This window comes from Corynebacterium meitnerae, from assembly GCF_027570075.1.
Classification (GTDB): Bacteria; Actinomycetota; Actinomycetes; order Mycobacteriales; family Mycobacteriaceae; genus Corynebacterium; species Corynebacterium meitnerae.
In genome coordinates this window covers 1-56,240 of the sequence record NZ_JAKMUS010000010.1, presented here as the reverse complement: position 1 = coordinate 56,240, position 56,240 = coordinate 1, and the positions used below count along the sequence as shown (strand labels likewise).

The 56,240-nt window shown below is 62.7% G+C and carries 53 protein-coding genes, 5 tRNA genes and 1 pseudogene (1 of these 59 running past the window's edge); 29 read left to right on the top strand and 30 right to left on the bottom strand.

Annotated elements, in window-relative coordinates; translation table 11 throughout:
- Positions 1-4: the beginning of a penicillin-binding transpeptidase domain-containing protein gene (locus L8U60_RS07360; protein WP_269965716.1), read on the bottom strand. The gene continues 1,445 nt to the left of window position 1, outside the view; 4 of the gene's 1,449 nt are visible here — the first part of the coding sequence; it begins with the start codon at positions 2-4; its stop codon lies beyond the left edge, outside the window.
- Complete coding sequence (locus L8U60_RS07355; RefSeq protein WP_269965715.1) at positions 1-1,302, bottom strand: FtsW/RodA/SpoVE family cell cycle protein; 1,302 nt, start codon at positions 1,300-1,302, stop codon at positions 1-3. Before L8U60_RS07355 ends, L8U60_RS07360 begins: the two co-directional genes overlap by 4 nt.
- Entirely contained in the window at positions 1,302-2,639 is a 1,338-nt protein-coding gene (locus L8U60_RS07350; RefSeq protein WP_269965714.1) for a PP2C family protein-serine/threonine phosphatase, read from the bottom strand. Before L8U60_RS07350 ends, L8U60_RS07355 begins: the two co-directional genes overlap by 1 nt.
- A complete protein-coding gene (locus L8U60_RS07345; protein WP_269965713.1) occupies positions 2,636-3,097 on the bottom strand; it encodes an FHA domain-containing protein FhaB/FipA in 462 nt (153 codons plus the stop codon). The genes L8U60_RS07350 and L8U60_RS07345 overlap by 4 nt, the downstream gene beginning before the upstream one ends.
- Before the next feature lie 21 nt (positions 3,098-3,118).
- On the bottom strand, positions 3,119-3,919 hold the full coding sequence (locus tag L8U60_RS07340) for a DUF3662 and FHA domain-containing protein (protein WP_269965712.1): 801 nt from the start codon (positions 3,917-3,919) through the stop codon (positions 3,119-3,121).
- Between the two features lie 154 nt (positions 3,920-4,073).
- Between L8U60_RS07340 and L8U60_RS07335 the strand changes: the two genes are divergently transcribed.
- From L8U60_RS07335 to L8U60_RS07325, 3 genes are all read left to right on the top strand, one after another.
- Positions 4,074-4,157, top strand: a tRNA-Leu gene (locus L8U60_RS07335).
- A 113-nt stretch (positions 4,158-4,270) separates the two neighbouring features.
- Positions 4,271-4,918 (top strand): MIP/aquaporin family protein, encoded by a 648-nt coding sequence (locus L8U60_RS07330; RefSeq protein ID WP_269965711.1) that lies wholly within the window; start codon positions 4,271-4,273, stop codon positions 4,916-4,918.
- Positions 4,919-4,961: 43 nt separating this feature from the next.
- Positions 4,962-5,534 carry a carboxymuconolactone decarboxylase family protein gene (locus tag L8U60_RS07325; protein ID WP_269965710.1) on the top strand — a complete coding sequence of 191 codons (573 nt, stop codon included), beginning with the start codon at positions 4,962-4,964 and terminating at the stop codon, positions 5,532-5,534.
- Positions 5,535-5,553: 19 nt separating this feature from the next.
- On the opposite strand, the gene L8U60_RS07320 is transcribed toward L8U60_RS07325, so the two are convergent.
- Positions 5,554-6,420, bottom strand: a complete 867-nt coding sequence (locus tag L8U60_RS07320; protein WP_269965709.1) for an SDR family oxidoreductase — start codon at positions 6,418-6,420, stop codon at positions 5,554-5,556.
- A 115-nt stretch (positions 6,421-6,535) separates the two neighbouring features.
- On the opposite strand from L8U60_RS07320, the pseudogene L8U60_RS07315 reads away from it, so the two are divergent.
- Positions 6,536-7,768: pseudogene (locus L8U60_RS07315) on the top strand (glutaminase); the annotation flags it as partial.
- A gap of 296 nt (positions 7,769-8,064) precedes the next feature.
- On the opposite strand, the gene L8U60_RS07310 reads toward L8U60_RS07315, so the two are convergent.
- Positions 8,065-8,556 carry a hypothetical protein gene (locus L8U60_RS07310; protein ID WP_269965707.1) on the bottom strand — a complete coding sequence of 164 codons (492 nt, stop codon included), beginning with the start codon at positions 8,554-8,556 and terminating at the stop codon, positions 8,065-8,067.
- 48 nt (positions 8,557-8,604) lie between these two features.
- Positions 8,605-8,805 carry a helix-turn-helix transcriptional regulator gene (locus L8U60_RS07305; RefSeq protein WP_269965706.1) on the bottom strand — a complete coding sequence of 67 codons (201 nt, stop codon included), beginning with the start codon at positions 8,803-8,805 and terminating at the stop codon, positions 8,605-8,607.
- Positions 8,806-8,934: 129 nt separating this feature from the next.
- Here L8U60_RS07305 and L8U60_RS07300 point away from each other — a divergent pair, with 129 nt between their 5' ends.
- Entirely contained in the window at positions 8,935-10,122 is a 1,188-nt protein-coding gene (locus L8U60_RS07300) for an alpha-amylase family protein (RefSeq protein ID WP_269965705.1), read from the top strand.
- On the opposite strand, the gene L8U60_RS07295 is transcribed toward L8U60_RS07300, so the two are convergent.
- Positions 10,094-11,662, bottom strand: coding sequence for an MFS transporter (locus tag L8U60_RS07295; protein ID WP_269965704.1), 1,569 nt, complete (start codon positions 11,660-11,662; stop codon positions 10,094-10,096). The two genes, L8U60_RS07300 and L8U60_RS07295, sit on opposite strands and share 29 nt — an antisense overlap.
- A gap of 244 nt (positions 11,663-11,906) precedes the next feature.
- On the opposite strand from L8U60_RS07295, the gene L8U60_RS07290 reads away from it, so the two are divergent.
- Positions 11,907-12,998, top strand: a complete 1,092-nt coding sequence (locus L8U60_RS07290; protein ID WP_269965703.1) for an HNH endonuclease signature motif containing protein — start codon at positions 11,907-11,909, stop codon at positions 12,996-12,998.
- Positions 12,999-13,204: 206 nt separating this feature from the next.
- Here the strand turns inward: L8U60_RS07290 and L8U60_RS07285 are convergent, their stop codons facing one another.
- The 3 genes from L8U60_RS07285 to L8U60_RS07275 form a co-directional block, all read right to left on the bottom strand.
- The gene (locus L8U60_RS07285; protein WP_269965702.1) at positions 13,205-14,710 is read right to left on the bottom strand and encodes a succinic semialdehyde dehydrogenase; all 1,506 of its coding nucleotides are present in this window, start codon (positions 14,708-14,710) and stop codon (positions 13,205-13,207) included.
- A gap of 62 nt (positions 14,711-14,772) precedes the next feature.
- The gene (locus L8U60_RS07280) at positions 14,773-16,071 is read right to left on the bottom strand and encodes a M20/M25/M40 family metallo-hydrolase (protein WP_269965701.1); all 1,299 of its coding nucleotides are present in this window, start codon (positions 16,069-16,071) and stop codon (positions 14,773-14,775) included.
- Positions 16,064-16,873, bottom strand: a complete 810-nt coding sequence (locus tag L8U60_RS07275; RefSeq protein ID WP_269965700.1) for a hypothetical protein — start codon at positions 16,871-16,873, stop codon at positions 16,064-16,066. The genes L8U60_RS07280 and L8U60_RS07275 overlap by 8 nt, the downstream gene beginning before the upstream one ends.
- Positions 16,874-16,900: 27 nt before the next feature.
- Here L8U60_RS07275 and amn point away from each other — a divergent pair, with 27 nt between their 5' ends.
- Genes amn through L8U60_RS07260 form a run of 3 tightly spaced genes read left to right on the top strand, consistent with a single transcriptional unit; the run spans position 16,901 to position 20,094 of the window.
- Complete coding sequence (gene amn, locus L8U60_RS07270; RefSeq protein ID WP_269965699.1) at positions 16,901-18,322, top strand: AMP nucleosidase; 1,422 nt, start codon at positions 16,901-16,903, stop codon at positions 18,320-18,322.
- 30 nt (positions 18,323-18,352) lie between these two features.
- A complete protein-coding gene (locus L8U60_RS07265) occupies positions 18,353-19,564 on the top strand; it encodes a glycosyltransferase 87 family protein (protein ID WP_269965698.1) in 1,212 nt (403 codons plus the stop codon).
- A gap of 5 nt (positions 19,565-19,569) precedes the next feature.
- The gene (locus L8U60_RS07260) at positions 19,570-20,094 is read left to right on the top strand and encodes a gamma carbonic anhydrase family protein (RefSeq protein WP_269965697.1); all 525 of its coding nucleotides are present in this window, start codon (positions 19,570-19,572) and stop codon (positions 20,092-20,094) included.
- Here L8U60_RS07260 and L8U60_RS07255 read toward each other — a convergent pair.
- Positions 20,050-21,105 (bottom strand): ROK family transcriptional regulator, encoded by a 1,056-nt coding sequence (locus L8U60_RS07255; RefSeq protein WP_269965696.1) that lies wholly within the window; start codon positions 21,103-21,105, stop codon positions 20,050-20,052. The two genes, L8U60_RS07260 and L8U60_RS07255, sit on opposite strands and share 45 nt — an antisense overlap.
- A 138-nt stretch (positions 21,106-21,243) precedes the next feature.
- Between L8U60_RS07255 and L8U60_RS07250 the strand changes: the two genes are divergently transcribed.
- Entirely contained in the window at positions 21,244-22,902 is a 1,659-nt protein-coding gene (locus L8U60_RS07250; protein WP_269965695.1) for a DUF885 domain-containing protein, read from the top strand.
- Here L8U60_RS07250 and L8U60_RS07245 read toward each other — a convergent pair.
- Positions 22,899-23,957, bottom strand: a complete 1,059-nt coding sequence (locus L8U60_RS07245; RefSeq protein ID WP_420840174.1) for an AbrB family transcriptional regulator — start codon at positions 23,955-23,957, stop codon at positions 22,899-22,901. The genes L8U60_RS07250 and L8U60_RS07245 overlap by 4 nt on opposite strands.
- Before the next feature lie 16 nt (positions 23,958-23,973).
- Here L8U60_RS07245 and L8U60_RS07240 point away from each other — a divergent pair, with 16 nt between their 5' ends.
- On the top strand, positions 23,974-24,714 hold the full coding sequence (locus L8U60_RS07240; RefSeq protein WP_269965693.1) for a TSUP family transporter: 741 nt from the start codon (positions 23,974-23,976) through the stop codon (positions 24,712-24,714).
- Here the strand turns inward: L8U60_RS07240 and L8U60_RS07235 are convergent.
- Entirely contained in the window at positions 24,711-26,225 is a 1,515-nt protein-coding gene (locus tag L8U60_RS07235; RefSeq protein WP_269965692.1) for an amino acid permease, read from the bottom strand. The two genes, L8U60_RS07240 and L8U60_RS07235, sit on opposite strands and share 4 nt — an antisense overlap.
- A gap of 146 nt (positions 26,226-26,371) precedes the next feature.
- Here L8U60_RS07235 and L8U60_RS07230 point away from each other — a divergent pair, with 146 nt between their 5' ends.
- Both L8U60_RS07230 and L8U60_RS07225 read left to right on the top strand, forming a co-directional pair.
- Complete coding sequence (locus tag L8U60_RS07230; protein WP_420840172.1) at positions 26,372-26,653, top strand: type II toxin-antitoxin system RelE/ParE family toxin; 282 nt, start codon at positions 26,372-26,374, stop codon at positions 26,651-26,653.
- Positions 26,628-26,942, top strand: a complete 315-nt coding sequence (locus tag L8U60_RS07225; RefSeq protein ID WP_269965691.1) for a HigA family addiction module antitoxin — start codon at positions 26,628-26,630, stop codon at positions 26,940-26,942. Before L8U60_RS07230 ends, L8U60_RS07225 begins: the two co-directional genes overlap by 26 nt.
- A 3-nt stretch (positions 26,943-26,945) precedes the next feature.
- Here the strand turns inward: L8U60_RS07225 and L8U60_RS07220 are convergent, their stop codons facing one another.
- Complete coding sequence (locus L8U60_RS07220; protein WP_269965742.1) at positions 26,946-29,147, bottom strand: ATP-dependent RNA helicase; 2,202 nt, start codon at positions 29,145-29,147, stop codon at positions 26,946-26,948.
- Positions 29,148-29,289: 142 nt separating this feature from the next.
- Here L8U60_RS07220 and L8U60_RS07215 point away from each other — a divergent pair, with 142 nt between their 5' ends.
- The 7 genes from L8U60_RS07215 to L8U60_RS07185 are packed head-to-tail and all read left to right on the top strand — an operon-like array spanning position 29,290 to position 33,640.
- Positions 29,290-30,081: a hypothetical protein gene (locus L8U60_RS07215; protein ID WP_269965690.1), complete on the top strand. Its 792-nt coding sequence runs from the start codon at positions 29,290-29,292 to the stop codon at positions 30,079-30,081.
- Between the two features lie 24 nt (positions 30,082-30,105).
- Positions 30,106-30,819 (top strand): SDR family oxidoreductase, encoded by a 714-nt coding sequence (locus L8U60_RS07210; RefSeq protein ID WP_269965689.1) that lies wholly within the window; start codon positions 30,106-30,108, stop codon positions 30,817-30,819.
- Positions 30,820-30,822: 3 nt separating this feature from the next.
- Entirely contained in the window at positions 30,823-31,461 is a 639-nt protein-coding gene (locus tag L8U60_RS07205) for a LysE family translocator (RefSeq protein WP_269965688.1), read from the top strand.
- Positions 31,458-31,778 (top strand): heavy metal-binding domain-containing protein, encoded by a 321-nt coding sequence (locus L8U60_RS07200; protein ID WP_269965687.1) that lies wholly within the window; start codon positions 31,458-31,460, stop codon positions 31,776-31,778. The genes L8U60_RS07205 and L8U60_RS07200 overlap by 4 nt, the downstream gene beginning before the upstream one ends.
- Positions 31,778-32,023: an RNA-binding S4 domain-containing protein gene (locus L8U60_RS07195; protein ID WP_269965686.1), complete on the top strand. Its 246-nt coding sequence runs from the start codon at positions 31,778-31,780 to the stop codon at positions 32,021-32,023. Before L8U60_RS07200 ends, L8U60_RS07195 begins: the two co-directional genes overlap by 1 nt.
- Before the next feature lie 3 nt (positions 32,024-32,026).
- Entirely contained in the window at positions 32,027-32,836 is an 810-nt protein-coding gene (locus L8U60_RS07190; RefSeq protein ID WP_269965685.1) for a VOC family protein, read from the top strand.
- Between the two features lie 6 nt (positions 32,837-32,842).
- Positions 32,843-33,640 carry a hypothetical protein gene (locus L8U60_RS07185; RefSeq protein WP_269965684.1) on the top strand — a complete coding sequence of 266 codons (798 nt, stop codon included), beginning with the start codon at positions 32,843-32,845 and terminating at the stop codon, positions 33,638-33,640.
- Here the strand turns inward: L8U60_RS07185 and L8U60_RS07180 are convergent.
- From L8U60_RS07180 to L8U60_RS07150, 7 genes are all read right to left on the bottom strand, one after another.
- A complete protein-coding gene (locus tag L8U60_RS07180) occupies positions 33,637-34,656 on the bottom strand; it encodes an alpha/beta hydrolase (protein WP_420840173.1) in 1,020 nt (339 codons plus the stop codon). The two genes, L8U60_RS07185 and L8U60_RS07180, sit on opposite strands and share 4 nt — an antisense overlap.
- A 38-nt stretch (positions 34,657-34,694) precedes the next feature.
- Positions 34,695-36,623: a M13 family metallopeptidase gene (locus tag L8U60_RS07175; RefSeq protein ID WP_269965682.1), complete on the bottom strand. Its 1,929-nt coding sequence runs from the start codon at positions 36,621-36,623 to the stop codon at positions 34,695-34,697.
- An 18-nt stretch (positions 36,624-36,641) separates the two neighbouring features.
- Entirely contained in the window at positions 36,642-40,007 is a 3,366-nt protein-coding gene (locus L8U60_RS07170) for an arabinosyltransferase domain-containing protein (protein ID WP_269965681.1), read from the bottom strand.
- Between the two features lie 32 nt (positions 40,008-40,039).
- A complete protein-coding gene (locus tag L8U60_RS07165) occupies positions 40,040-42,103 on the bottom strand; it encodes a galactan 5-O-arabinofuranosyltransferase (RefSeq protein WP_269965680.1) in 2,064 nt (687 codons plus the stop codon).
- Between the two features lie 71 nt (positions 42,104-42,174).
- Positions 42,175-42,939 carry a decaprenylphospho-beta-D-erythro-pentofuranosid-2-ulose 2-reductase gene (locus L8U60_RS07160; RefSeq protein ID WP_269965679.1) on the bottom strand — a complete coding sequence of 255 codons (765 nt, stop codon included), beginning with the start codon at positions 42,937-42,939 and terminating at the stop codon, positions 42,175-42,177.
- A gap of 59 nt (positions 42,940-42,998) precedes the next feature.
- Complete coding sequence (locus tag L8U60_RS07155) at positions 42,999-44,414, bottom strand: decaprenylphosphoryl-beta-D-ribose oxidase (protein ID WP_269965678.1); 1,416 nt, start codon at positions 44,412-44,414, stop codon at positions 42,999-43,001.
- Between the two features lie 58 nt (positions 44,415-44,472).
- On the bottom strand, positions 44,473-44,694 hold the full coding sequence (locus L8U60_RS07150) for a hypothetical protein (protein ID WP_269965677.1): 222 nt from the start codon (positions 44,692-44,694) through the stop codon (positions 44,473-44,475).
- Between the two features lie 44 nt (positions 44,695-44,738).
- On the opposite strand from L8U60_RS07150, the gene L8U60_RS07145 reads away from it, so the two are divergent.
- The 3 genes from L8U60_RS07145 to L8U60_RS07135 are packed head-to-tail and all read left to right on the top strand — an operon-like array spanning position 44,739 to position 46,260.
- Entirely contained in the window at positions 44,739-45,209 is a 471-nt protein-coding gene (locus tag L8U60_RS07145) for a hypothetical protein (protein WP_269965676.1), read from the top strand.
- 19 nt (positions 45,210-45,228) lie between these two features.
- A complete protein-coding gene (locus L8U60_RS07140) occupies positions 45,229-45,738 on the top strand; it encodes a plasmid pRiA4b ORF-3 family protein (protein WP_269965675.1) in 510 nt (169 codons plus the stop codon).
- 60 nt (positions 45,739-45,798) lie between these two features.
- On the top strand, positions 45,799-46,260 hold the full coding sequence (locus tag L8U60_RS07135; RefSeq protein ID WP_269965674.1) for a GtrA family protein: 462 nt from the start codon (positions 45,799-45,801) through the stop codon (positions 46,258-46,260).
- A gap of 1 nt (position 46,261) precedes the next feature.
- Here the strand turns inward: L8U60_RS07135 and glfT1 are convergent, their stop codons facing one another.
- The 3 genes from glfT1 to wzm all read right to left on the bottom strand — a co-directional run bounded on the left by glfT1 (position 46,262) and on the right by wzm (position 49,009).
- Positions 46,262-47,194: a galactofuranosyltransferase GlfT1 gene (glfT1, locus tag L8U60_RS07130; protein ID WP_269965673.1), complete on the bottom strand. Its 933-nt coding sequence runs from the start codon at positions 47,192-47,194 to the stop codon at positions 46,262-46,264.
- Between the two features lie 117 nt (positions 47,195-47,311).
- Positions 47,312-48,130, bottom strand: coding sequence for a galactan export ABC transporter ATP-binding subunit Wzt/RfbE (gene wzt, locus L8U60_RS07125; RefSeq protein ID WP_269965672.1), 819 nt, complete (start codon positions 48,128-48,130; stop codon positions 47,312-47,314).
- Positions 48,131-48,160: 30 nt separating this feature from the next.
- Complete coding sequence (gene wzm, locus L8U60_RS07120; RefSeq protein WP_269965741.1) at positions 48,161-49,009, bottom strand: galactan export ABC transporter permease subunit Wzm/RfbD; 849 nt, start codon at positions 49,007-49,009, stop codon at positions 48,161-48,163.
- 194 nt (positions 49,010-49,203) lie between these two features.
- Between wzm and L8U60_RS07115 the strand changes: the two genes are divergently transcribed.
- On the top strand, positions 49,204-50,424 hold the full coding sequence (locus tag L8U60_RS07115) for an aminotransferase class V-fold PLP-dependent enzyme (RefSeq protein ID WP_269965671.1): 1,221 nt from the start codon (positions 49,204-49,206) through the stop codon (positions 50,422-50,424).
- Between the two features lie 7 nt (positions 50,425-50,431).
- On the opposite strand, the gene L8U60_RS07110 is transcribed toward L8U60_RS07115, so the two are convergent.
- Positions 50,432-51,394, bottom strand: coding sequence for an NAD(P)H-quinone oxidoreductase (locus tag L8U60_RS07110; RefSeq protein ID WP_269965670.1), 963 nt, complete (start codon positions 51,392-51,394; stop codon positions 50,432-50,434).
- Positions 51,395-51,462: 68 nt separating this feature from the next.
- Here L8U60_RS07110 and L8U60_RS07105 point away from each other — a divergent pair.
- A tRNA-Ser gene (locus tag L8U60_RS07105) sits at positions 51,463-51,550 on the top strand.
- 144 nt (positions 51,551-51,694) lie between these two features.
- Here L8U60_RS07105 and L8U60_RS07100 read toward each other — a convergent pair.
- The 3 genes from L8U60_RS07100 to L8U60_RS07090 form a co-directional block, all read right to left on the bottom strand.
- Positions 51,695-52,564 carry a GDSL-type esterase/lipase family protein gene (locus L8U60_RS07100; protein WP_269965669.1) on the bottom strand — a complete coding sequence of 290 codons (870 nt, stop codon included), beginning with the start codon at positions 52,562-52,564 and terminating at the stop codon, positions 51,695-51,697.
- 142 nt (positions 52,565-52,706) lie between these two features.
- A complete protein-coding gene (locus tag L8U60_RS07095) occupies positions 52,707-53,090 on the bottom strand; it encodes a phage holin family protein (RefSeq protein WP_269965668.1) in 384 nt (127 codons plus the stop codon).
- Positions 53,091-53,123: 33 nt separating this feature from the next.
- Positions 53,124-54,155, bottom strand: a complete 1,032-nt coding sequence (locus L8U60_RS07090; protein ID WP_269965667.1) for a histidinol-phosphate transaminase — start codon at positions 54,153-54,155, stop codon at positions 53,124-53,126.
- Positions 54,156-54,222: 67 nt separating this feature from the next.
- Here L8U60_RS07090 and L8U60_RS07085 point away from each other — a divergent pair.
- The 4 genes from L8U60_RS07085 (at position 54,223) to L8U60_RS07070 (ending at position 56,033) form a co-directional block, all read left to right on the top strand.
- Positions 54,223-54,312, top strand: a tRNA-Ser gene (locus L8U60_RS07085).
- A 1-nt stretch (position 54,313) separates the two neighbouring features.
- Positions 54,314-54,389 (top strand) — tRNA-Arg (locus L8U60_RS07080).
- An 89-nt stretch (positions 54,390-54,478) separates the two neighbouring features.
- The gene (mgtE, locus tag L8U60_RS07075; protein WP_269965666.1) at positions 54,479-55,837 is read left to right on the top strand and encodes a magnesium transporter; all 1,359 of its coding nucleotides are present in this window, start codon (positions 54,479-54,481) and stop codon (positions 55,835-55,837) included.
- Positions 55,838-55,957: 120 nt separating this feature from the next.
- Positions 55,958-56,033, top strand: a tRNA-Arg gene (locus tag L8U60_RS07070).
- Positions 56,034-56,240 lie beyond the last annotated feature (207 nt).

The following is a 56,240-nucleotide window of genomic DNA, read 5'->3' as shown; positions in this document are numbered from 1 at the left end:
TCACTGCGCCACCTCCTCAGCCGGCCTATTCGCGTTATTGGAAATGCGCAGCAGCAAGCCCAACAGAATGTAGTTGGCCATCACTGCCGAACCACCCGCGGAAATGAACGGCGTGGTCAGACCCGTCATGGGCATGAGCCCCGAGACACCACCGGTGACCACGAAAACCTGTACCGCGATGGTGAGCGCAAGGCCCGAAGCAACGAGCTTGCCGTAGGTGTCGCGCACCGCCAGTGCAGTGCGGAAACCGCGGGTGATGAAGATGGCAAAGATCACCAGCACGGCGGCCAGACCAGCCAAACCGAGCTCCTCCCCAATCGCAGCGAGGATGTAATCCGAATGCGCCACTGGCACCATCTCCGGGTGACCAAAGCCCAGGCCAGTGCCCGTCACGCCACCCCAGCTCAAACCGAACAGAGCCTGTGATGCCTGGTAGCCGGTGTTGTCGATGTTGGCGATAGGGTCGAGGAAATTCTCCACACGATCCTGGATCTTGTCCGAGATCTGGTACACCGCAAAGCCACCAATAGCCACCAGACCCATGCCGATGACCAGCCAGCTCGTGCGGCCGGTAGCGAAGTACACCATGCCCAGCACGGTGGCGAAGAGCAGCAGCGCCGGACCGAAGTCATTGGACACCGCCATGATGAGGATGGCAATCGCCCACACCATAAGAATCGGCGCTAGGTCGCGCAGACGTGGGAACGTCATGCCCCACAGGGTGTAGCCCGCCACCGTGAACAGCGAACGTTTTTGGGCCAGGAGTTGGGCGAAAAAGATCAAGAGCAAGATCTTGGAAAACTCACCCGGCTGGATGGAAAATGGGCCGAGCCAGATCCAAATGCGGGCCTCCGCATCCGGCGGCTGTGGCCACACCAACGGCAGTGCCAACAGCACCAGACCCAGCAGACCCAGCAGGTAGGAGAAACGGCTGAGCTCCCGGTGATCACGCACGACAAGGAGCGTGGCCACCAAGAACAGCACGCCCACCAAAGTCCAAATGACCTGGCGTTCGGCCAGGTGCCAGCCCTTCGCAATGTCCAGGCGGTAGATCATCACCAAACCAATGGCGTTGAGCGTGGCCGCCATGGGCAGCAGCACCTGGTCCGCGTGCGGGGCAGCGAAGCACATGGCCACATGCGCAATCGCGTACACGCCGATGAAGCCGCCCACGAGCCACAGCATTTCCACCGTCAAGGCGTTGCCTTGGGAAAGCTCCAAGCCCACGAGCATGAGCAACAGCAACGCCGCTGACAGCACCAGCAGCAGGAGCTCGCGTCCGCGTGAAAACAGTTGGCGCACTAGGACACCTCCCGGCACTTCTGCGGAGAGTCCGCCTTATCCACGCACGCCGGCAACGCTTCTTCTGCCAGGCGGTTCACCTGATCAGAAATCTCAGCGTAGGAGCCGCTACCCAGGTTGTGTACCCGCTTAGCCGTGGAATCCGGCAGATCGGCAAGACCGAAGACCTGGCAGTCATTCGGCACCTTGTTCGCATCCACAACGGTGATCTGGTTGTCAGTGTTGATGCAGATCTGCTGCACCGGCTTATGCAAAGACTTACCCAGAATGCTGGTGTTGAAGCCCTGCTCAATGACAAACTCATCCGCATCATTGACGGTGATGGCGTACGTATTGGAACTCTCGCGGTCCAACCACCACGCACCCACGACACCCGCCGCAATGACGGCGAGCACAAGAATCAGGGCTGCCCAAGGGAAGCGCCGAGGATGATCCTCCTCATCGTCAGCAGCCGGAGTATCCGTCTCCTTTGCCCCGCCCGAGGTCTGCGTCCGGTTCTGGGTGCGCACCAACTTGGCGGCGCGGCCGGCGGCGGTGTTGGGGTGAGACGATTCGTCGTTAAGCACTAAAGCCCCAGCGAGCGCCGATTTTTGTGGCAACTCTGGGCAATCATCTGCCTCCGCGTCCACGACGTCAGCGATGACAACCGTGACATTATCCGGCCCACCCGAACGCAGGGCGAGCTCAATGAGGCGCTGCGCAGCCTCCTCCGGCGTGCCCGTGCCCAGCGTGGACTCGATCGTCTCATGCGTCACCGGGTCCGACAGGCCATCAGAGCACAGCAAGTACCGGTCACCCGGTTGTGCGTCCAAGAGCTCAAGGTACGGCTCCACCGGACGGCCCGTGTACGCCTTCAAAATGAGGGACTTCTGCGGGTGCGAGGACACATCTTCCGCCTGTAGCTTGCCCTGATCAACGAGGGACTGCACGAAGGTGTCATCCACCGTGATCTGCGTCAACTCACCGTCACGCAGACGGTAACCGCGCGAATCACCCACGTGAATGAGGCCGAACTCGGTGCCGTTGAACATGAGCGCCGTCAGGGTTGTGCCCATGCCATCCTGCTCCGGGTTCTCGGCGATGGACGCCTGAATCGAAGCATTCGCATCCTCCGCCGCCGCACCGAGCAGCGCGAGCACATCCGCATCTGCCGGGTCGCGGTCAAGGTGCTCCATGTGCTCAACCATGAGCTGGGAAGCCACCTCACCAGCGGCGTGGCCCCCCATGCCGTCTGCAAGCATCAGCAAGTGCGGGCCGGCGTAGGCCGAATCCTCATTGTTCCCGCGCACCAAGCCGCGGTCCGAGACCGCCGCGAAATTCAGCTTGAGAGTGCTCATGGCATCAACCTCACAATCGTGCGCCCCATCTTGATGTCAGTGCCCACCTGGACGCGTTCAGGCTGGTCAATGCGGTAGCCATCCACAAAGGTGCCGTTGCGCGAATCCAGGTCCTCCACGAACCAGTCCGACCCGCGCCGGAACAGCCGCGCATGGCGTGAGGAGGCAAAATCATCCCCCAACACAAAATCATTATCGTCCGCGCGCCCCAAGGTCAGCGCCTCCAAACTGGCCACCTCCATGTAAGAGCCCTGCAGTGGGCCTTCCACGACGACAACCTCACGCGCCTTTTCGCGTTTCGACGCCCCCCGCACCGGCGCCGCCCCCGACGTCGCCCGCCGCACACCAAGCTCAGCTGCCCTAATATCCCGGCGCTGCGCTGCGAGCACAACGAAGATAAACAGCCACAAAAGAATCAAAAGGCCGAAACGGGCCCCGAGCATGAGAGCACTATCCATAAGAATCCAGCAACCTCCGCTCTATACGCCCTGCCGCGGTCCGGCGATGCGCACCTCGATCGTCGAATGGCCGAGTGTAATCACATCACCATCCGCCAGCTCCCAGTTTTCCACCGGCTGATCATTCACCGTCGTGCCATTCGTGGACTGCAGGTCCACCAGAAACGCGGTTGTGCCATCCCAGATGATCTCCGCATGCTGGCGGGACACCCCAGTATCCGGCAGGCGGAAATCCGCATCATTGGAGCGGCCCAAAATAGTGGACCCCTCCCGCACCTGGTACGTCCGCGAAGAACCATCCTGGAGCAGCAGTGTTACAGATGGGGTGGGCATGGCTCTCTCCTGGTTTGGGGCCTGGTCTCGTTCGGGGGTTGGTTCTGGTTCAGCTGCTCGCGATGGACGGGCAGCGGCAACAATCGCGTCGAACCCGCTGTCCACATCCGGCTCCCCATCAATGTAGGAAGACACGCGCAACTGACCCGTGCGCAACCCGGACTCCTCCGCAACACGCACGACCACTGGCCCATACAGGCCCCAGTTCAGGTTGCGGATGAAGCGGGTGAGCTGGCCAGCAAGGTGCGTGGGCAAATCCGGATCCCGCGAGAGATTCTCCAGATCCTTCGAGGACACGCCGATGGCGTAGACATTCGGCACCGCCAAATCATCATCCTCATTGGCCACCACGCAGTCCTGCGCCTCCTGCTTGAGTAGCTCTTCCAACTCAGCCGGAACAACACGACCACCGAATACCGCGGCAAAGCCGTTATCCAAACCACGCTGCAGGGCGCTATCGAACTTGGCTAGTCGGTCCATCAAGGCCATGTACCCACACCTCCTCTCGCTGCTAACCGCGCTAGTTTCGACAGACAGTATAGAGTTTCACGGGCACACAACCTAGCTGTCTGGCCGAAAATAGCCTTTAAGCATGCAATTTGGTGATTCCCATTGGGTGCATGCTATGTTTACTTAGTCGCCCGCCCGGGTGGCGGAATTGGCAGACGCGCTGGCTTCAGGTGCCAGTGTTCGCAAGAACGTGGGGGTTCAAGTCCCCCCCCGGGCACAAACAGAATGACCCGTCGGATGCCTGCATCCGGCGGGTTATTCCTTTTTTCCCAGGTATCCCTTATGATCTTTCGGGTCTAACATTCATTTTCCCGAAGAGAAAGACGTGTAATGAACGACATCTTCCGCAAGGCCGGTACCGAGTTCCTGGCCACCCTGCTGTTCGTGTTCGCCATCGTGTCCGCAGTGAGCACCGCTGGTGACTTCGCGCCGATCGCTATCGGCTTCGCTCTGATGGTCCTGGTGTACTCCACCGGCCACATCTCCGGCGGCCACCTGAACCCGGCTGTGTCCCTCGGCGCATTCCTGCGCGGCGCAATGTCTGCCACCGAGATGGTCATCTACTGGGTCGCACAGATCCTGGGTGGCGTCGTGGGTGCCCTGATCACCCGCGGTGTGTTCTCCGAGGCTCCGACGGCGGCTCAGATTGATACTGCTCCGGCATTCATTGTCGAGACTGTTTTCACCTTCATCCTGGTGTGGGTCGTGCTCAACGTTGCTACTTCCAAGGACACCGACGGCAACTCCTTCTACGGCCTGGCCATCGGCGCGACCGTCATGACCGGTGCTTTCGCTGTTGGCTCCATCTCCGGTGGTGGCTTCAACCCGGCAGTGGCTATCAGCCTCGCCGTCAACGGCAACTTCGACTGGGCAAACATCTGGCTCTACATCGTTGCTCCGCTCATCGGTGCAGCTCTCGCCGCTGTAGCTTTCCGCGTCTTCAGCCCGGCTGACCACGAGCAGAACGTCAACGCCTAAAAAACGCTTCGCATAGCAGCGGGATAGTTTAGCCTAGGAAACTATGGCTGAACTTAACTTCCCACTGAAGAAGCTTCCCATCAACACCGCTACCCGCCCGGGCCCAGGAAAGCCCGGGGAGGTAGCGGTGTTGGCGCGTTTAGCGGACCGTATCGGGGGACTGGTCCAGGGAAGCAAGACCCTCAACCTCTTCCCGGCCGTCGGTCGCGCGCGCCGCAACTTCCTGCCATGGCTCGTCTACTCGGGCATGCTCATGCCATTTGGCATCCTCTCGCGCAAGGAATCGGAGCTGGTCATCCTCCGCGTAGCGGCCCTGCGCGGCGCGGACTACGAGCTGGAGCACCACAAGCGCCTGGGCAAGAAGGCCGGGCTCACCGCCGCCGATATCGAGGCGGTCCAGCAGGCAGAGCACGGCCTGACGGGACGCAGGGGGGCTCTTCTCGCCGCCGCGGATGACATCATCCGCCACCGCCAAATCTCCGACGAGGTATACGCGGAGCTCATGCGCTACATCAGCGAAAAGGAGCTCACCGCGCTCCTCCTGCTGGTGACCAACTATGACGGGCTGGCCACCCTCATGGATGTGCTGAACATCCCGCTCGACGAGCCGAAGTAGGCCGGAGTGGCCGGACCGCCTACTTCAGCGCCGCGTCCTTAGCTACCCACTGGAAAGCCCGGTTCAGGCCGGTCAGCGCCCCGCGGTACAGGAATGGCAGGTTCACCTGCGCCCAGCGGCCGAGCTTCACATCGCCGCCAGTGGTGATGAGGTACTTGTTCTTCCGCACCCCACGTCGAATGATCTGCGCGCACTTGGCGGGGGAGACGGCATGGCCCTGGAAGAGCTTCTTCGCCTTCTGCACGCGCGGGTTGTTTTGATCAATGCCGTGAATATCGATGGTGCGCACCAGGCCGGTATCCACCGCGCCGGGCGCCACAGCATGCACCTTGATGCCGAAGGACGCGAGGTCGAAGCGCAGCACCTCCAGCATGGAGAGCACACCGCCTTTCGACGCCGAATACGCCGCATGCCACGGCAGCCCCAAAACTCCGGCCGAGCTAGCCACGCACACCAGGCGGCGGGGGCCAAGCTCTTTCGCCGCCGAGCCTGTGATCGGGCCGGCGTCCATCATCGAGGGGACAAGGTTGCGGATGACGTGGATGGTGCCCATGAGGTTGACGTCGATAAGCTTCTCCCACTTCTCAAGCGGCATCGACGCCACGCTGCCCCACATGGAGATTCCGCCGACGTGATACACGGAATGCGGCACGCCATGCTTATCGACGATCCTCTGCCCCCACTCAGCCACCTTCTCCGCATCCGACACGTCGAGAGCCGTCGCGTCCAGCACCGCGTCACCGATCTCGCGGGCGGTCTCCTGCAGACCGTCCTCGTTGATGTCCGTGATGGCTACCTGCCACCCTTCTTCCGCGAGCTGAATAGCCAGTTGCTTACCAATTCCGGAGGCGGCGCCCGTCACCACCACCATGTGAGAGTTCTTCATAGGGGTCTCCTTTGCCGCTTTAGTTTCAAAAACAAAATAAAGGGGGCACCACGTATCCTAGGGAACTCGCACGCCAAAAATTGGTGGTTTTGCCAACGGGCTTAGACTGGGCCGCATGCCGCGCAGCCCGATTCCTAGCTATCTCACCGCGATCCTCGACGAGGTCCGCCCCATTACTGATGGTGCAAACGCCGACTACATCGACGGTTTGCGCACCGCCGATCCGGAGAAACTCGCCCTCGCCGTGTGCACGCGCTCCGGGCACCTTTATTCGGTGGGGGATGATGAATATGAATTCACCATCCAGTCCATCTCCAAACCCTTCGTCTACGCGATCGCGTTGGATCAGTTCGGGGAAGAGGAAGTTCATAGCCGCGTCGGGATGGAGCCTTCAGGCGAGGCCTTCAATGAGCTCTCGCTTGATCACGATACAAACCGCCCCGACAACCCCATGATCAACGCCGGCGCCATCGCCGTGAACCAGATGGTGGGGGATGATGCGGCTATTCTTTCGGTCTTCTCCCGGCTGGCTGGGCGGGAGTTGTCGGTGGATGAGTCGATCTACCAAGGCGAGCTGGGCACCGCCGACCGTAACCTGGCGCTGGCCCACATGCTGCGTGAATACGGCATGATCACCGGCGATGTGCATGACGCGGTGGCAGGTTACACGCGACAGTGCTCCATCCTGGTGACCGTGCGGGACCTGGCCGTGATGGCTGCGACCTTGGCCAACGGTGGCGTGCAGCCCGTGACGGGGGAGCGGGTCTTAAGCGCCAAAGCGTGCCGCCTGACCCAGGCCGTCATGGCGTCCTGCGGGATGTATGATGGCTCCGGCCGCTGGATGAGCTCCGTGGGCATCCCCGCCAAATCCGGTGTGGCCGGCGGGCTCATTGGTACTCTGCCGGGCCAGCTCGGTGCAGCGTCTCTCTCGCCCCGGCTTAATGACGAAGGCAATTCTGTCCGCGGCGTCGAAATCTTCCAGCGCATGTCCTCCACGCTGGGCCTGCACATGATGGCGTCCAATTACTACTCCGCGCCGGGCATCCGGGCGGTGCACCGCAAGGGTGAGACCAACATCGTGGAGCTGCAGGGCATGATCAACTTCACCGCGGCGGAGAATATCCTCTATGACCTGGTGGAACGCGAGCTCGTTGGTGACAATCTGGTGCTCGACTTCCGCCATGTCACCTCCTTCAACCTCGCCGGCCGCCGCCTGGTCAAAGAGGGCCTGCGCCAATTCCGCGAGGACGGCTTCGACGTCGCCGTCTACGACCCCGCCGCCGCCATGCCGGACTATGAATTCTCCGATGGCACCCAGGTGGACTCCATCCAGGACGTCTCCGAATCCTTCGAGCTCACCGTCACCCCGGAGGAGGCCTACACCGCCCTTGCCGAACCGGAAGTGGACTTCCACGTCGCCGAGGAAGAATCAGGCGACCGCCTCGTCTGGCACAGCGCCGACGAAGAATGGGCGGAGTCCGACATCATCTTCGACTTCGACAAAGACGCGGATGGCGCTACCACCGTCCACGTCACCCACCGCGGCCTGACGCCCCGCTACGAAGAGGCAGCGGAGCACTGGCGCGGGGAGATTCGTAAGCGCCTGAAGTCGCTCACCCAGCAGGACTAGTCCCCATATTCTCCCTACAGGTCCTCCTGTAGGTCTGCCTGGGCATTAAGGCGAGCTTCGTCCTGGGCGTTGCGTTTTGCCGCGATGCGTGGCGCGAAAATGAGGGCTACAACTCCACCGACGATGGCCCCTGTGATGAGCGACCACTGGCCGTCTCCCACGTTGAAGGCGATGCCAGCCACCATGACTAGCGCCAAGGCAAGGTTGAGGATGGCCAGACCCCGGTAGCCCTTGAAGTTCCCCTTCGGGCGCGGTGCGTGTGCCTTCAACCAGCCGGAAGCGATGAGCTCCGGCACCACAACAGGCAGGAAGACCAGGAGGGATAGCCAGGAGCGCTGGCCCGGGATAGCCCATGCCAGGATGGCGCCGGCCAGGAAGGCGAAGGTGGGCACCACGCTGAACGCTACGGTCTGGGACTTGTGCACCATGGATTCTTGGTATTCGTCGCCGACGTGCCCGGTTACTTTGGAAAGGACATTGTCGCCGATAGCAGTAGAAATGCTCATTGAAGTCGTGCCTTTCTTGTGTTGTTGGCTGTGTTGCTAGCTAGGTTGTTAGCTTTCTTGCTCGTCCCCGAAAACTTCCTCGACTGTCTTGCCAAGGGTCCGGCACACATCAAGTGCGAGGTGCACGGAAGGGGAGTAGTTGCCTTTCTCAATGTTGGCGATGGTCTGCCGCGACACCCCGACCTTCTCCGCGAGTTCTGCCTGCGAAAGATCCAGCCAGCGCCGCCACTGCCTCACCATGTTTGCCATGTTCTTGCCTCCTTCGGTGTGTTAGGTGGCTTACCCATACAATAAAGGAAACGCGACCGCGTGTAAAGGAAACTTGTCAAAAAGTTATGCATCGTGGCTCTGTCCTGCGGGAACACTACGATGGGGTGCATGACTAATGCGTTGGACACCATCTGGTGGCACGTCTATCCCCTCGGGGCCACCGGCGCCCCGATCCGGGACCGCACCGGGGACGGCTCGGATGTCGCCCCGCGCCTGCGCCAGTTGGAGCCGTGGCTGGATTACCTCATTGAACTCGGCTGCAACGGCTTGCTGCTTGGCCCCATCTTCGACTCGGTCAGCCACGGCTACGACACGCTGGATCACTACCGCATCGACCCTCGCCTGGGCACCAACGAGGACTTCGATTGGCTCATGAGCGAGTGCCAGCGCCGCGGCATCAACGTCATGCTTGACGGCGTGTTCAACCACGTCGCCGCCACCCACCCGCTGGTCGCCGACGGTCTCGCCGGCAGCACGAACTGGGAGGGCCACGAAGATCTCGCCACGCTCCACCACGACGATGAGCGTGTGAAAGAGCTGGTCACGGACATCATGAAGTTCTGGCTCGCGCGCGGCATCGCCGGATGGCGTCTCGACGTCGCCTATTCCGTCCCGCCCGCCTTCTGGGCCGACGTGCTCGCCCGCGTCCGCGCCGACTACCCCGACGCGCTCTTCCTCGGCGAGGTCATCCACGGCGATTACGCCCAGATCGCCACCGACGGCACCCTCGATTCCGTCACGCAATACGAGCTGTGGAAAGCCATCTGGAGCTCGCTTTTCGACGAAAACTTCTGGGAACTCGACCACTCCCTCACCCGCCACGCCGCCGTCTGCGAAGCGATGGTCCCCAACACCTTCGTGGGCAACCACGACGTGGACCGCATCGCCGCGAAAGTCGGCCCCGAGAAGGCGATTTTGGCCCTGGCCTTCCTCATGACCCTGCCCGGCATGCCCAGCATCTACTACGGCGATGAGCAGGGCTTTCAGGCCATGCGCGGGGAAGGATTCAGTGCTGACGACCCTGTCCGCCCGCCCTTGCCCGCTACCCCGGAAGAGCTTTCTGACCTCGGTGCGTGGATCTTCCGCGAGCACCAAGCCCTCATTGGTCTGCGCCGCCGCCACCCGTGGCTCACGAGGGCGAAGGTCGAAGTCCTGGATAAGACGAATGAGACGATTTCGTATGAGGTGACAGATGGCGCGGATAAGCTACTCATTGAAGCCTGGCTCCAACCGACGCCTGGCGTGCGCGTGAGCAGTGGGGACGAGACTATCTACGCGATGCCCGCAGAACCATAAACGAGCCCACCAGGCCGAGCACCAGAAACAGCGCTGAGAAACCGATCGACCACGCTGCCGATTGGGCGAAACCGGCTTCCAGGCTGCTGATGATCTCGGCGCTTGCCCCGGCCGTCTCGCGCAGCGCCGTGATCGCCGAACCTGCCGACGACTCCGTGGCCTGCGCCAACTCCGCCGGCACACCCGTCGCCGGGATCGTGCGCGCCATAGCCACCCCCAGCGCGGAACCCGCGATCGCCGCACCGAGTGCTGAACCCAGCTGACGCACCGTCGACTGAGTAGCCGAACCTGCGCCCGAGAGCTCCTCCGGGATGTCCCCGAGCACCGTCGACGTGAGCTGCGCCGACGCGAGACCCAGCCCCACGCCGTACACGACGAGCGTAGCCACCACGAGCCACACCGACGCCTGCGCAGCCACCACCCAGGCGAGCAGCGCCACGCCGATGACCTCCAACGCGAGACCCAGCACCACCACTCCCGGTGCCGTGAGCCGCGCAGCCAAATGGCGTGCCCGCGCCCCCGATGCAAACGCCCCCAACGCCATCCCCGCGAGCACAACACCAGTGGTGAGGGTGGACAGACCCATGGAGTTCACCAGGAACAGCGGCAGGACAAACATGAGGGAGAACTCGCCGATCGCCACCGTGGCCGCCGTGAGGTTGCCCCAGGAGAACGTGCCCACCTTGAACAGGCTGAGATCCAGCAGTGCGTCACGGCCATTGCGGGCGCGGTGGAGCTCCCAGCGCAGGAACAGGCCGATGAAGATGAGCCCGATACCCAGCGCGAATGGCACCGGCGAGATGCTCCAGCTGGCCGGCCACTCCCATGGACCGATGTGGAGGGTTTCCTTCTTCTCCCACCAGCCGAGCGTGCTTGCCTCGATGAGACCGAACACCACCAGGCCGAAGCCGATGGCGGAAGTGAGCAGCCCATCCACATCCACGCCGCGGGCGTTCTGCTTCCCGTGCGTCTGTGGCACCCACGCGATGATGCCGGCGATGACCAGCAGCCCCAGCGGCAGGTTCACCCAGAAGATCCAGCGCCACGACGCATACTCCGTCAGCACGCCACCCAGAAGAGGACCAAGCGCCGCCATGCCGCTCATCACCGCGCCCCACACGCCGAATGCAGCTGCCCGGTCCTTGCCGTGGAAGAGCGAATTTACCGACGACAACGTCGCCGGCAACACCAACGCCCCACCCACGCCCTGCACCGCGCGCGACGCGATAAGGCTGCCAGCGCCTGTCGCCGTCGCTGCCAGGAGGGACCCGCCGACAAACAGCACCACACCCGCAATGAATGTGGTGCGCCGCCCAATCCGGTCACCTAAGCGCCCAGACCCCAACAGGAGTGCGGCGAAGATGACGTTATAAATCGCATTAACCCACTGCGCATCGGTGAGGTTGAGGTGGAGGGCGGAAATCATCGTTGGCAAGGCGACGCCCACGATGGTTCCGTCGAGCACAATCAGGGACAGCCCGGCGGCCAAAACCGTCAGAGCCTTCCACCGGCCGGGGTTGGTTGTTTGTGTGGTGCTCACTGTTTTCCTTTCGACAACCCCGACTGTAAAACCGCCTCTGAACCCCCAACATCGACCGACCGGTTGATTCCGCGGTAAGCGTCTAAAACTTTTTTGGGTTTTGCGGGAACCGGCCTGTTTCCGCTGGTCCTCGGGCTGTGTCTCTTGTTTTAGCCCGCGCTGCCTGTGGATAGATTTTTTGGTTATCCACAGGTTTTTGGGGCCCTAGCTGCGCGTTTTTGGTTTTCGGTTTAGCGTGCGTGGCATGAGTTCTTTTGCAGCTTCCGTGGCGGGGTTGACCAACCCCATTGAGCTCCTGGCATCCTTTGATGCCCAGGAGCTCATCAGCCTTGGCTGCAAACCCGCTCTCATGCGCGAGTGGGCCAAAGTCCACAAGGCCTACTACGGGAAAACGAAGTTCACCCGCAAGCAAGCCAACGCCATCAAAGTGGCGCGCTCGACTCAGAAGTCGATGGATCAACTCGTCTACATCGAGGGCCGGATCTCTTCCATTGAGGACCCCGCCGAGAAGTGGCGGCTGCGTTTGGCCCTGCTGTCTGTTCCGGGGGATTACGAGACGCTCAAGCGCCGGTCGAAGGACATCGTGCCTGAGGTGGATAAGCCTGCACCGGAACCGACAGTGGGGTTTGGTCGCTCCCGTGAAGAGTCCCGCCCGATGAACGTCATGGGTCCAGACCGCGACATGGCTGCCATCGAATACGCGCTACGCCAAGACCTCGAAGACGGCCCCGCTGGCCCGCAGATGTATGAGAAGCTCATGCGCCTCCTAGGGCTGCGCCCCGACGCTGAGGACGATGCACCTGCTGGTGTGGCCCCTGCTGTCCCGCGTCCTTTGATCCTCATCCCGTTGGAGGAGCACATCACAATCATGGGTGGCGACGGCGACGACGTCATCCTGGGCCTTACCGATGGCACCACGATGACGGGTGCGGAGTTTTTGGCCCAGAACTTTGGGGACGTCCTAGAAGTGGCGATGTTCCACCCCCAAGAAGGACCCGTCAACCTGTACGACACGCAACGCTTTGCCAACCAGAAGCAGCGTGATCTCGCTCGGGCGACCATGCCGACGTGTCCTGTGCCGGACTGCAGACATGCGGCGGATAACTGCGAGGTCCACCACATCACAGCATGGTCCCAGGGCGGACTGACCAACATGGATAACCTGGCCATGCTGTGCAGGTATCACAACCGCACGAATGACGATGACCCCGCTAAACCCCACCGTGGCCGGGTGGAAAACATCAGAGGCACACCAATGTGGAGATCACCGCGTGGATACCTCGTCCCCAACACAGTCCACCCCTTCGGAGCGATGACGCTCCTCTACGGCAGGTAACCCACCAACTTTCTAATAGCCGGCTTGACCGGCTATTTGGTGTGCCCGTTTGACTATGGCGAAGGGCGAGCAACAAAACCGCAGGTCGCGGATCGCGGGAACGTGCGATAGTCAAACCGGCCATCAACGCCAAAGCGCCGAAAGCCAGCAACAGCTGGTCTTTCGGCATGCCTGTTTTCGGAGCCCCTTAGCGCGGAGCCTTCCGCCTACCGCAGGATGTCGCGGCCGTACTTCAGCGCGGCCGTGAGCAGTCCTGCCCATTTCTCGGGTGCCAGGCCTTCAGGGCCACCGATGGGCACGATGCGCTGCTCAGCGACGGTGCGGGACTCGGTGTACTTGAGCAGACCGCCATCGCCGTGGCGGCGGCCCACGCCGGAGCGCTTCCAGCCACCCATCGGGGCGCCGATGGAGGACCAGCCGGCGGAGTAGCCCTCGTTGATGTTCACGGTGCCGGCTTCGAGGTGCCGCGCGATCTCCTGAGCGGTGGAGCTCTTGCCAAAGATGGATGCGTTCAGGCCGTACTCGGTGTCGTTGGCCTTCGCGATTGCCTCCTCATGCGAGTCGACGACCTCGATGTACACCACCGGCCCGAATACCTCCTCGCGGTACAGGCGTGCGTCCTCGGGGACGTTCAACAGCACGGTCGGGGCGTAGAAGTTAGGCCCGATGTTCGGCAGGCGCTTGCCGCCGGTGGCGACGGTGGCGCCCTTGGCCACAGCATCTTCGACAAACTCGGCGACGGTGTCGGCGTGGTCCGCGGAGATGAGGGAGCCCATGTCGATGTCCCAGTCGTGGCCAGCGCCGATCTTCATTTTCTCCACGCATCGCACGAAAGCCGGAATGAAGCGGTCCGCCACGTCACGGTGGACGTACATGCGCTCAATGGAGATGCACAGCTGGCCCGTGTTGGAGAAGCATGCGTGGCGTACGCCAGACACAGCCTTATCGACGTCCACATCCGACGTCACAATCAACGGATTCTTCCCGCCCAGCTCACCGGAGAAACCGATGAGGCGCTCGCCAGCCTGGGCAGCCAGCTTGGCACCGGTGGCAGAAGAACCGGTGAACATGAGGTAATCAACCTGCTCCACCAGTGCCTGACCGACCTCACGGCCAGAGCCCGGAATGACGGTAAGAACGTCCTTGGGCAGACCCGCCTCCGCGAACAGTTCGGCGGCGCGCAGGGAGGTCATCGGGGTGTTGGAGTCCGGCTTCAGCACCACGGTGTTGCCAGCCAGGATCGCCGGGATGGCGTCCGAAATAGCCAGCACCAGCGGGTAGTTCCACGGCGCAATGATGCCCACGACACCGACCGGCGCGTGCTGGACCTGCGTCTTCGTGGCAATCGGCAGGGCCACCTTGGCGCGGTCCGGCGACAGGAGCTTCTCAGCGCGGTACGCGTAGTGGCGCGCGGTCAACGCGTTGTCCAGCACCTCTTCGAAGGCGGCGCGACGGTTCTTGCCGTTCTCATCCTGGATGATGTCCAGCAGCTCGTTCTGGTGCTTCAGCACCAGGTCGTGGTAGCGCAGCATGATCTTCTTGCGCTCTTTGATCGGGGTGGCAGCCCACTCTTTCTGCTTAGCGCGGGCACGCTCGACGACCTGCGTGGCGGTCTCTGCCCCGTAGTAGTTCGTCGTGCCGACGATCGTGCCGTCGGCCGGGTTCTTGATCGTGATGGTCGTGTCAGAATCATTGTGAAGGCGCGTTGTCATAGTCCCCCAAGATAATGCACGTCCACCCTTCGGGGCAGGGTGTTCGGAAGAAAACTTTTGCGTTAAAACACGAACTTTTGCACCAAGGAGCGGTAGGCCTTGGTGGTCAGTTCCACATCTTCGACCTCGACGTACTCGTCGTGCGAGTGCAGTTGGTCTAGCACTTCACCAAACCCACGACCGGCCGCATGCAGGGCAAACCCGTAGCCCACGCCACCTTTGCGGCGGCCAAAGCGGAGGTCGGAGCCGCCGGCAGCAATCGTCGGCACCACGGGCACGCCGGGGAAGAACTCCCCGTACGTCTCCACGATCGCCTCATACAGCGGCCCAGAGGCGGGGGAGACGGTGGCGTCCTCAGTGATCAAGTGCTCGATTTCCACACGCTCCGCCAGATCACCGAGTGCCTCACGCAGCACCTCGTCGACTTCCTCCTGCGTCTGTCCAGGAAGCGGACGAATGTCCAGCTCCACGTACGCGTTCGACGGCAGCACGTTGATCGCCCCGCCCGCGCGAAGAACGGTCGGCGACACGGTCAGGTGGCTCATCGCGTGGGAGTAGCGGGCAAGCGGACCGAGGGCCTCGTAGTTCTCCCCGCGCAACAGTTGCTCCTCCGTGGCAGGGTCGAAGCGGAAGGCGCGCACGTAGCCTTTCCACAGGTCATCGGAGACAACGGGTGGCTCAATGCTTGCTAATCGGCGGGCGACCTCACCCACCAGCCCCACCGTCAACTCGCGCCCATACGGCGCGGACCCGTGGCCGGCATCGCCGTGGATGGTGATGCGACGCTGCGCCGCACCCTTTTCACCCACCACCACGACGAGAGCATCCGGCAGGTGCGACCCGGCCGTCTCAGACAGGCAGTTGCGCCAGCTGAACGCATCCGGCTCGTGCTCGGCGATCCAGCCGGCACCAAGGCCACCGCGGGCCTCCTCATCAGCGCAGGCCACGAAGGTCAAGGTGCCGCGCGGGCGCTCCGCCGACTGCGCCACTTCGCGCGTGACAACGGCCATCGCCGCGGTGATGAACAGCATGTCCATCGCGCCACGTCCGTAGATGCGTCCGTTCTCAATCTCCGCGCCGAACGGATCCTTCGTCCATTTCGGGTTATCGACGGGCACCACATCCGTATGCCCCAACAACGTCAACGGCTCCGCCTCGGGGTCCGTGCCCTCGACGGTGAACGCGACGGACACACGACCGGGGTGGGGTTCAAAGCGCTGCACCTTCACATCGGTGCCGGCGAAGAACTCCTCCAGGGTCTCAGCGTTGCGCACCTCCTGGCCAGAATCCGCGGTCAGATCATTGACGCACGCGTTGCGGATGAGCTGGCGCAGCAGATCAATCGTGGTTTGTTCAGTCAACCTTTGCCTCCTTGAGATAGTCGGCGACACGGGTGAGTGCCTCTTGGCAGTCTTCCTCGGAGCCGTCGAGGGAACGGGCACCGATGGCGATGCCGTAGGTGGTGTCACCCACCGTGGTGAACCCGAATTGGCGGGTGTGCCACGACCCATCGGGTGCGTCGGACCAGCCGCCCTTGAAGGGCACATTATCGAGTTGGCCGAGGCCGTAGCGATGTTCGTCGACAATTTTATGCATCTCCACGATCACCGGGTTGTCTGCGGGCAGCGACGCCAAGTAGTGCCCGTACCGCGCCTGACCAGGCAAAGTCCACACGGTGGCGCCCCATGCGGCCTCCGGGGCGACGGTGATGCCACTCTTCGCGATCTCCTCCGACACCAACTTCTCCGCCTCCGCGTCTGGCCCGATGCAGGACCACAGTTGGTTCGTGGCGTCATTGTCCGACCACTCGATGGCCGCCTCCGTGAGGTCCGGCACCGCAGCCTCCCCGTACGCGCAGTGTTCCTGCGCCACCAGCGCGATCGGCACCTTGATCGTGGACCACGCCGGCAGCACTCCCACTGAACCGGCCGTCACATCCTGGGTGCCGTCGAAGATGGCCACGCCCACCTGGACGCCCGTTTCTTCCTCGATTGCCGCGACCTTCTTAGACAGGCCACTGAGATCCAGCCGCGCCCCAGACACCGCCCCGACTTCAGGAGCAGGCCCCTCAGGTGTAGCCGGTTCCGCCACCCGCGAGCAGCCTCCCATGGCAACCCCAGTCACCAGGAAGACGCTCGCCAGCGCCGCATACCGCTTCTTCACACCGAGGATCTTATAGGCTTGGGCGGCATGGGGCAGTTGGATGTAATGGGAAGTGTGAGTGAGGGCGTCGATAAGCTAAAAGAGCTGTATGCGGCGTCATGCGAACGTGCGCGTGAATGCGTTGCCACCGGCGATTTTTCGCGCTACAACGAGGTTTTGTACCCGAAGATCGCGGTGAGCATCACCGAGTGGCGGCCGATCGACCGCTCCCAGCCCTTCGGCTACGTCGATGAGGCCGGCACCTACTCGGCGGTGATCTCCCGGCCCGACATGATGGAGGCCTACCTGCGCCACCAGTTGGAATGCCTCGCCGCGAACTACCCGTGCGAGATCTCGGTCGGCTACTCCGACGTGGGCATCCCGCCCGAATACATCCGCGGCCTCGGCCAAGTCAGTGAAGCGCGCCGCACAGACATCCCGCGCCCCACGCTCGACGATGTGCACGATGCAATTATCGACGGCGACTGGGACGCCTTCCACTCCCCCGAAAAACCCCTCTTCCACTTCGGGCCCCAACGCTTCGACATCGCCTGCGAACGCATCGAGCACTACACCGGCATCCCCGTGGAATCGGTGCAGCGCTACATCCTGTTCACCAACTACGACATGCACACCCGCGAGTTCGTCCGCTTCGGCTTGAGTGAACTGGCGCGGGAGGGGACCCGGTACACCGCCCTGCTCCTGCCAAATGGGCGGCGTATCACCCCCGCGGACGTCGCGTCTGGTGGCGCGGACGTTGATGCCGTGGCTGCTGACCTGGTCTCGCGCTACCAGATGCCGCGCTATGACTTGGTGGCGGAGAACAATTCGGGCGTGACCATGATCAACATTGGGGTCGGGCCGTCGAACGCGAAGACGATCACGGACTGTCTGGCGGTTCTGCGCCCAGAGTGTTGGATCATGATCGGGCACTGCGCCGGCCTGGACGCCCGCATGCGCATTGGGGACCTCATCCTCGGCAACGCCTATGAGCGCCGCGACCATGTGCTGAACAACCATATTGAGCGCGAGCTGCCCATCCCGGCGATCCCGGAGATCCAGCGGACTCTGGAGAAGTCCGTAAAGCGGATCTATGGGGAGGAGGAGCAGTCCCTCATGCGCACCGGCACGGTGCTGTCCACGGATGACCGCAATTGGGAGTGGCAGACCCCGCAGGACCTGTGGGCGTGGTTGCGGGGGTCAACGGCGGTGGCGGTGGACATGGAGTCCTGCACCATCGCCGCGAATGGCTACCGGTACCGGGTGCCGTATGGGACGTTGCTGGCCGTGTCGGACCTGCCGTTGCATGCGGTGCCGAAGCTGCCGGCGGCGGCGCAGGCTTTCTACTCCAATTCGAAGGAGGCGCACGTGATGTGCGCGGTGCGGACGATGGAGAAGTTGGCGAAGAATCCGGAGAGGTTGCGGACTCGTAAATTACGTCGCGCACAAGGGGAGGTTCCTTTCCGCTGATTCGCCTACTCAGGGGGTATCTTCTTCACTGTGGAAACCGGTGAGAAGCGCAGTGAGAAGCACAATGTGAAGCAGTTGGCAGGGCAGATGACGGCGGCGTTGGTGCTGCCGTTGGCGTTTATTGTTGTGCTGCTGCGCTATCGGGCGAACTCTGACACGTTAGACAGCGTGTTCAAGACGGATATCCCGCTTGACCTGTGGATTTACCTGCGCGGTGGGGAGCGTGTGTCGGCGGGGGACGCCCTGTACGCCGGGAATATTTTTAATGATCTGCCGTTCACATACCCACCGTTTTCGGGCCTGCTGTTTTCGTGGCTGGGTGTGTTTGGGGATCTCGAGGTGACGGTGCTGTGGCACACCATGTCCATCGCGGGCACCATGCTGGTGTTGTGGCTGTGTTTCGTGCGGCTGGGGGTGAAGATGACGCCGGCGTTCGTGGTGATCCTTCCTGCCATGGCTGCTTTCTTCCTGTTGGGGACGGAGCCGCTGCACGCCACGTTGTTCTGGGGCCAGGTGAACATCCTGCTCATGGTGCTGGTGTGTTTGGACTTCTTGCCCAAGACACGTCGCCTGCCCGGCGTCGGCGTGGGTCTGGCCGCGGGCATTAAGCTCACTCCGGCGTTTTTCGGGCTGCTGTTTTTGGTGCAGCGGCGGTGGGCAGCGGCGGTGGGGAGCATCGTTGTATTCCTTGCCACCGTCGCCCTTGGTTTCCTGACGGTGCCGGACGCGAAGCACTTCTGGACGGACGCCATGTTCTCCTCCGACCGCGTCGGCGTGCACTCGAATACGGGGGCGCAGTCGATCAAGTCGGTGCTGGTACGCGACTTCGGCATCGAGTCGGGAGCGGTGTGGCTGGTGTTGGCGCTGCTTACCGTGGCGCTCGTCGCGTGGGCCGCGTGGCTGGCGGTGCAGCGCGATAATCTGCCGGCGGCCGTTGGCATGGTGGGGATGGGGTCGTGCCTGGTGTCGCCGTTTTCCTGGTACCACCACTGGGTCTGGATTATGCCGCTCGGTGTGGCCATCTTCGTCGGCGTGAACCGTGCGGCGGCGCGCATCATGCCAGCGCAGCTGGCGGGGTTGGTGTCCTGCCTCGTGCTGTTTATCGTGATGGTTCCGTTTTCGGCCACGAACCTTGAACCCCTCGTGGGTTACCACCGCTCCAGCCTGTACGTGTACGCGGGTGTGGCTCTGATTCTCGGCTACATCATCCACGCCCTGATACCGCGCCTCCAGCTACGCTAAGGCGCATGCTCTACAGCTTCGAAGGCGCCCACCCGGTCATTGATCCGTCGGCGTATGTGGCCAGGGAGGCCACCATCATCGGTAACGTCACCATCGGCCCGGACGTGGCTATCTTCCCTGGCGTGGTTATTCGTGGCGACGTCGGCGCTATCCACATCGGCGCCCGCACCAACATCCAGGACGGCAGCGTCATCCACGTGCAAACAGGCACGGAACACGTGATCGGGGAGGACGTCACCATCGGCCACCTGGCCATGGTGCACGGGGAGCGCATCAGCAACGGCACCCTCATCGGCATGGGCGCCACCGTCCTAGCGCACTCCACCATCGGCACCGGCTGCATCATTGGGGGTGGGGCGGTGGTCCTTGAGGGCCAGGACATCCCCGACGGCTCCCTCGCAGCCGGCGTCCCCGCCAAGGTGCGCCGGGAACTCAGTGTAGAGGAGCGCGCCGGGCTCATCACCCACGCGGCAAAGTACGTGGACCTAGGGCGTCGTCACCGAGAGGGGCTCACGGAGTACCAGATCTAGCGCCACCGCCCGGGCAATATCGCGCACCATTTCGCGGTGCGTGGGGATCATCCGCAGCGATGCCTCCGGCAGCACGGACCGGACGGAGCGGGCGAAGAGGGCGGGGGCGGCGGGATCGTCGATAAGCGCGGAGCCTGCGACAACCAACGCCGGAGTCGAATGCTCCTGCATGAGTTCCGCGGCGAGCTTCCCGATGGTCTCCGCGCGCTCATCCAGCACCTTGCGTAGCGCCGCATCCGACTGGGCAGCCTGCACCGCGCTCACCAGCGACTGCTCGCCCAGCACCCCGTGCGTGGTCAGATCCGGCCGGTCAACCGCGATGGGCAGAACCCCCTTGTCCTGCGTGACGGCCGCACCGATCGAGTCATCCGCGAACAGCGCCATCATCGGTGCGCCGTCAATGGTCAGCGCGGACTGGATCTCCGACCCGACGATCGCGGACACCGCCGACGTCACCTGCACCGGCACCGAGAACTGCTCCCGCATCTCGGAGCCGAACGGCGCATCCTTCCACCCCAGGTTCGGCGCGTTGACCACGCCGTCGGGGCTGACGCTACCGGACGTAGTCACCCCCACCGTGGCCAGCGGCCGCGACAGGTCCGCCATGAGGCGGTTCAGCCCGGCCATGATGTGCTGGATGAAGTCGTCCTGGCTCATGTCGGCGACGTGGATGTCTAGTTCGGAGTCGCGGATGGTGCGGCCCTTGATGTCAAAGAGCGCCACGTAGGTGGAGCCCGTACCCACCGCGATGCCGGCGTGGACAGCCTGCGTGTCCGTCAGCTCGAGCGGGATGATCGGCCGGCCGCGGCCCTGGGAGCGGGTGAGGTCGGTGCGCTCGGTGACGTACCCGGCGTCCATCAGCGCAGCGATGGCCCGGGTCACGGTGGGCTGTGAGAGGCCGGTCGCGGTGACCAGCTCACTGCGTGAGGTCACCGGGTTGAGGCGTACGAGGTGGAGGCATTTCGCCGTGGGATTGTGCGGGCGAGAAAACGCGGACCACTGGGTCTTCATAGCGAATATATTACGACCTACCTAGGCAAGATCCGCTATCGGGGCCAGAAGTGCGTTGGCAGCGGCGTCCACGGGCGTGGTCACGTCCGTTCATAGGGCTCACTCGAATGGGAAGGATCATCGGTACACTGTTCCCTTATGAGTTCACCGGAGCGGCAGCCGTCCCTGCTTGATGCCACCTGCGAGGACTTTGTGTATGACCTTGCGGAGCTTTCGCCTACCTTGGCCACGGAGTTGGGCATCCCTGGGCATGACGACCAGTTGCAGGATTTCTCCCCAGAGCACTGGGGCGCGGTAGCGGATCGCATCAGGGATCTGATTGCGGACGTGGACGCATTGAATGACGGGACGGACTGCTCGGACGACGACGATGATTTTGATGCCGTCGATTACGTCACCGGCGCCATCCTGCGTGACCGGATGGCGGTGGAGTTGGATCTGCACCACGCTGGTGAGAACCTGCGGGCGCTCAATAACGTGACGTCCCCGGTGCAGGTGATCCGCAACTGCCTGACGGTGATGCCGAAGGAGACGCAGGAGGACCTGGACAACCTCACGTCCCGCCTGTTCGCGGTGCGGGCATCGCTGACCGGCTACCGGGAGTCCCTGGCGGAGGCCGCCAGCCATGGCGACGTGGCCACACAGCGCCAGATCGACGCCGTGATCAGCCAGTGCGAAGCGCTCGGCGATGACGGCTCCCTCCTGGAAACCCTCGGCCTCGCCCCCGACGCAGAGGCGGTTGCCCAGGCCAAGGATGCGTTCAGCGAGATGGCGGATTGGCTCTCCACCGAGCTCGCCCCGCTGGCCCACCACGCGGATGCCGTGGGACGGGAGCGCTACGAGCTGTTCGCGGAGGCGTTCCTCGGCCGGTCGGTGGATTTGGACGATGCGTATGAGTGGGCGTTGGAGGAGTTGAGGGGGGTCGTCGATAAGCAAGAAGCTGTCGCGCGCGAGCTTTTCGGCGATGAATGCACCCCCCGCGGCGCCTGCAAGCGCCTGGACGCGGACCCGAATTACACGATCACGGACCGCCACGCGCTCGTGGAGTGGATGCAACGGACCACTGACCAGCTGATTGAGCGCCTCGACGGCACCATGTTCACCCTGCCGGAGGAGATCCGCACGCTGGAATGCCGCGTGGAAGAGACCGGCACTGGCGGCATGCTGTACACCCCGCCGTCGGAGGACCTCACGCGCCCTGGCCTGCTGTGTTGGTCCGTGCCGGAGGGCCAAGACGCGTTCCACACTTGGCATGAGCTCGCCCGCATCTGCCACGAGGGTGTGCCGGGCCACCACGTGCAGCAAGGCATCGCGATGACGCAGCGAGACACCCTCAACCTGTGGCGCCGCGCCATCAACTGGAACGCCGCGCACGGCGAAGGCTGGGCTGTGTACGCCGAGGCCCTCATGGGTGAGCTCGGGCTTTTCGACGACCCCGCCTACCGCATGGGCCTCCTCGACTCTCTCCGCCTGCGCATGGCCCGCGTGGCCGTGGACATCGGCGTGCACCTGCAAAAGAAGACCCCAGACGGCAGTGGCCACTGGGACGCCGCTTACGCCAAGGCCTTCCTGCGCGAGAACACCGCGATGAATGAGCAGAACCTCACCTTCGAGATTGACCGCTACATGGGTTGGCCTGCCCAGGCCACCTCCTATGCCCTTGGGTACCGCGATTGGATGGACCTGCGCGCCAAGGCCCGCGAGCGCGGCATGGGCCTGCGTGAGTTCCACGACAAGGCCCTGCGCTTGGGCTCCATGCCGATGGAAATCTTGGCGCACCAGATTCTGGGCGCCTAGCCGCGGCGCTTGTCCATGCGGCGCAAAATCGTTGGCAGCGCCGCCGCGAATACCACGATGCAGATGAGCCGAATCAGCTGCAACGACACCACCGCTGGACCCCCGCCGCCTTCAGACGACAGCGCCAGCACCGTCTCAATCGCGCCGGGGCTGGTGGCTAGGTAACCCTCGAAGTAGGTGATGCCCAGCCACTTGGCCACCACCCAGCCGGTGCCGGCGCAGGCACCCATGACCACGACGATGAAGGCGATGGTGGCCGGCAACAGGCTGGCGAAGTGCTTCAAAGCGGGGACGCTGAGCCCCCCACCGCAGGCCCAGCCGATGGACATGAACGCGATGACGGCCAGTGGCTCCGGCGGGGCGATGGGGACGGGCAGAAGGCTCGCGATGATCGCTGTGAGGATCAGCGGCCCAAACACCGCCGGCACGGGAATGTGGCACCAGGCAGCGATTGGCTTCCCGATGATCGCCACCGCCACCACCAGCACCCACATCCACCAGGTGACCTCGATGCCCGCGGCATGGTTGTCGCCGGGTGCGGGTAGGAAGGACGCGACGAGCGGCAGCGTCATGGACACCGCCAGCAGCCGCAGGTACTGGGTGAGCGCCACGTAGCGCATGTTGGCGCCGAGTTCGGTGGCCAGCGCCATCATGATGGACGCCCCGCCGGAGAGCATGGACAGCACACCGGTCTCCCGGCTGACTCCCTCCCCGTGCTTGGTGGAGTAGCCGGCCAGCAGCAGCCCGCCGACGAATCCGATGCCCACGATCACCGCCGCCGACACCAGCCCCGGCACCAAATAGCGCGCGAGTTCTCGCACGGGCACCCCAGCCAGCGGCAGCGCCGCGATGACACCGATGATGCCGCGGCAGAACTGGTAGAACGTCGCGTTGAGCTTCAGCTCCCGCCCCGTACCCAGGGCGGAGGCGCCGGACACGATGATCGCACCCAGAATCCACGCCGCCGGCACGTGGAGCAGCGTCAGCGCATACCCCAGCAGCACCGATACGGGTGCCACGATCATCCACCGACTGCGTTGTTCCACGGTTGGCATAGTAGCGTGGGCGACCATGATCGCCCTATTGCTCGCCGCCGCCGCGCTTGCCGGTTGGGTGGATGCGGTGATTGGCGGTGGGGGTTTGATCCTCATCCCGGTGCTCATGGCGGGCACGCCGTTGCCGGGGGCGGCGGTTCTGGCGACGAATAAGGTGGCGTCGGTCTCCGGCACCGCGTCGGCGGCGTTCACCATGGTCCGCCGAGTGGGCGTTCCCCGCCGCACGTGGGCTTACGCGCTCATCGCGGGTGTGCTGTCGGCGGGTGGTGCGCTGCTCGCTTCGCTGATTAGCGACGCCCTTATCCGCCCCCTCATCCTCACCCTGCTCGTGGCCGTGGGGATCTTCGTGGCGTTCAAGCCTGAGTTTGGCACCCATGAGTCTGAGCCGATAGTCACGCGCGCCCGCCTCGCCGGCGGGGTGTGCCTGGCGGCAGCGGTGGGGTTTTACGACGGCGCCTTTGGCCCCGGCACAGGCATGTTTCTCATCATGGGCTTCACGGCGTTGTTCGCCCAGAACTTCCTGCGTTCGGCGGCGATGGCCAAGGTGGTGAACACCGCCACGAACCTGGGTGCCTTGGGCGTGTTCATCGCGGCCGGATACGTTAATTGGCCGCTGGCGTTGTCTCTCGCCGCGGCCAATATTGTGGGCGCGCAGATCGGCGCCCGGACGGTGCTGGGTGGCGGGGCGAAACTGGTGCGTTACGCCATGCTCACCCTGGTGGTGGTGCTGACGGTCTACCTGGCGCTCGATCTTTAATCGAGCACCAAGGAGCCGTTCAGCAGGCCCACGATGGCAAAGATCGCGCCGACCACGACCACGAGGACCACGGCCCATTCGAAGGTGTTGAAGGGCTTCTCGCGCTGCGCCAGGCGGGTCCACACGTAGGCGATCAGGCCCGGGATCACGGCCAACGCGCCGAAGAGGACGTACACCGGGTCGGCGGCGTAGATGAGCCACAGTGAGTAGATGAAGCCGATGATGCCGATGACCAGGTGGCGGCGGTTGTCGGAGGAGGAGACGGTGGGGCCGGAGTCGTCGAAACGCGTTCCGGCGTGGGGGTGCGACAGGCCCTTGCCGCGGACGGCGAGGAGCACAAGGTACAGCGACGAGAAGATGTACGGCAGCAGGTACATGATCGTGGCCAGCTGCACCATGGCGTTGTAGGACGTCTCGTTGGCGAAGAACACGATGACGAAGAACTGCACCACGCTGGTGGACAGCAGCTGCGCCATGAACGGTGCACCGTTGGCGTTCTTCTGGGCGAGCTTCCCCGGCAGGAGGTTGTCGCTGGCCATCATGACGATCGGCTCCGCGCACAGCATCTGCCAGGAGATGTACGCACCCAGCACGGACAGGCACAGGCCGATGGAGATCAGCGCGCCACCCCACGGGCCAACGGCTGCTTCAAGCACGGCACCCATGGAGTTGGACGGCAGGGCGGCGAGTTCTTCGCGGGTGAGGACGCCGTAGGAAAGCGTCGATACGGCAACGAGCAGCGCGAGCACCGACAGGAAGCCGATGACCGTCGCACGACCAATGTCCTTACGCGAACGTGCCTGCTTGGAGTACACGGAGGCACCCTCGATACCGATGAACACCCACACCGTGAACAGCATGATGCCCTGGATCTGCTCCTGCAGCGGGATGCCGGATTCCGCCCCCCAGAAGTCCAGGGTGAACTTGTCCCAGCTGAAGCCCACGAAGGCGATGAGCACAATGAACGCGAGGATCGGCACCAACTTCGCAATGGTGGTGACCAGGTTCATTACCGCCGCCTGCTTCACACCGCGGGTGAGCGCGAAGAAGATACCCCAGGTGAGCACCGACACCGCGATGGCCAGCGCCCACGGATTGTCCTGGTTGAAGAACGGCAAGTAGTGGCCCGCGGTGCCAAAGAACAGGGTGGCGTAGCCCACCTGCGCCATGACGGACCCCAGCCAGTAGCCCCAACCAGCGGTAAACCCGATGAAATCGCCCAGGCCCGCGCGCACGTAGGAGTACACGCCGGAGTCCAGGTTCGGCTTGCGCCGCGCCAGGATCTGGAACACGAACGCGATGGACAACATGCCCACACCAGCGATAACCCAACCGATGAGCATCGCGCCGGGGCTGGCCACGGACGCAATGTTCTGCGGCAAAGCGAAGATGCCGGAACCGACGGTGGAGCCGATGATCAAGGAGACCAGCGTCCAGATGGTCACTGTGTTCGCGCGGTTTACTGCACTTGTTGCGCTCTGTGTGCCGGGCGCGCTGTGGGCGTTAGTCATAACGCTTAAACATACTGGGTGCCCGCTGATTTCTATAAAAAATTAGAAATCGATCAGGGGTGTGGATAACCGTTCTAATTTCGTTGAGAGCGTGTCGTCATTGGACTTTATGCTGCATTTACGTCAAATCATTTGGGGGTGGATATGTGATTAGGAACTTCAAAGACCCAACGACTGCCCGTATTTGGGCAGGAGTGTATGTCAAGGGATTCGACCGAAATCTACAGCGAGTGGCCTTAAGGAAGCTTGAGGTCCTCGATGCGGCCGAGGGTATTAACGATTTGCGCGTTCCACCTGGAAACAGGTTAGAGCGGCTCAAAGGTGACCGGATCGGCCAATACAGTATTAGAGTGAATCAGCAATGGAGGCTGTGTTTCACATGGAAGGACAAAGGAGCAGAGAATGTTGAACTCGTTGACTACCACTGACTTCATTGATCCGGTCCATCCGGGGGAGGTGCTCCGGCTCGAGTTCCTGGCTGGGTTTGAACTATCCGGCCAGACACTCGCGGAGGCCATTCATGTTCCTGCTGAGGTCGTGGATGATCTTGTGAACGAGCGTCGCGGCCTGGATGCAGACTTAGCTATTCGTCTAGCGCGGTTCTTTAGTACGACTGAGGCGTTTTGGATGAATCTGCAGTCCAACTATGACCTTCGTGTGGGCCGGAGGGCGTTGGGGGACAGCATCAAGGACATTGCGCCTTTGGAGTCGGCTTAAAGCTCACATCCGGTTTTTGGTGCGCGCGGTGGCTTGCGCGGTCCAGGGGTCTTCGGGCCAGGGGTGTTTGGGGTAGCGGCCGCGCATTTCTTTGCGCACGTCTTGGTAGGGGCCGTTCCAGAAACTCTCCAGGTCGTCGGTCACCGCGAGTTCGCGGCCCGCGGGGGAGAGGAGGTGGAAAAGCACGGGCATATTGCTTATCGACGGGCTCCCCACCAACCCAAAACACTCCTGCAACTTCACCCGGACGATGGGCCGCCCGGTGGAGTAGTCGATGCGAGGGTGGGAGCCGGAGGGTACGGCGAGCCTTTCGGGGGCGAGTTCATCCATCCGGGTTGCTTCGGGCCAGGGCAGCTGGCGCATGAGCGCGGCGTGCATGTCTAGGTTTTTCAGGGTGGCGCCCCTGGCCAGCTGCTGGATTTCGGGGGTGTAGTCGCCCTGAGTGACATCAGGCCAGGGATCGCCGTGTTGGGCGTGGAGGAAGTCGAGGCGGTGTTTGAGGGCCTGGGCCTTTTCGGTGAGCGGGAATTGGTCGAAGGTGATGCCGGCCAGTGCTTCGGCAGCGTCCTCGGGGGTGAGAGTGACGGGTGTGGAGGTCAGCTCGATGGCACCGATGGTGGTGGTGCGACGCGCACGGACTTTGCCGTCAACGAGTGAGGCGCGCGTGCGCTCCTCGATGCGGTCCGTGGGCAGCTCGGTGGGTGCAGCGGAGCGGATGATGGCGCCGCCGCGGGTGAGTTGTACTTCGGCGGCAGCGATCCATTCCGTGGGGGTGATGCTGCTGTCCAGGGTGGCGCGTGTGCCGTTGGCCAGGAGATATTCGCGCCCGCCCTGTTGCTTGGCTACCCATTCCGGGAAGGCTGTGGCCACGACGTCGCCAGCCGGGACCGGGGCGGAGCTATCCACAAGCCGTGCCAGCCTGTCCACCACCCGCTTCGGCGCCCGAGCTCGGCTGAGGTCCCCGCTGAGACCCTCCGTCAAAGCCGCAACAGTCGCCGCGGCACCCGAGCCGTGGCGCAGGAGTGCGGTGCCCAGGCGGGGGTCCATCGGCATGGCGGCCAGCCGGCGGCCGTGGGTGGTGATGGTGTTATCCGCATCCAGCGCACCCAGCGCGCGCAGGGTCGCGTGCGCCGCATCCAATGCCGCAGCCGGTGGTGGGGTAAGCAGCGGCAGGTCTGGGGACCCCCACGCCGCCATCGTCAGCGCTGCGGAGGTGAGATCCGCTGTGGTGATTTCTGGGGCGATGTCTGCAGCGAAGTGCTGGTAGTCCGACTGCGAGTACGCCCGCAGAACCGTGCCGGGTCCCAGACGGCCTGCGCGACCGGCGCGCTGGTCCGCACTGGTGGTGGCGGCGGAGACGGTGACCAGTCCCGTCATGGCGCGGCTAGCATCGCGCCGGGGAACGCGGGAGAGGCCAGCATCCACGACGCGGCGGACGCCGGGGACGGTGATGGAGGACTCCGCAATCGAGGTAGCAACCACCACGGGGGCATCCCCATCCAGCGCGACGTCTTGTTCGCGGGAGGTCAACCGGCCGTGCAACGGCGCGGCGTCGGGCAGGTGGCTGCACACCAGCTCCACTTCGCGCACGCCCGGCACGAAGACGAGAGTGCGCTCTGAAGCGGGAGCCCCAGCAGCCAGGTCCGCCACGTGCTCGTAGAACTCCCGGGTGCCCTCCGCGCGGCCGGGGTGCGGGTGGTAGCTCACATCCAAGGGGTGGATGACGGACTCCGTGGATACCACCTGCGCTCCCATATGGTCGGCCAGCGCTTGGGCGTCCAAGGTGGCGGACATGGCGGCCAAGTAGAGGTCATCGCGTAGGTAGGCCACCTCCATCAGCATGGCCAGGACCACGTCAGTGTCCAGCTGGCGTTCGTGGACCTCATCGATCACCACCGCGCCCACGCCGGTCAGTTCCGGGTCTTTGAGTAGGCGGTTGAGCAGCACACCCGGAGTAACAAACTCCACCAGCGAGCCGTCTTTGTGTTCGCCGCGGATGGAGTAGCCGATGCGGGTGCCGAGGGGGGAGGCGTCGAGAAGCGAAAGGCGACGTGCAGCCGCACGAACCGCAACGCGGCGTGGTGCGGTGACGAGTGTGGTGCCGTCCACGAGGTTGCTGATCGCGGGCGGCACGAGCGTTGTTTTACCTGTTCCTGGCGGTGCTTCGACCACGACGGGACCGCACGCGGGCAGCGAATCCACCATGCCCGCGACCGGCAAGCCCGCCCCGATGGCGGCGAGATCGAAGTGTGACACGCAGACAAATCTACATGCACACAAGAGTGGACAATTTTCCCTTTACTCCGCCGCGCGCGTGCTTTTAGGCTGAAAAACGAAGGGGGAAAACATGCTTATTAACACATACACATTTCATTACCAACCAGATATCGACGACGCCTACGAGTTTCCTGTGGCGGTCATGGCGTTCGATTCAAAGGCGGGGAAGATGGTCGGTACCGTGCTCGATCCGGACCACCCGGCGGCGCCGTGGCAGCACGACGAGGTGGTCATTGAGCACCTCGAAGACATCATCGATGGGATCTTCCGCCAATCCGCGGAGAAACGCATGCAAACAGCTTCCTTGCTTCGCGACGGGTACCCCGTGAACCCCTATGGAGTTCACGGGGTAGGGGAGATTGGTGAGGGAGACATGGTGGGGGCAATCACGTTGAAGGCCCACCCGCCGATTCTGGCGGAGAGCCCGCAGAATGCAGTGGACCTGATGATGGACGGGTTCGTCCTCCCGTTGCTGGAGTACTACCCGGAGTCCTTTGAATCGTTCACGGTGGACTACTGGCCGAATGAGGAAGAGCACTATCCGCTGGTCGTGTGCGTTTACAACGAGGAGAATGGGCGTTTGACCGGCCGCAGTTTGGGAGACCCGAGTCCGTTGTTGCCGCCGTTGCCACGCCAGCAGCGCCGGCAGATTGCACGGGAGATGGACAAGTTCTTCCGCAAGATCCAACGTGGGGATGCGAAGGCAGCGCTGGATGGGCTCGACCGGACACGGTTTGGGGTGTTCAAGCTGGACAATCATAGGGCTATGACACCGGATGATGCCCTCGATTGGGCGGTGGAGACACTGTGGGACCTGTACGCTGACAAATTCGACGAATTCGACGAAGAGAAGGCGAGCTAGCTTTCGGGGGATAGACTCAGCTGCATGGCTGAGAAGAAGATCGCAGTAGTTACCGGCGGCTCCGCCGGTATTGGGGAGGCCACGGCCCGCGCCCTGGCCGCCGACGGCTGGACCGTCTACGTTGCGGCCCGCCGCGCGGAGGAGTGCGAGCGTATCGCCGCCGAGATCGGTGGCGTGGGCGTGGGCTTGGACGTGACGGATCAGGAGAGCGTGGACAAGCTCGCTGCCCAGCTCGATCGCGTGGACCTGCTGGTCAACAACGCGGGCGGCGCGCGCGGGCTGGACTTCCTGCGCGATGCCAACCCGGAGGATTGGGACTGGATGTACCAGACCAACGTCATGGGCACGATGCGCATGATTAAGGCGCTGTACCCGCAGCTCGTGGCGGCGGAGGGCCTCGTGGTCAATGTCGGCTCCATCGCCGGGTGGGACGCGTACCCAGGTGGCAGCGGATACAACGCCGCCAAGTTCGGGTTGCGCGCGCTCACACGTGCTTTTAGGCGTGAAGAGGAGTCCACCCCCATCCGCATCACCGAAATTGACCCGGGTCGGGTGAAAACGGACTTCTCCATCAACCGCTTCGCCGGAGACACCGAGCGTGCCGCGGCGGTCTACGAGGGCAAACTCAACCTCACTGCCGAGGACATCGCGGAGGCGATCCGCTGGGTGGCGTCGCTGCCGAAGCATGTGAATATCGACACGATGAACATCATGCCGACGGACCAGGCAGAGCGCTAAACCGTGACTTTGTCTACGTACGCGGCGCTGGTGGGCATTTGGGTTGCCGCCATCGCCAGCCCCGGCCCGGACCTGGTGCAGATCATCCGGTTAGGGGCCAAGTCCCGCGCCATCGGTGTGGCCTGCGCCGTGGGCATCATGCTGGGCAACACCGTCTGGATCGCGGCGTCGCTTCTGGGTCTGAGTGCCCTGATCAAGGCGGTGCCTGAGGTGCTGGCGGTGCTGCAGCTCATCGGCGGCATCTACCTTCTCACCATGGGTGTGGGGGCCATACGTGCCGGTCTTTCAGCACAAAAACTGCAGGTGACCGCTCAAACAGACAGCAAAGAACTCACCACTGCCCAGGCCCTGCGCATCGGGGTGTACACCAACTTGTCCAACCCCAAGGCGGTGCTGTTCTTCGGTGCCGTGTTCGCTCAGTTCATCACCCCGGGCATGGGGTGGGAGTGGACGCTGCTCATCCTGGTCACGCTGGTGGTCATTGGGTTTGGGTGGTTTGTGGGGTTTGCGGTGCTCGTGGATAAGCTTGCTGGCTTTTTGGCACGTTGGGGGCACGTGGTTGACCTGGTCACGGGCATTGTTTTTGTCGCGTTGGCTGTGTGGATGCTTGTGAGCGTTTTCCAAGTATTCTTAGGGGCATGATTCTTACCACCACACCGACTGTTGAAGGTCGCACGATCGTTGAGTACATGCGCATCGTTGGCGGCGAAACGATCACCGGCATGAATATGTTCAAAGATATCGGTGCGGGTATCCGCAACATGATTGGCGGCCGCGCGAGTTCGTGGGAGGCGGAGCTGGTCGGTGCCCGCGACAGCGCGCTTAATGAGCTGTGGGAGCGCGCCCGCCAGATTGGGGCGGATGCCGTGGTCAGCGTTGAGTTGGACTATTCGCCGATGGGTGCGGACGGCTCGATGATGTTCGTCGCCGCTACCGGCACCGCTGTCAGGCTGGGCTAATGGAGGTTGAGATCAGTGGCCAGAGCATCAAACTCGGCCAGTTTCTTAAGCTCGTTAACCTTGTGGAATCCGGTGGTCACGCAAAGGAAGTGATCGCCGACGGCCTCATTTATGTCAACGGTGAGCCCGCCACATCGCGGGGCCAATCGCTTGTCGACGGCGACGTGGTCTCCGTCCCTTCCACCGGTGACGCCGTGACCATCGTGGCCGATGGTGCTGCCCCTGAAGAACGGAGGAACTCCTAAAACATGCCTGCTTTTCAAGCCCAGCCGGGAATGCCCTACTGGATCGACCTGGCTACGACGGAGGCGCGAAAGTCCGCCTACTTCTACTCCCGCATTCTTGGGTGGGAGATCGGAGACGCTGGGGACGGTGCGGCCGGGGACGCTGCGAATGATTATCGCGTTGCCCGTGTCCAGGGCATGCCGGTGGCGGGCATGGTTGAACAAGATGCCATGCCGGATGCGTGGGTGACGTACTTCTACACCACCGACATCGCCCGCGATTCCGCGCGCGTGGTGGAGCTCGGTGGGCGCGTGCTGTCCGAGCCGGCGGATGTGTCCCTGGGATCCATGGCTCTGTGCGCTGATGTTGCTGGGGGCTGGTTCGGGTTGTTCCAGCCGGTCGGGGACGAGGCATTCGTGGCGGCGGGGGAGCCGGGGACGCCGGTGTGGCATGAGTATGCGTCGACAAGCAATGTGCGCGCGGTGGCTGATTTTTACGGTGAGCTTTTTAATTGGGACATTGTGGAAAACGAGGGCTACCTGCTGGTCATGCAGGACGGCGCCGCATTCGCAGGTATTTGGGATGCCTCCGAGCAGATTCCGGCGGATGTGCCGAGCTTCTGGAGCAGCTACCTCGGTGTAGCCAACATCGCGGAAACGCGCACGAAGATCCAGGAATTCGGGGGCGAGATTCTGCGCGGCCCGGAGAATTCCCCCTTTGGTCTGCTGCTTACCGCCGCTGATTCCACGGGTGCCGTGGTCACGCTGTGTGAGGTCGATGAACCTGTCGATGAAGAGACCCTCGACGAAGCCGAATCCATCCTGCACCTGTAGAAAACCATGCGGGTGAAGCGATTGGCGGCGGTTGCCGCGTGCCTGTTGATGGGTTTGGGTGCCGCAGTACCTGCTGCCGCGATGGATGTGCTGCCCGGTGACCCGGGTGAGCGCACTGACCTCGCGGTGTACCACGATGGTGGCCGCTGGACCGGCAGCCCCGGCGCCAAGGATCCTCGTCCGGCGCTGTCGTTGGCCAAGCTGTACCTCGGCTACTGGATCCTCCACAACGGGAAGACGGAGGATAAAGGCAAGGTATGGCGGATGGTGCGTGCCTCCTCCGACGGGCTGGCGGTGGAACTGGACCGCAAGTACCCGGAGGCGATCAATGAGGTGGCCAAGGAGTTTGGGCTCACCGCGACGGTGAGTGCCGGCTACTGGGGGCGGTCGTCTACGTCCCCCTATGACATGGCTAAGTTCATCAGCTTGATCAAGGATGATCCGGTGGCGGAGCCGGTGCTCCGTGCGATGGCCAACCACACACTGGTGGCGGAGGATGGCTTCAAGCAAGACTTTGGCACAGACCAGTTGGATGGGGTCATCGGGACCAAATTTGGCTGGTCAGATGACCGTTCAGGTGCCGTGGCCTCGGTGTCCTTCGGCCATGATTTCGCGGTAGCCGCGATGACGTACGGGGATGTGGACGATCACACCGAGGACGTCCTCGAATGGATCGACCAGAAGGAGCGCTTCCCGCTGTCCTTCAGCGCGGAGGACGCCCTCGATGCCGCGGCGGTGATGCCGGTGTGGCTCAATGCGCGCGGCCAGAAGCGCCCAGTGCCCACGATGAGTCCGGTGGGCTAGTTTCGCTTTTCGGCGCCCTTCAGGAACTCCGCCACATCCCTCACCCTCTGGCGGTTCTCCGCCGGGGTAGCAATGCGGTGGGTGGAGTGGTACTCCGCCACCTGCACGGTGTCACCGGCACCGGAGACGTCTGGGCGGGCGGCGATCTCATCCTTGAGCGCGATCTGCAGGAGCGTCTTAGGCCACTCGGTGGGGGAGGGGACGGTGTGCTGCCCACGCAGATCCGCGGGCAGGTTGGCCACGGAATCGAGGTCGGGGAAGGTGAGCACGAGGGCGTCCACGCCTGCCCCGGCTGCTGCGTCTTCTGTGGCAGCCAGTGCCGCCAACGCGCCGCCCGAGCTGTAACCCCAGAGCGCCACTGAGGACGGTTCCTGGGCGCGCACGTAGGCCAGGGCTTTGCGCACGCTGTCCACGATCTCGTCCAGGTCCGCCTCCGGTGCCAGGGGGTGGTCTAGGTCCAGGATGGTGGTGCCGGACAGTTCTGCCGCTGCGGCGACTTCGGGGCGCCACTGCAGCTCCAACGCCTGGCCGGAGCCACGCCACCAGCCACCCGAGTGGAGGGACACCGCCCACTGACCGGTGGGGGCAGTGGGCACGAAGATGCGCGCCGGGATGTCTACCTGGCCTGGTAGATCTGGCAGGTCAGACAGTGCCGGTAGCTCCCGGGTGGTGCCGATATTCATGCCGTAGGCCACGCCCGGCATGGTGTGGTCCAGACCGGAACCCAGCATGAGCATCGCGGCATGGGTGATGCGGTCTGGCAGGTTAGCCACGTAGCGGTCCGCATCGCCTGGGTCGCCGCTGCCGCCCTTCCACGGTGGGGTGAAATCCGGCACGGGGTAGGTGGCGTCCATGTAGCTGACCAGCTGTTCCAGCTGCTCCTCCGGCGGCAAGGTGCGTTCCACGCCGCCGACGTTGAAGTCCTCATTGCCCTGGTCGTTGAGGGGGTAGGCGGTGTTGGAGGGGCCAGCCGGCAGCTCTTCTACTTCTGGTGCTGGTTCCGGGATGTGGCGCATGCGGTCCTGACCGGCGCGGTAATCGGGGGTGGACATGGCTACCAGATCACCACCCGGTCATCCTCAGCAACCAGCGCCTCAGCCGAAGCCTCTGGGAAAGCCTCGTAGAACTCGGCGATATTGCCCGCCACGACGTTGCAGCGGAACTCCGCCGGCGAGTGCGGGTCAATGGCCAGGTACTGCTCGGCCATCTCCGGGCGGATGGCGGTGCGCCACACCCGTGCCCAGGCGAGGAAGAGGCGCTGTAGGCCGTCGAATTCCTGGCCGTCGATCTCCGCGGTCGCGCCGGGGGCGTGGAAGGTCTGCACCGGGCCGCGCGGGTCAAGTCCCTGCTCAGCCAGGTAGTTCTTGTACGCGATCACCGCGATGCCCAAGCCACCCAGGTCACCGATATTCTCACCAAGCGTGAACTCACCGTTGACGCCACGGGATTCACCGCGACCTTCCAACACGGTGGGCACTAGGCCGTCGTATTGCTTGACCAGCTTGGCGGTGAGCTCCTCAAACCGGGTGCGGTCTTCCTCGGTCCACCAGGAGTTGAGGTTCCCGTGGCCGTCGTAACGCGAGCCCTGATCATCGAAGCCGTGGCCAATCTCGTGGCCGATGACCGCGCCGATCGCACCGAAGTTCTCCGCCGCATCCGCAGCCGGGTCGAAGAACGGTGGCTGCAGGATCGCGGCCGGGAAGGTGATGTCATTGACCACCGGGTTGTAGAAGGCGTTGACGGTCTGCGGGGTGGCCACCCACTCGTTGCGGTCCGCCGGCTTGCCCACCTTGGCCACCTGGTAGTCGTGCTCAAAGGCAGCACCCGCGCGCACGTTGGCCACCAGGTCACCGCCCTCGCGGGAAAATGCAAGGCCCTCATACGAGCGCCAGGTGTCGGGGTAGCCGATCTTCGCGTTAAACAGACGCAGCTTCTCCAGCGCGCGCTCACGCGTCTCCGGCGACATCCACGGCAGGGTGGAAATGCGCTGCTCATAGGCATCCACCAGGTAGTCCACGAGCTCGAGCATCTGCGCCTTGGAGTCTGCCGGGAAGTGCTTGTCCACGTACGCTTTGCCGAGATCCTCACCCACGAGGGATTCCGCCAGCGCCACGCCACGTTTCCACCGGTCGCGCTGCTCTGTTGCGCCGGAGAGCACGGTGCCGTAGAACTCGAAATTCTCCGCACCCACATCCTCCGTCAGCACGCCCGCGCGGGAACGCAGGATGGCCCAGATGGCCCAGAGTTTCCAGTCGGTCAGAGGGACGTCGACAAGCAGCTCTGCAAGCTTGTCGACGAACGACGGCATCATCACAATCACCCTCCCCTCCGGCAACCCGGAGGCTGTGAGGAGGGTCTGGATGATGTCGGGGAGTTCACCGAGTTCGGTCGGGTTGTATGTTTTTAGCGAATCGCGCGAGGCCACGACGTCCCAGTGGTGGCTGGCGATCTGCGTTTCAAGCGCGACGACGCGCTCCGCGGCTTCGATGGGGGCGACGCCAAAGAGTTGCGTTGGATGGAAGAAGCCGAGCATCCGCGCAACGTGTTCGCGGTAGGCGGCCAGCGTGTCAGCATGGGCAGGCTCGCGGTAGTACGCCTCATCCGGCAGGCCCAGGCCCGACTGGATGAGGTAGGGCACCGCGGTATCCCCGAGGGAATCCTTCTCCACCCAGTAGGTCAGCGGAGCCCCAACACCGGTGCGGTCCAGCTTGCCAAAGGCAGCGGCGAGCTCGGTGGGGGAGGAGACATCGATAAGCGCGAAGTCTACGTCGAGGGGGCACGTGCCTGCGAGGTTGATCTCGTCGGTATCCATGAAGGAGGCGTACAGGTCACTGCCGAGGCCCGCGCCGTTTTCGACGATGGCGTGGACGTCTTCTTCCGCCTTGTCGCGCAGCGCGTGGAAGGTGCCATCCACACCCCGGTCAGACGGGATGACGTGGCTATCCAGCCAGGGGCCGTTGACGAGTTTGTAGAGGTCTTTCATGTTTTCTCCTTCTACTCCCTACTCTTTAGTCTTTTCGTACGGGTCACGGATCTTCATGTCCGACGGGTGCCACACACCGGAGCGTGTCACCGTTTCGTAGTCAATCTTTGCCAGCGCCGGTTCCTCGCCGCGCGAGTTGGTGCGCAACTCGTAGCGGTGTACTGAACCCCAGTCGCGCTGCCAGTCGCGCTTGAGGTAGCCCGGGAGCTGGTATGCGGAGTTGACTGCCTCCGATGTTGCCAGAGCGCCGCCGCCGAGGAAGTCCATGAAGTCAGACAACTCCTCCTTACCAGGCGCATCAGGGCTGACGCGGAACTGCGGGATTTCTGCCACACCGGCGTAGTGGTTGAAGGTGCGGTGGCACGGGTACTGCAGTGCCACGGACCAGTCCAGCAGGCCCGGGGTGTCGGAGTCGAAGACCTCGGTGAGCGCCTCCAGCTTCGGGTTGCGCAGCGGGGTCACGGCCATCCACTCGTACGGGTCAAGGTTGATGTCCTCGCCGACGAGGCGCACCACGTTAGCGGAATCCGGCAGGTCAGCGATGGGGTAGCGCAGGTTACGCCACTTGATGGCCGGGCCCGGATCGAGCATCTCCACCTCACCGATATCGGTGACGGAGCCATCCTCATTGCGCGTGCCGTACTGCAGCCCAAGGGTCTGGCCATCTTGCTTCACACCGTTGATGTCGTGGTGAGTGATGCGGCCGGCCACGGAAGCGACCAGCAGCGGCGCGTCGTCGGTGGCTTCTGGCAGCTCGTACCAGGAGGTCTTGAGCTCCGCAGTGGCCTGAGTGGATGCCGCGAAGCTGCCCACCACCGGTACGCGGTTGTAGTCCAGGTTGAACGGCAGGCGCACGGTGGAGCCATTGATGCCCACTTGATCTTCAGGGCGGTTGCCCTGCGTGGTGGTGCGGGAGGTCGATTGTGCTTGCTCGTCGTTCGCCTCAGCGCTTGCCTCAACGTTTGCGTCAGTGCTTATCTGCGCATCCTGTACCCCCTGCGTCTGCCCCATCGACCCAATATTCGGCACGCCCTTGCGCTCAGAGTTGATGAACGCAGGGACGCCACCTGGGGTGAAACCACGGACGGTGCCGGATTCGAGGGAGCGGCCCAGCGGGACGCCGTCCACAGGCGTGAGGAAGGAATCATTCGTGTTGGTTTCCACCAGCACGTCGCTAGACAGCTGGCACGTGTTGCCCGTCAGCGAGCGCAGGTTGCCCATGCCCACGGAGTAGGCCGGCGTCTGGGAAGCAAAGGCCTTCACAAAAGTGAGGCAGGAGAACGTGACCACCAAGATGCAGGCCACGGCGATCGGTGCTGTCATCACCCGGCGCATGCGCAGGGAGGCCACCGAATCAGACGAGGCAGAGTCCTTCTCGCGCTTACTGCGCGAGAAGGACTGGTAGATGCCCACCGCCGCAATGATGAGGGAGATGGCCAGCAACACAGTGCCAGCCTCGATCCGCTTAACCTGGACGCTCTTGTCCCACCAAGGAACGCTGAAGGAGGAGACGTACCACCAGGCGTTCCAACCGGCGAAGGACAGCGCCATGATGAACGTGATTGCTGCCAACGCGAAGGTCCGCGCACGGGCAGAACGCGCCGTGATCTCCGACAGAGCCACCGCACCCAACGCGGCGGCCGCACCGGCCAGGCCCGCGTAGATACCAAAGTGGTGGGTCCACTTCGTCGGCGTGAACATGAGGAAGAACATGGACATGGCAAAGATAGCCAGCAGACGCTGCGTAGGCTCCTTATTCGCGCCGGGCACTGCGTCCCAACGGGTGAGTGCCCACAGCACCAGGCCCAGGCAGAAAAGCAAGGTCAGCATGGCAAAGCGACGGGCCAAGGAGCCGTCCGCACCGGACTCAAAGAGGTTCGCGTAACGGACAAACTCGTGGTACCACTCCAGTGCCGGGCCGACGTAGGAGCGCACGGAGGTGGATTCCAGCACCGTGGCCAACGTCTGGTCATGGAAGACCGGCACCATCACGGCGAAACCAGCGGCCAAGAAGGGGCCGACCATGGCAGCCATGGGGGCGTAGACGCGACGCTCGCTGAGAATGCGCAGGACCTGCGGCAGGCAGACGAGGAAGACGCCCACTGCGGTCAGGCCCGTCGGACCACACGCCAGGGTGAAGGCCGCGAAGATGGTGCCGATCGCTGCCGGCAGCAAACGACGGGAGCTGATCGCCGACTCAAAGGACGCCCACGTAGCCAGGGCGCCCAGCGCGATGATCGGCTCCGGGCGCAGGCCGTTGTCATACGGCAGCCAGAACGCCAGGAACATGAACGCTGCCGTCCAGTAGGCCACGCGGCGGGTGGCAATCTTTTCACCCAGGCGCGGCAGGATCTCGCGGGACAGGATCCACCAGATCAAGATGCCGGCGATCAGCGTTGGCAGACGCATCCAGGCCGAGGCCGTGCTGACCTTGGCCAACAGTGACAAGATGTCATAGAACGGTGAACCAAACGGTGCTTCCGGCACGCCGTACCAGCGGTAGTAGTTGGCCATGTAGTCCGAGTCATTAGCCACGCGCGCCATGGTGAGCAAGAAGCCATCATCAGACGTATTCGCACCGAAGATGTGCCAGAAGCCAAGAATGCCCAGCACAACACCGTCGAGCGGCTTGAAGGTCTTCCACTCCGGACGCAGCAGCGGCAGGCGGCGGCCATCACGCAGATCCAGCTTCGCCAGTGCCCACAGCGCAACCAAGGCAGACAGAGAACCCAAGATCATTGCCGCCCACTTGATCGCGGACGGGGAGGAGGTGAAGCGGGAGTTGATCTCAACGTGGGCTTTCAGGCCCGCGCGCTTAAGCTCCTGCGCCTTCTCCCCGGAAAGCTCGGTGTAAATACCGGTGACCTGCGGGCGCATGTCCTCTTCGGTCTCGGCGTCGAACTTGGTGCCCGGCGCGTCAACGCGCACCGAGTCACCGTCGGCCGTGATGCGGATGCTTTCATCACGCATCTGCGCCAATTCCTGCGCGCTGAGGTCAAAGATCACCTCATTGAGCGTGGACACGTTCAGGCCACCCTCTTCAGGGGCGTTGACAAAGAGGCCGCGGTTCACCGCCTCCGTGGAATCCTCCGGCAGCGTGGACAGCACCGTGGTCTGGCCCGGATTCATCGCATCCACCACCGACAACGGGACGGTGATGTCCAGCTTCTCCGGCGCCAAAGAAATCAGCGGCGCATTCACTGACGTGAGGGCCTCATCCTGCGGCCAATTGAAGGAGGACTGTACTTGCTTGACCGGCAAGAACGGCAAAGCAAAGAAAAAAATGAAGGCCAAAAGCCCCGACACCATCGCGGTGACCGGAATCCACTTCTGAGCGGACTGCGGCTGTTGAGGCTTATGGGACTGGGTTTCAATCTGATTCATCTGCGTCTGTTTCTGCGTACTGTTCGGCGTGCTCATCGGTTACGGACCACCACCACGAAAGGACCAAACTGCTCCGTGGTCCAATCCGGGGAGTTGAAAGCCTCCGGGTTGAAGTAAAGGCCCTGCTGGCGGACATTTGGCTCACTGGGGAAGATGTCGTGTGCGACGTGCGTCTTCCAGGGGGCATCCTTGTCTTTCTCGCTGCCGCGGAAGATGAAGACATCGGGCGCCCGCCACGGCGACGCATCAATCGCTGCGGTCATCGCCTTCGGATCCTTCAAATGCTCGTAGGAGTCATGCGCCCACTGCGCAATGAGCTCACCACGGGCCTCGAATTGGCCCAATGGGTTGGCGTAGTGGTTCGTGAAGGCGTTGAAGCCGTAGTACGGGTGGTAGGCCAAGAAGTTGATTTCATCGGTGAGCACTACCGTCTCAGTAGGTTCGTAGCCCTGCTTCTGAATGAACTCGTGCATTTGGTTGTAGTAGCGGCCCACACCGGATTCACGGCGGTCAGCGCGCTCACCATCACCGTTCGTGTCACTGTAGGCCTGATCCAGGAAGACCTCATTCTTCTCAGGAATCTGCTGCACGTAACTCAGCGTCGACAACGCCAGGCCCACAATAAACACCGTGCTGATCGTGCGGTTTGTGCGCTCACTCAGACCAGTGGGATAAAGCTTGTCCACGCCGTTGAGGCGGAGGTCCATGAGGGCGAGGACACCAGCCGTCGATAAGAGCAAAGCGATGAGAACCTCAACCCGGAACCCGAGCAGCGTTGTGCCAGCAAGAGTGACCACCATCGAGGCAACAACCCACACGTAACACACGGCCACCGCAACGCCCAGGGCCGTGAACACAGGCTCGCGGTAACGCACGAGGAGGTACAGCAAGCCCACGAGACTGAGCACACCCACCATGGTGAGGTGGAAGAACGGCAAAGGAACCGTCGTGCCCTGCGACGGCAAGAAGTGCTGCGCCGCCGAGGACACCTCCTCAGATGCCGTGAGCACACCCACGAGGTATGGGCCCCATGAGAGCAGCGCGATGCAGATCGAACCAAGACCCATCACAACGAGGTGCACAAAGGGCTTGATTGAGCGCTTGTCGCGCACCGTTGCGATGAAAGAGATGAACGCCAGCCCGATCATGGTCAGCGCCATAATGCCTGTGTACAGCGTGTAGAAGCATGCCGACGCCCCCAGGTACAACGCCACCGCAATTGTCGACGTCCACGAGCCACCCATCGCGCGGTACCCCAACACCGCTGCGGCCGGCACACCCATGGCCACCACCGCGGCATAGGGCTCCTCCGGAACCATCGTGAGCACCACCGCGGTAGTGATCAACGCAATCGCCGTCGCCGCTGGCAGGGAACCCGTGAGCCTGCGCCACAACGGCACCAACGCCGAACCGGCTGCAGCCAAGGACACCAACGCCCACGGCTGGTACACCTCCCACCCCGACATATTCAGCAAGTTGGCCAGGCGACCACCTAGCCAGAACCAACCGATGGGGTAGAAGGACGGCAGGTCCGCGTAGTTCATGTCCTGGTGAGACATGGTTTCCGTCATGCGGGTGAGGTACTGGGTGCGGAAACCCTGGTCCACCTGGATGCCATCCAAGTACAACTTGGTGGCGGACAGCGGGATAGCAATCGCGGTCACCACAAGGCCAGCCGGAGCCAGCCCACACACCGCCTCCGTGAGCACCCGGCGCCATGCGGGACGGGTCCGGCCACTCTCGCGGTCCCGGATCCACAGCCACAGCAACACCGCCACCACGATGAGGATGAGCAGCGAACCCGCCGTGGCCAACGCCCGCGTCACCATAGACACGTTGAACGCCGCCAGCGACACCTGCTTCAACACAAAGAACGCTAGAAGCGCCACAACGCCCCCGGCGATGGCGGCAACACCGATGCGCGCAATGGCGCTGGGTGTGCTCACCGCGTCGGGGGCAAAAAGCTCATAACGGGGCTTCTTCTGATCCTGAACAGTTGTTTTCGTGTCCGGCTCAGCCAAAGCAACATCTTCCACAGCAACGCCGCCATGGGCGGCGTCACGTGGTTCGCTGTAGTCCTCGGGGCGCTCTGTCATAGGTGACAGTCTCCCACAGAAGCCCCGCTAATCGGGCATTGAGAGGGCCCCGCGGACGAGGTATTGAGGCTTTAGAAACTGAGCTTGCGCATGATCCCCGCCGGGATGTGCTGCAGCACCAAAGAGATCGGCCCGAACAGCTTGTGCACGAACACGTTCGGCTTGCCGGCGAGCGCAGCGGCCACAGCGGCCTTGGCCACATCTTCCTTGTTCACCGTGAGCGGTGCCTCGTCGAGGCCCTCGGTCATCTTTGTACGCACCTGGCCCGGGCGGACCACGGTGACCGTCACGCCAGAATCGCGCAGCGCCTCACCGAGCTGGGTGTAGAAACCATCCATGCCGGCCTTCGTGGCGCCGTACACGAAGTTGGAGCGGCGCACCTTCATGCCCGCCACTGAACTCATAGCGATGATCTTGCCGTGACCCTGTTCCTTGAACTTCTGGCCCAGCAGCACACCAACAGACACCGGTGCGGTGAAGTTCGTCTGCGCCGAAGCAACAGCAGCTTCCTGGTCCTGCCAGAGTTCTTCCTGGTCGCCCAAGGTGCCAAAGGCAACGATTGCGATATCGACGTCCCCGTCCGCAAACGCCGCATCAATCACCGCCGGGTGGGAAGCTGTATCAAACGCGTCAAAGTCCACCAGACGGACTTCACCGGCACCACGGCTGGTTACTTCCTCCACCGCGTCATTCAGGCGCGGGGAGTTTTCGCGGGCCGCCAGCGTGACGGTGGGGTTGCCGCCGCGGGAGACCAATTCGTCGACAATCGCGAGACCGATCTCCGACGTGCCGCCGAGCAGCAAAATGTGTTGTGCTTGTCCTACAGCGTTGAGCATTGTGTTCTTTACCTTTTCTTGTTGTGGGCTGAATCTATTCACTCCTCCTTGGAGTTGAATTAATTCAACTCCAAGCGGCGGGACATGTCGGAGGCGAATACGCCGGTCGGGTCGATGGTGCGGCGGGTTTCCAGCCAGTTGCCCATCTCTGGGTACATGGAGTGGAAGTTCTCCGCGGAGGTGCGGGATTCCTTGGCCAGGTAGAGGCGGCCGCCGAACTCCATGACCTGCTCATCCAGGCGGTCGAGGAAGGCGTTCAGCCCGTTGCGGATGGGGAAGTCCACGCAGACGTTCCAGCCACGCATCGGGTAGGACAGCGGCGCGCGGTTTCCTTCGCCGAACAGCTTGAACACGTTGAGGGCCGTGTAGTGGCCGGAGGCCTGAATGTCGTAGATGATCTGCTTGAACGGATCAACGGCATCCGTGGGCACCACGAACTGGTACTGCAGGAAGCCGGCTTTGCCGTAGCCACGGTTCCACTCCGCGATCATGTCCAGCGGCTGGTAGAACTGCGTCAGGTTCAAAATGTCGTTCTTGCTGGGCGCACCCATGCGGTAGTAGGCCTCACCGATGGCCATGAGGGACAGCTTGTTCATGGTCCAGGACGGGAAGATGTCCGGCACCGTCATCAGCTGGGGTGCGGAGAATTTCAGCGGATCCTTGGCCAGCTTCGGTGCGTATTCCTCCAGCTGAGCCAGGGTGGCCAGGGAGCCACGGGAGATGGTGGAGCGGCCCGTCTTTGGCGGTGCGGAAATCGCGTCGAACCAGGCAGAGGAGTAGGTGTAGCCCTCCTCCTGGCCGTGGGAGTGCTCTTCGATCGTCTCGTCGAGGGTGTTGGTGCGCACCGTATCCGCGATGAAGTAGGCGGTTTCCGTGCGCGTCATCTCGATGCGTGCGCGCAGGATGATGCCGGTCAGTCCCATGCCACCGACGGTTGCCCAAAACAGCGTGCCGTCCGGGTCATCGGCGGAGCCTTCCGGCTCAAGGTGCAGCACACGACCATCGGCCACGAGCAGCTCCATCGACACCACGTGGTCACCGAAGGAGCCCGCGGAGTGGTGGTTCTTGCCGTGAATATCTGGGCCGATCGCACCACCGATGGTCACCTGACGGGTGCCCGGCAGCACCGGAACCCACAGGCCATACGGCAAAGCGGCCTTCATCAGCTGGTCCAGCGTCACACCCGCATCCACATCGACGATCGCCGTTTCCGGGTCGATCGAGTGAATCTTGTTGAGCGGTTGCATATCCACGACGAGTCCGCCGCCATTCTGCGCCGGATCACCGTAAGACCGGCCCATGCCGCGGGCGATGACGCCGCGGCGCTTGTGCTCCGGCAGCGTCGAGTTTTCGTCCGCAACCTGCGCAACGGCCTTCTTAATCAGGTCAACGTCAGCCGTGGACAGGACGTGTGCTGTCGACGGGGCAGTGCGGCCCCAGCCATGCAGCGATTGAGTGCTGGTGATCAATTCCATGCGCCCCAGCCTACTAGTGGAAAAACATGTTTCCGGTCAGGCGCGTTGGGGGTGGGGCTTAGAGCTCCATGATCTCGCGGATGCGCTCCGGGAGTTCCTCCTGGCAGGTGATCACTGGTTTGCCTGCGGCTTCGTGCGCACGCAATTCGTCATAAACAATGCCGCGGCTCGTGCTGTCCAGAATGGGAAGTTCCTGGGCGACAAGGCGTGCCATGAAGTCATTCAACGGAACGTTGACGAGCTGAGCAGAGATGTGCGGGGTGTCCTCAGTATTGGCCATGTGCACAGCCTACTTGGATCACGCTGGCCGCTAAGATGGCGCCCATGACGGAGACGATTCAAGACGTAACGGGCGAAACTCGCGTTGACTACAACGCGCTGGATAACACCACTGGAGGCCGTTTGCTGCAGGCCGCTTTTGCTGGTGCTTTCACGGCGGTGCCGGATTATGTGCACTCCACGCCGGCGCGCGTGGCGTCGTGGGTGGGTCTCGCTGCTGCGTTCACGGGAACGGTGGCTGCGTTTAATGCGTTTGATGAGGATCCGCGCAATGACCTCACCGCCACCGTCGAGCGCAGCTCTGGCACTGGCAGCCCTGCCAAGACGTGGGGGCTCCTTGCTGGTGGCACTGCGCTGCTCATCGGTAGCATTCGCCTGAGCATTGCCGCGGATAAGAAGATGGCAGAAGCTCTGCGTCGTCGTGGTGCGAAGCGCCCGTACACCCTCCTGGGTCTCGGCGGTGCGGCCTTGCTGTTTGCCGCCACTGAAATTGATGCCCGCGTCAACGCTTCCTAAATCTCATTAGGCTGGGGGCATGTCCAGCATGCTGCATCGCCTACACCGCCACGACCAGGTGGCGGCTGTTGTCGATCTTGATGCAGCCCGCGCGTTTCTCCGCGGCGACCAATCCACCCAGGCGCGCACACTGTTGATCCGCTGCGCCACCCAACGGGCGGATGAGGAGGTCATCCGGTACCTCGGCGTGGATGCGGATAGCACGCTCGAAGACGTACAGCTGGCTCTGGACATTGCCTTTACGGTTCCCAGCCATAGCTCGGCCCCCGCACGCTTTACCCAGCAGCACGACGACAGTGGCCGCTTGGATCTGACCACCACGATCGGTGATTACCTCACCGAACCCGGGGATATCCTCTTCTTCCACTGGGGTCTGTGGCAGTTCACCCTCGTGCTTAGTGATGTGCTCCCGCGGGACACCGCCAACCCGCGTGCTTTGTGCGTGGCGGGCGACGGGGAGTTTGGTGGCCACCCCTTCGACATCGCCGCCATCAATGATCAGCTCCACGCCACCACTGGAAGAGACTGAGAGACATGCCTGTACCCGCCTACTTCTGTGGTGAGCGGGTTACCGGTAAGGTTGTCCGGCGTGTCAACCAAGCCTGAAAATTCGCAACCCACTAGCGCCAAGCAGCAGCTCGTGCGGTTCATCATCGTCGGCATCTTTTGTGCCGTGCTCGACTTCGGGCTGACCTACCTGCTCACGCACGCCGTCGGGCTTGACCGCGTGACCGCGAAGATTTTCGGCTGGTGCCTCGGCACCGCGGCGGCGTACCTGTTGAACTCCAAGTTCACGTTTGAAGCGAAGATCACCGGCAAACGCGCGTTTGCCGTTCTTGTGCTCTACCTGTCCACCCTTGGTGTGCAAACGCTGTTGTACTGGGTCACCGATGGCCCGCTCATCGCGTTGGGCTTGGTGGATCCGTGGAAGGATGGCGTGTCCTTCGTTATCGCCCAGGGTGTGGCTACGGTGACCAACTTTGTTCTGCAGCGCGTGCTCATCTTCAATGAGCCTGCGCGCGTGGTTATCGAGGAAGAACCGACCCGCTAATTTAGGCGCCGGGCCGCTGGAAGTCCTCGTTGGCACCCATGCGTAGGAGCTTCAGCCACTCCTTGAATTCCGCCGGGCTGCGGCGCTGAATAAGGAAGAACCAGCCAAAGCGCACCAATTCCTGCAGTTTCATCTTCTGCATGCCGCGTTGGTTAATGATGTAGCCGCGGTTGCGGTAGGTGAAATACCGCTTCGTGTCATTGTCCGGCCACTGCGCGTGCGCGCGGCCGCCCATGATTGGGTGGAATTCCGCGGAGCCGTCCGGGTGCAGGTACGCCGTGGTCAGCGCCGTGCCGTAGTTCAGGCCCGATTGCGCTAATCGACGGTGATACTCCACCTCATCCCCCCGAATAAACAGCCGATAATCCGGTACACCGATCCGCTCCATCGCCTTCGCGCTAATCAGCGCGCCGTTGAACAGGCTGGCGTACTGGGGAAGATAATCCCCTTCCAGCTCATCCCGGCGACGGTGCCATGTCAGGCCTTGGCGCAGGGGGAAGGCGAGCTTGTTCGGGTCATCGATGTTGCACACCACCGGCGACACCTCTGACAGCTGCTCGCGTTGCGCGACCCGGTACAGCGTCTCCAGAACATGCTCATCGGCGGGGCGGCCATCATCGTCAGCGCACCAAATGGCGTCCGCGCCCAGCGCCAAAGCGTGCAGGAAGCCATAGGCAAAACCACCAGCACCGCCCAGATTGGTGTGGGAGGCCAGGTAGACCGCTTTATCGCCCGCGAGTTCAGTGAGGAGCTCGCGGACCTCATCCTCGGCGCCGTTATCCACCACGACCACCCAGTCCACCGGGTGCGTTTGCGCCACCACCTGTTCCAGAGAGTGTTTGAGCAGCTCAACCCTCTTGTGGGTGACAATCACCGCCGCCGTTGTGCCGTTGGGGTCCAACACCGGTGATGCCGCTGGCGCTTGGGAGTTCATGGGGTTCATTGTGCCACTACCCGGCAGCCGTTCGAGATATCTGACAAGGGGTCTGTCGTGCGCACTGAAAAAAGGCAGGTAGGGGAGTTAGTGGATAAACCTATGAGAGTTATAGCGTCAGATTTCTCGATTGTTGCCCTCAGACTTCTCTTCCTCATTAAAGCGGACCAGCAGATCCCGGACGTACTGGCCGGCTTCGGGGCCTTCGTAGGCTTCCACGACTTCGTCGACAAGCCCAGCCTTCTTGATCTGGCCCTTGTCCACCCACAGGGCGGTGTTGCACACCTGGGCGAGGAAGTCGTTGGAGTGGGAGGCGAAGACGAGGATGCCGGAGCGCTCCACGAGTTCAGCCAGGCGGACACGGGCCTTGGCCATGAAGGCGGCGTCAACGGCGCCGATGCCCTCGTCGAGTAGCAGGATCTCCGGCTCAATCGAGGTGACCACACCAAGGGCGAGGCGCACGCGCATACCGGTGGAGTAGGTGCGCAGCGGCATGTTCAGGTAATCGCCCAGCTCAGAGAATTCCGCGATTTCGTCGATCTTGTCCTTCATCTGCTTGCGGGTCTGTCCAAGGAAGAGACCGCGAATGATGATGTTCTCGTAGCCGGAGATCTCCGGGTCCATGCCCACGCCCAGGTCGAAGACGGGGGCCACGCGGCCACGGACATCGGCGACGCCACGGGTGGGTTCGTAGATGCCGGACAGCAGGCGCAGCAGCGTGGACTTGCCAGCACCGTTGTGGCCGACGAGACCCACGCGGTCGCCTTCACGCAGGTGCAGGTTGATGTCCTTGAGCGCTTCGACGACGACGGTGTTGGACGCGTTCTTCCCAATCGCACCGCCGGCGGAGCTCATCACGGCTTTCTTGAGGGAGCGGGACTTGGCGTCGAAGATAGGAAAGTCAACGCAGGCGTTGTAGGTGTCAATGGAAACCATCCGAAAATCCTTTCTGTGGCGGTAACGCCGTTACACCCAGTAGGGGACTCGGTAGCGCCACTGGCGCATGACAACGAGGGCGAGCAACAGGCCAACAACGGTGAAGGCAAGCACGATCCACCAGTGGTAGGCGGCAACGTCCTTGCCAATGAGGGGCGCGCGGACGATCTCAAGGTAGTGGTACAGCGGGTTCAGCTCAGCGATACGAGCGCGCTGCGCCACCTCACCACCCTGCTGCTTGAGGGTCTCCGTGGTCCACACGATCGGCGTGACATAAAACAGCAGCTGCACCAAAGCTTCAAGCAGCGGTGCCACATCGCGGAAACGCGTAGCGACGATGCCAAACAGCATGGTCACCCACACCCCGTTCAACACCAACAGCGCAAAACCAGGGACGAACAACAACACGTCCCACCCCAGGTCCAGGCGGAAAACCAGCACCAGGATGAGCCAGATGACCATGTTGTGCGCGAAGAACAGCATCTGGCGCCACACCAGGCGATACACATGCACCGAGAGGGCAGAGGGCAGCTGGTTGATCAGGCCTTCATTCTCAATGAAGATGTTCGAGCCGTCCTTGATGCACCCGGAGATGAAACCCCAGACGATGAAACCCACGGTCACGTGCGGCAAGAACTCCCGCACGGAGATCTGGAACAGCATCGAGTACAGCAAACCCAGCGCCAGGGCCATCACGCCGGTAGCGATGGTGATCCAGAGCGGGCCGAGCGTACTACGGCGGTAGCGCTGCTTGATGTCCTGCCAGCCGAGCTGGAGCCACAGCTCGTACTGGCCCCATCCGCGCGCAAGGTCACCGGCTGCCGCGCCAAAGCTTTGGGACGTGGAAGCCGGGGTGTTCTCGTTGGGGCCGGACGTCATGCGGGTGACGTCGGCAAGCAATTGCTTGTTGTCGTGCACGAGTATCACCCTAATGGCAGCAGCGCCGAAAACGGGTTAAGGGGCGTGGATGCACGGCCCGCCCGTTGGGGTGCATACTTGTTGCGGGTGTGTGGGTGGTGTTGAATGACCACCACACGAAAAATCATCGATGAGTCCGGAGAAAGAGAGGTGCAATGGCTTACGACGTCGCCAGCGTGCGCGGCCTCTACACCTCTTTATCGGACGGGTGGACCTACCTAAATGCGCACGATTGCCCCCAGATTCCGGAGCGTGTCTCCGCGGCTGTGTCACGCTCCTTCCGCCTGGCTCCGTCTGTGCCCGCGCCGGAAGGGCGCACCGGCACGCACTCGCGCCAATCCTTGGGGCGGCCGGAGGGTGACAACCTGTTGGCCAGTGCGCGCCACGCCGTGGCCGATCTCGTGGGTGCAAGCGCCGACCGCATCGTGCTCGGGCCAAGTCTGCCGGTACTGTACGCAGCACTCGTCGCGGCGATGGCACCGCAGTTCAGGCAGGATTCCTCGCTCATTGTCAGCCCGCTCGACCGGCCGGAACTCACCGCCACGTTGAGCACCGCGAACGTGCAGATCCGCACGGCGCACGCTGACCTAGGCACCGGCGAACTGCCCGCGTGGCAGTACAAGGAGCTCGTGGACGGCACATCCCGGCTTATCGCCCTGCCGGCAGCGCACCCGCAGCTGGGCACCGTCACGGATGTGGCGGGCATTGTGGACATTGTTCGCGACAGGTCCCGCGCATGGGTAGTCGTGGACGCCAGTGCTTACGCCCCGTACTACTGCATTGATTTCGACGCCTGGGGCGCCGACGTCATCGGCGTCGACCTTGGCCAGATCGGTGGCCCCCAAATCGCAGCCCTGGTGTTCCGCGACAGCGCCATGTTCAAGCGCCTTTCCATCGATCCGCTGCGCCTGGCCGGTCTGGGCCTCGCACCGGGTTTGGCGGGCGGTGTGTCCGCCGTGGTGGACCATCTGGCCAGCCTGGTACCCGCGCCGGAAGGGCGCAGCACCCGCCGGACACGCCTGGTGGCATCCATGGATGAATTGTCGTCCTACCTGCGCAGTCTCCGGGATGACCTCTACACCTTCCTAGGCACCTGGCCGGCGGTGCACATCCTCGGCGCCACGGGCGAAGCCGCGGCAGAAGCCAGCACAGAGCGCCTGCCACGCCTGACCTTCGGCGTACAGGGGGTGCCCGCGGCAACGGTGTATGAGCGCCTCTTCGACAATGGCATCGTGACCACCCTGGCCACCCCCACGCCCTTACTCACAGACATGGGGCTGGAAGAAATGGGCGGCGCAGTCACCGTGGGGCTCGGCCCCTTCAACACCTACGCGGACATTGAGCAGCTCATCCGCGTAGTGGCCTCCCTTGCCTAGTGGTCGACTAATCGTTGACCGTTAGCACGATCTTGCCGGTCGCGGAACCGGAGTCAAGGTGGTTGTGGGCCAACGCGGCGTCGGCAAGCTTAAAAACCTTAGTGAGCTGGTGCTTGATGGCCCCACTTTCAATGAGTGGCCACACGTGCTCCTCCGTCGAACGGCAAATCTCGGCCTTCATCTCGCGCGGGCGGGCACGCAGCGTGGTCGCGTGGACAGACAGGCGGCGCGGCATCATGCGGCCCAGGCTGAGCTCGCCCTTCGGCCCGCCTTGCACCGCGATGACAATGAGTTTTCCGTCCGTGGCCAGCGATTTAATGTTGTCCTCAAGGTACGGCCCGCCGACCACATCCAGGATGACATCGCACGAGCCGTGCAGCTTATCGACGAAGTCCTCCTCCCGATAATTCACCAAAATGTCCGCCCCGAGCTCCTGGCAATAGTCCAGTTTCGCGTTGGAACCGGCCGTGACGGCAACCTCGGCGCCGAGCGCTTTGCAGAGTTGGATGGCAAAAGAACCGATGCCGCCCGAGCCGCCGTGGATGAGCACACGCTGACCCTCACGCACGCCGGCGAGCATGCCCAAGTTGGACCACACGGTCGTGGCAACCTCCACCACCGCGGCGGCTTCCGTCAGGGTGAGTCCCTTCGGGATGCTCATGAGCTGGCCCTCCGGCACTGCGACGTACTCCGCGTAGCCACCCCCAGCCAGCAGGCAAGCCACTTCCTCGCCCACCTGGCGGCCGGTGTCCCCGGCATCCACGATGGTGCCGGTGCACTCCAGGCCGATGATTTCTGATTCACCACGTGGCGGCGGGTATTTCCCCTCAGCCTGCACCAGGTCAGCGCGGTTTACACCGGCGGCTGCGACCTTCACCAGCACCTCACCGGACTGAATCTCCGGCATCGCAATTTCAGTCAGTTCAAGGGATCGCGGATTGTCAGGATTAGTCACCGTGATTGCTTTCATGCCCACCCAGGGTAGTTGGGTAGCGCGCCCTGTGTTGTAAAGTTTGTGCTTGCTGCCAGTGGTAGCAAGGAGACGTGGCAGAGCGGCCGAATGCACTGGTCTTGAAAACCAGCGAGGGTCACACCTCCGCGGGTTCAAATCCCGCCGTCTCCGCCAAAACATTTCGTGCCCGCCCGGTGTGTTACCGGACGGGCACTTTTCTCATTGGCGTCACTCGATTTTTCTTACCGATTCCAGGCAGATGCTCTCGCATTTCCCCATGTCGCCGTTTCTGTGAGGTGAGATTTCTCGGATGGCGCCTTAGAGGTGACGGATGACCTGCTCCGCCATGAAGCGGGAACCCGCCTCAGTCGGGTGCAGGGACATGTTGTGGTTGGTGGTGTCCACGATGCCAGCCACCCAGCGGGTGTCTGCCGGCACGCAGGTGTTGTGGCCGGCAGACGGATCCTTGTTCTCGATGTAGGTGATCCGTGCGGCAGCAGCGGCGGCGCGCTGGTTGTCGCGGTTGAGGTTCTCCACGTGCTGGAGCAGCGGGAACGGGAAGCCAAGCGCCAGATTCGGAATGGCGTTCAGGAAGCACAGGGACTGCACGCCGTACGGCTCCGTGACAGCGAGCATGCCCGGCAGAAGGATCTTGGCGTTGGGGGCAACGGAACGCACGCGGTTGGTGGCGGAGACCACGTTGCGGACAAAGTCTGCGCGCATCTTGTTTTGATCGAACGGGGTCGCACCACGGCCAATGCCGTACGGGCCGTAGTCATTGATGCCCACCGCGAAGACGACAGCACGGGTGCCCGGGTGGATGTCACCGTTGCGGATGGCGAGGTTCACCTTGTCCGTGAGCACGTGGGAGGACTCAGCGGTGCAGGAGTAGTCCGCCACCGGGATGCCACTCAAGCGCTGAACCTGGCGCGGCCAGTTGTTCGGCGCCTGGAGGCAGCCATCACGGCTGGGGTAGGTGCCCCACACGAAGTGCTGAATGTCCGGGATCTGCACGTTCTTCAACGTGTTGCGCAGTTCATCGGGGTTGGAGGTGTAAGAGTCGCCGAAAGCGACCAGGTTGCCATTGGGTGCTGCATCCGCGGTGGTCACCACAGCGCTGCCTGCGCCGAAGCAGACGACGCTGAGGCATGCAGCAGCGATGGCCTTGGAAAGGCGGCTAAAACGCATGAGTTGTCCCTTCACTTCAGGTTGTATTGTCGGCGATACTACACGTCCGACAGCATATTGTTACACATTTATACGAATGTGACTGAAGTGAATGGGGTCAAGGCCCCTGCGGGGGCGCTTACTTGACGCTTATTTGGCGCTGTTACTTGGTTTTGTCCTTCTTCACACCGATGTTCTCGAAGATGAGCTCCACGATCCAGGACGCCACCGCCATCATGATTGCGCCGAAGAAGGCAGCCCAGAAGCCGGAGATCTGCAAACCGTTGCCCAGGCCGTCGGAGATCCAACCGGTCAGGGAGAACAGGAACGTGTTCACGATCAGGGAGAACAAGCCCAAGGTGAGGATCTTGAGTGGCAAGCTGAACAGGTGCACCACGGGGGAGATGAACGCGTTCACGAACATGAACACCAGCGCAACCCAGACGAATGCCCAGAAGCCGCCGAGGATGTCTACACCCGGAACAATTTGAACGACCAACCATAGGGCGGCGACGGTAGCTAGAACATCAATGAGAAAACGGGGCATGATGAAACCTTTCTGAATGGGGTTTAGGAATGTCTACTTATTAACAACATCCCATGCTGACAGAAATTCCTCAGCCTCGTCGCGGTTAGTCACGGTGATGCGCAGGCCTTCCGGGAAGGCGCGGGTGAGCACGCCATGTGAAGCCAGCTCGGCGGCCACACGCGGTGCCCACCCCGCATCCGGGGCGGGCAGCCACACGAAGTTGGCCTGGGAGCGCTCCGCACCGATGTGGTCCGCCACCTCATCGCGGACATCCACGGTGTCTTCCACACGGGCCAACAGCTCATCGCCGTGCTCCAGAGATGCCAGCGCGCCAGCCTGCGCCACCGCGCTGACCTGGAACGGCACACCCACCTTGTTCATGGCGGTGATCAGTTCCGCGTTGCCAAAGGCATATCCCACGCGCACGCCCGCCAGGCCGTACGCCTTGGAGAAGGTCCGCAGGCACACAACATTCGGGTACTCGCGCCAGATCTCCTGGCCGTTGACGGCATGTGGGTCCCGGACGAACTCGAAGTAGGCCTCATCCAACGCCACGGTCACGTGTGAAGGCACCTGCGCCATGAACTCAGCAAACTCGTCCGCGGTCACCACAGCACCCGATGGGTTATTGGGGCTGCAGATGAACACCAAGGAGGTGGTGTCATCGATGGCGGAGAGGATGGAGGGGAGGTCGAGGGAGCCGTCGATAAGCAAAGGAACAGGACGTGGCTCCGCGCCGCAGATGCGCGCGAAGATGGGGTACGCCTCGAAGCTGCGCCACGGGAAGACAATGCTGTTGCCTGGCGTGGATGTGGCCTGCGCGAGCTGCTGGCACAGCGCGGACGAGCCGCAACCGGCCGCCACGTTGGCAGGCTCCACCCCCAGGTGGTGCGCGAGTGCGTTGACCAGCTTGGATGCGCCCATATCCGGGTACCTATTGGCGCCGAGTGCAGCACGCGTCATCGCCTCCACCGCCGCGGGCAACGGCGCCCCGGCAACCTCGTTGGAGGACAACTTCAGCGCATCGGGGTCCGACGTGCCGGGGACATAAGCGGGAATGGCATCAAGGTCAGGGCGGATCATGGTGCGCAAGTCTAGCGCGCGGTGTTTTGGTTGGCTGACAGATTGTAGGTAGTCTGTATCTCGGTCTGGAGATGTGCCAGAGTGGCCGATTGGGGCTCCCTGCTAAGGAGTTGACCTTTCACGAGGTCCGCAGGTTCAAATCCTGTCATCTCCGCCATGCGCCCGTAGCTCAACGGATAGAGCATCTGACTACGGATCAGAAGGTTGGGGGTTCGAATCCCTCCGGGCGCACCAAATTTTTTTGGGCGTGCGTAAGCTGGCTGTGGATCATTTTCTCCGACCTTTTCCGGATTAATTGTCACCTCAAAAAAAGGGGGCGCGCTATGGCTGCGGTTGAACAGTTCGATGTTTATGAGCTTGAAAAGCAGGTAGAGAATTACCTTCGCAGTCATAATGCGGAAAAGATCTCGGAGCTGCTCGATGGAGCTCAGCTCAATGACATCATCAGCCTGATTGAACGCACCTCGCTGAAGCGCGGTGCTGTGATTTTCCGTCTTCTGCCGCCGGAGCGCGCGGGCCTTGTTTTCGACGCGCTCGATCCATACCACCAGGCAGCAATGGTGCACGCGCTGGGCAGCGACGGCGTGGGGTCCTTCTTCGAGGACCTCGGTGCGGAAGACAGGGCCATGCTTATCGACGAGCTTCCGCCCGAAGTCGCCGCCCGCCTCATGCGCGAACTGGACGAGTCTGACCAGGAGTACACCAACGTTGTCCTGGGCTATGAGCGCGGCACCGTCGGACGCGCTATGTCGCCAGAGATCGCAGAGATCTACATGGACATGACCGCCCGTGAGGTGTGTGATCTCCTGCGTGCGCAGCACGAAGATCTGGAAACGCTGTACACCCTCCCAGTCATTGACCGTGCCCGTTATGTGCAGGGCATTGTGAAGATGCGCGACCTGTTCCTCGCGGCCGATGACGTGAAAATGTCTGAGCTGGTTGTGGACAGCCCCACCGTGAGCGTCAACGACGATGCCGAAGAAACCGCCCGCTGGTTCCTGCCACTGTCCTTGCTGGCAGTGCCGGTGGTGGATTCCAACGACAAGCTCGTGGGCATCTTCACCTTCGATGAGGCCCAGGACATTGTTGAGAGTGAGGACACGGAGGACTCCGCCCGCCAGGGTGGTTCGGAGGCACTCAAGACCCCGTATCTGGCCACGCCCTTGATCACACTGGTCAAGTCCCGCATCGTCTGGTTGCTTGTCCTGGCGGTCTCCGCGTCACTGACCGTCCAGGTGCTGGACGTCTTTGAGGGGAAACTGGAAAAGGCCGTGGTGCTGTCCCTGTTCATCCCGCTGCTGACCGGTACCGGTGGTAACACCGGCAACCAGGCCGCCACCACCGTGACCAGGGCTTTGGCGCTCGGCGACGTGCACAAGTCCGACATCCTCAAAGTCATGTGGCGCGAGGTCCGCGTGGGCCTCATGCTCGGTGCCGTTCTCGGTTTCCTCGGGTTCCTCGCTGCCTGGGTGTTCTTTGGCATTGAGATCGGCATCATCATCGGCACGACCCTCCTGTCCGTGTGCACCATGTCCGCCACCGTTGGCGGTGCCATGCCCATCGTGGCCAAGACTGTTGGCGCTGACCCTGCCGTGTTCTCCAACCCGTTCATCTCCACCTTCTGCGATGCAACCGGTCTGGTGATCTACTTCCTCATCGCTACATCCGTCCTTGGCCTTTAGGGCCCTTAGTTTGGTGCCCTGAACAGGCAATTTTGCCTTCTTTGGAGGGTGGTGTAGCGTTGTACCTCGTTGCAAACGCTGGCACTGTGGTGAACGGAGTGAATCAGCAAAGCAGCGGACGCGCCCGTAGCTCAACGGATAGAGCATCTGACTACGGATCAGAAGGTTGGGGGTTCGAATCCCTCCGGGCGCACCAAAGAAAAACCCGCACTCACGTGCGGGTTTTCGCATTAGCCCCCATGGTTTATGCGGGTTAAGGGTTAAGGGGGTTAAGGGTAAAGGGGGCGAGGGTTGTCCTTGGGCGCTTTTCCTTCACTGGGTTGTGTAAAAATTTACATCGCGAAAAACTGGCTCGGATGAAATCGCTGGTAGAAAATTTCTACTATTTGATAGTTACCGGAGC

Bases quoted from the DNA above. Each gene is read 5' to 3' on its own strand.
- L8U60_RS07350 (WP_269965714.1), bottom strand. From the start codon at position 2,639: ATGAGCACTCTCAAGCTGAATTTCGCGGCGGTCTCGGACCGCGGCTTG.
- L8U60_RS07345 (WP_269965713.1), bottom strand. From the start codon at position 3,097: ATGGATAGTGCTCTCATGCTCGGGGCCCGTTTCGGCCTTTTGATTCTT.
- L8U60_RS07340 (WP_269965712.1), bottom strand. From the start codon at position 3,919: ATGGCCTTGATGGACCGACTAGCCAAGTTCGATAGCGCCCTGCAGCGT.
- L8U60_RS07330 (WP_269965711.1), top strand. From the start codon at position 4,271: ATGAACGACATCTTCCGCAAGGCCGGTACCGAGTTCCTGGCCACCCTG.
- L8U60_RS07325 (WP_269965710.1), top strand. From the start codon at position 4,962: ATGGCTGAACTTAACTTCCCACTGAAGAAGCTTCCCATCAACACCGCT.
- L8U60_RS07320 (WP_269965709.1), bottom strand. From the start codon at position 6,420: ATGAAGAACTCTCACATGGTGGTGGTGACGGGCGCCGCCTCCGGAATT.
- L8U60_RS07310 (WP_269965707.1), bottom strand. From the start codon at position 8,556: ATGAGCATTTCTACTGCTATCGGCGACAATGTCCTTTCCAAAGTAACC.
- L8U60_RS07305 (WP_269965706.1), bottom strand. From the start codon at position 8,805: ATGGCAAACATGGTGAGGCAGTGGCGGCGCTGGCTGGATCTTTCGCAG.
- L8U60_RS07300 (WP_269965705.1), top strand. From the start codon at position 8,935: ATGACTAATGCGTTGGACACCATCTGGTGGCACGTCTATCCCCTCGGG.
- L8U60_RS07290 (WP_269965703.1), top strand. From the start codon at position 11,907: ATGAGTTCTTTTGCAGCTTCCGTGGCGGGGTTGACCAACCCCATTGAG.
- L8U60_RS07285 (WP_269965702.1), bottom strand. From the start codon at position 14,710: ATGACAACGCGCCTTCACAATGATTCTGACACGACCATCACGATCAAG.
- amn (WP_269965699.1), top strand. From the start codon at position 16,901: ATGGGGCAGTTGGATGTAATGGGAAGTGTGAGTGAGGGCGTCGATAAG.
- L8U60_RS07260 (WP_269965697.1), top strand. From the start codon at position 19,570: ATGCTCTACAGCTTCGAAGGCGCCCACCCGGTCATTGATCCGTCGGCG.
- L8U60_RS07255 (WP_269965696.1), bottom strand. From the start codon at position 21,105: ATGAAGACCCAGTGGTCCGCGTTTTCTCGCCCGCACAATCCCACGGCG.
- L8U60_RS07250 (WP_269965695.1), top strand. From the start codon at position 21,244: ATGAGTTCACCGGAGCGGCAGCCGTCCCTGCTTGATGCCACCTGCGAG.
- L8U60_RS07245 (WP_420840174.1), bottom strand. From the start codon at position 23,957: ATGCCAACCGTGGAACAACGCAGTCGGTGGATGATCGTGGCACCCGTA.
- L8U60_RS07240 (WP_269965693.1), top strand. From the start codon at position 23,974: ATGATCGCCCTATTGCTCGCCGCCGCCGCGCTTGCCGGTTGGGTGGAT.
- L8U60_RS07235 (WP_269965692.1), bottom strand. From the start codon at position 26,225: ATGACTAACGCCCACAGCGCGCCCGGCACACAGAGCGCAACAAGTGCA.
- L8U60_RS07225 (WP_269965691.1), top strand. From the start codon at position 26,628: ATGTTGAACTCGTTGACTACCACTGACTTCATTGATCCGGTCCATCCG.
- L8U60_RS07220 (WP_269965742.1), bottom strand. From the start codon at position 29,147: ATGGTGGATTCGCTGCCCGCGTGCGGTCCCGTCGTGGTCGAAGCACCG.
- L8U60_RS07215 (WP_269965690.1), top strand. From the start codon at position 29,290: ATGCTTATTAACACATACACATTTCATTACCAACCAGATATCGACGAC.
- L8U60_RS07210 (WP_269965689.1), top strand. From the start codon at position 30,106: ATGGCTGAGAAGAAGATCGCAGTAGTTACCGGCGGCTCCGCCGGTATT.
- L8U60_RS07200 (WP_269965687.1), top strand. From the start codon at position 31,458: ATGATTCTTACCACCACACCGACTGTTGAAGGTCGCACGATCGTTGAG.
- L8U60_RS07195 (WP_269965686.1), top strand. From the start codon at position 31,778: ATGGAGGTTGAGATCAGTGGCCAGAGCATCAAACTCGGCCAGTTTCTT.
- L8U60_RS07190 (WP_269965685.1), top strand. From the start codon at position 32,027: ATGCCTGCTTTTCAAGCCCAGCCGGGAATGCCCTACTGGATCGACCTG.
- L8U60_RS07185 (WP_269965684.1), top strand. From the start codon at position 32,843: ATGCGGGTGAAGCGATTGGCGGCGGTTGCCGCGTGCCTGTTGATGGGT.
- L8U60_RS07180 (WP_420840173.1), bottom strand. From the start codon at position 34,656: ATGCGCCACATCCCGGAACCAGCACCAGAAGTAGAAGAGCTGCCGGCT.
- L8U60_RS07175 (WP_269965682.1), bottom strand. From the start codon at position 36,623: ATGAAAGACCTCTACAAACTCGTCAACGGCCCCTGGCTGGATAGCCAC.
- L8U60_RS07170 (WP_269965681.1), bottom strand. From the start codon at position 40,007: ATGAATCAGATTGAAACCCAGTCCCATAAGCCTCAACAGCCGCAGTCC.
- L8U60_RS07165 (WP_269965680.1), bottom strand. From the start codon at position 42,103: ATGACAGAGCGCCCCGAGGACTACAGCGAACCACGTGACGCCGCCCAT.
- L8U60_RS07160 (WP_269965679.1), bottom strand. From the start codon at position 42,939: ATGCTCAACGCTGTAGGACAAGCACAACACATTTTGCTGCTCGGCGGC.
- L8U60_RS07155 (WP_269965678.1), bottom strand. From the start codon at position 44,414: ATGGAATTGATCACCAGCACTCAATCGCTGCATGGCTGGGGCCGCACT.
- L8U60_RS07150 (WP_269965677.1), bottom strand. From the start codon at position 44,694: ATGGCCAATACTGAGGACACCCCGCACATCTCTGCTCAGCTCGTCAAC.
- L8U60_RS07145 (WP_269965676.1), top strand. From the start codon at position 44,739: ATGACGGAGACGATTCAAGACGTAACGGGCGAAACTCGCGTTGACTAC.
- L8U60_RS07140 (WP_269965675.1), top strand. From the start codon at position 45,229: ATGTCCAGCATGCTGCATCGCCTACACCGCCACGACCAGGTGGCGGCT.
- glfT1 (WP_269965673.1), bottom strand. From the start codon at position 47,194: ATGAACTCCCAAGCGCCAGCGGCATCACCGGTGTTGGACCCCAACGGC.
- wzt (WP_269965672.1), bottom strand. From the start codon at position 48,130: ATGGTTTCCATTGACACCTACAACGCCTGCGTTGACTTTCCTATCTTC.
- wzm (WP_269965741.1), bottom strand. From the start codon at position 49,009: ATGACGTCCGGCCCCAACGAGAACACCCCGGCTTCCACGTCCCAAAGC.
- L8U60_RS07115 (WP_269965671.1), top strand. From the start codon at position 49,204: ATGGCTTACGACGTCGCCAGCGTGCGCGGCCTCTACACCTCTTTATCG.
- L8U60_RS07110 (WP_269965670.1), bottom strand. From the start codon at position 51,394: ATGAAAGCAATCACGGTGACTAATCCTGACAATCCGCGATCCCTTGAA.
- L8U60_RS07100 (WP_269965669.1), bottom strand. From the start codon at position 52,564: ATGCGTTTTAGCCGCCTTTCCAAGGCCATCGCTGCTGCATGCCTCAGC.
- L8U60_RS07095 (WP_269965668.1), bottom strand. From the start codon at position 53,090: ATGCCCCGTTTTCTCATTGATGTTCTAGCTACCGTCGCCGCCCTATGG.
- L8U60_RS07090 (WP_269965667.1), bottom strand. From the start codon at position 54,155: ATGATCCGCCCTGACCTTGATGCCATTCCCGCTTATGTCCCCGGCACG.
- mgtE (WP_269965666.1), top strand. From the start codon at position 54,479: ATGGCTGCGGTTGAACAGTTCGATGTTTATGAGCTTGAAAAGCAGGTA.